Raw genomic sequence first — 40,704 nt, forward strand, 5'->3', positions numbered from 1 at the left:
AATCCTTAAAGCCAATCAGATGGCCTATCAAGAACTGCAAAATTTACAAAGGAGTTTTATGCCTGCGTAAGGTGAGTGATTAATCTTGAGGTGGCAGAGGATTGATGGCTTCCATCCCAGCCCCTTGGTTTTCTACCTGTTTATGGAAAAGCAAAATTCTGTGTCCCGAATAAGCAACTTCATATTCATAGCCTTCAGCTAGCATTTGCTCTGAAGTTAAAATTTGAAAGGAATCCACATTCCATACTTCCATCATCGCCGGCAAATCTTGTGCAAGCTTTGCTAGTACCTTTTGCTGCTTGATCTGATAATTGCTTATGGGCTTGGTAGGGAGGCTTATAAATCCTGCTTCGCGTGCATCTTTGGAGGGCAAACTTAATGCTTGAGTCTCTTTTTTTTCTTCAGCTTCATTAGATAAAAGAGTTTGACCGATAGAAAAAAGGGAAGATTGAATATTTTTCCAAAAGGAGGGCGTGCCATTATAAAGCTTTCTTTCTATTTTTCTTTGTTCTTCCTTCTTATCCAAGCCAATGCAAGTAAACATTCTATTAAAGTTTTTTTCCTTTACTATATCATGCTCTCTATACATACAGCTGAAGCATTCGTAGTTTCCTTCATATATGTAGGGTGAAAACCAACGGGATAATTCCAAAGAAGAAACATTAGGATTTTCAAATGTTCCGCAAGAAGTAGTGTAAGTCTTTTCTGCGGGACGACGTGACAAACTTTTCATTCTTTCTATATCCGATCGGAGTAGAACGCTTTCTCCCAAAGGCATATCTTTATACATCTGCTTAAGAACCTTCTCTTGGTCTTCTATCTGCTTACTCTCTACCACCTGATCTTTATCGGTTAAAACTTTACCGAGGATTTTTATTTTAGCTACTTCTTCTTCTACCTCTGAGACCAACAGAGAATATTGCTTGCTTTTAGAAGGCTTGCTTAATTCTTTAGAAACCTCATAAATGCTTGCGATATTCTCGATAGATTGTCTAAGCAACCCCTGTAGTTCTTGCGGTTCTTTGCGCTCGTACATCTCTCTAGATCGCTTATCTTGCAAGCCGTACTGGCCATGATCGAGTAATCCCAATATAGATGTCTCATAGGGAGGGGAATTAATGGCAGTTAGGTGAGAAACCGGAAGAATGTTAGCTGAGGCATGGCAAGAAGGTGAAGTAACAGCCTTATGCTTGGTTAGCACGCCATTTTTTAAAAGCTTTTCTTGGATAAAAACAATAATTCTTTCGAGGATAGCTGCCAAAGCGCCTGCAAAAGGAATACTTTCTATACAGGCAATCAAACGATGGCCTAAGCAATGCTTAGCTTTGGCATAGTTAGAGAGTTGCCAATGCCGAGTAGCATAAGGAGCTCCTGATAAGCCTGTAATTAAAGACAATCCTATATCTTGATAAGATAAATCATATTTTCTAGGATGATCGGTTAAAAGATAAGACATACCTAAACCCTGGTGAATTTTTAAGAGGAAAGCGACCACTTATTAACAATACAAATTAGTATAAAGCCAAAAAAATTATATTAACTTTTCTTTGCTTAAAGGTAGATTAAAAAGCACTTTATCAATTACCCCTCTATTAATTAAACACCTGCATTTTATATAAAAATGCTGGTAGGAAACGAGTATGTACGATTAATAGCTCTTTGCTAATCCGATTTTCCTTGAGTGGATAATGGATCCATGGCTGAGCTTGCAGCCTCTTGGTTTTCTACCCGTTTATGGAAAAGCAGAATTCTATCTCCTGAATAAGCGGCTTCATATTCGTAGCCTTCAGCTAGCATGTGCTCTGAAGTTAAAATTTGAAAGGAATCCACATTCCATACTTCCATCATCGCCGGCAAATCTTGTGCAAGCTTTGCTAGTACCTTTTGCTGCTTGATCTGATAATTGCTTACAGGCTTGTTAGGAAGGCTTATAAATCCAGCTTCACTTGCTTCTGTGAAGGGTAAGCTTAATGCTTGAGTCTCTTTTTTTTCTTCAGCTTCATCCGAAGGTTGATTTTTAGATAAAAGATTTCGACCTATAGAAAAAAGTGAAGACTGAATATTTCCCCAAAAGGAGGGCCTGCCATTATAAAGCTTCCTCTCTATTTTTCTTTGTTCATCGCTTTTGGTAAGATTAATACAAGTAAACATCCTATTAAAATCTTTTTCCTCTCCTAGCTCATGCTCCCTAAACATGCAACAAAAACCAAAGAAAGCCCCTTCTGTTATATAGGATGAAAACCAGCGCGATAATTCTAAGTGTGAGACATTAGGATTTTCAAATGTTCCATAAGAAGTGGTGTAAATCTTTTCTGCGGGACGACGTGACATACCTTTCATCATCTCTATATCCCATCGCAGTAGAACGCTTTCTCCCAAGGGCATATCTTTATACATCTGCTTGAGTACCTTCTCTTGGCCTTCTATCTGCTTACTCTCTACCAGCTGATCTTTGTCAGCTAAAACTTTACCTAAAATCTTTATTTTAGCTACCTCTTCTTCTACCTCTGAGACCAACAGAGAATATTGTTTGCTTCTAGAAGGTTTCATTAGCTTTCTAGAGGCCTCGTAAATGTTAGCAATATTCTCAACAGATCGTTTGAGTAAAACTTGTAGTTCTTGCGGTTCTTTGCGATCGTACACATCTCTAGATTGCTTATCTTGCAAGCTATACTGGCCATGATCGAGCAATCCCACTATAGATGTCTCTGGTAGAGGGGAACTAGTGCTAGCTAGGTGAGAAACCACAAGAGTGTTAGCTATAGCATGGCAAGAAGGTGAAGTACCGGCTTTATGCTTGGTTAGCACGCCATTTTTTAAAAGCTTTTCTTGGATAAAAACAATAATTCTTTCGAGGATAGCTGCCAAAGCGCCTGCAAAAGGAATACTTTCTATACAGGCAATCAAACGATGGCCTAAGCAATGCTTAGCTTTGGCATAGTTAGAGAGCTGCCAATGTCGACTAGCATAAGGAGCTCCTGATAAGCCTGTGATTAAAGATAGTCCTATATCTTTATAAGATAAATCATATTTTCTCGGATGATTGGTCAAATGATAAGGCATACTGGGTTCCTGTTAGATTTTTAAGAGGAAAGCAGCTTCTTATTAACACCACAAATTAGTATAAAGCTAATAAATTATATTAATCTTCTTCCCTCAAATTTAAAATAGAAAACACTTGTTTATTATCAAACTATCATTCTGCTCGTTTCTCATTTAGTAATTAAACACCTGCATTTTATATAAAAATGCAGGTAGGAGACGAGTATGTACGATTAATAGCTCTTTGCTAATCCGATTTTCCTTGAGTTGATAATGGATCCATGGCTGCAATTGCAGCCTCTTGGTTTTCTACCCGTTTATGGAAAAGTAGAATTCTATCTCCTGAATAAGCACCTTCGTATTCGTAGCCTTCAGCTAGCATTTGCTCGGAAGTTATAATTTGAAAGGAGTCCACATTCCATACTTCCATCATTGCAGGCAAATCTTGTGCAAGCTTTGCTAGTACCTTTTGCTGCTTGATCTGATAATTGCTTACGGGCTTGGTAGGAAGGTTTATAAATCCAGCTACACTTACTTCTGTAGAGGATAAGCTTAATGCTTGAGTCTCTTTTTTTTCTTCAACTTCGCCAGAGGATTGATCTTTAGATAAAAGATTTCGACCAATAGAAAAAAGTGAAGATTGAATATTTCCCCAAAAGGAGGGCCTGCCATTATAAAGCTTCCTCTCTATTTTTCTTTGTTCATCGCTTTTGGTAAGATTAATACAAGTAAACATCCTATTAAAATCTTTTTCCTCTCCTAGCTCATGCTCCCTAAACATGCAACAAAAACCAAAGAAAGCCCCTTCTGTTATATAAGATGAAAACCAGCGCGATAATTCTAAGTGTGAGACATTAGGATTTTCAAATGTTCCATAAGAAGTAGTGTAAATCTTTTCTGCGGGACGACGTGACATACCTTTCATCATCTCTATATCCCACCGAAGTAGAATGCTTTCTCCCAAGGGCATATCTTTATACATTTGCTTAAGAACCTTCTCTTGGTCTTCTATCTGCTTACTCTCTACCACCTGATCTTTATCGGTTAAGACTCCACCTAAAATTTTTATTTTAGCTACCTCTTCTTCTACCTCTGAGACCAACAGAGAATATTGCTTGCTTTTAGAAGGCTTGCTTAATTCTTTAGAAGCCTCATAAATGCTTGCGATATTCTCGATAGATTGTTTAAGCAATCCCTGTAGTTCTTGTGGTTCTTTGCGATTGTACACATCTCTAGACTGGTTATCTTGAAGCTGCATTTGAGCGCCCCCTAAAAGATCACCAAAAGACGTATTCTTATTTTCAAACTCTTCTAAAGAAGCTTCTGGGATACCTTGTTCGTGTAAATTTGTATTTGTTAATGTATATTGAGACGCTTGGCATAATGAATTTTCTATATTGTGCATATATAAAATCTCCCTTTAATTAAAAAAGTGTACATGACGATTTAGACGCTTGCAAAATAGTTGCAATGACGCTGAGAGCTAAAGGAGTAATTCGGTGTGCGACCACAGCAGCTGTACACGTATAGGCTATTCCTTGCCCATCTGTGAATAAGGGGCCGTACTTATGTTCTTCTTTTTCTAATGATTGATAAAAAACTATGGTTTTACAGTTGACATACAAACTTTTAAGCTCTCGACTATTTTGGTTATCTTCTAAGTGCTCATCTGAAAGAATTTCTTCAATGGCGTCTTTTGCATATGCTACATCTGCCTCATCTAAATTATATTTATTTTGGGCCATATTTAAAAATGTCAAAAAAAAGGCTTGAAATCCTTCACCTATTTTTGAAGCCGTTTGCCTTTTTATAGTAATTTTTCTAGTTATTTCACAGAATTTATTAAGGGGCTTATTTGTAGGATGTTCAGCTCCTTTAAACCAATCATAGATGACTCTAGAAACTTTAATATCTGTTTTAGAAAAAGTCCCGTTCTTAGGTAAACGATTATATATATATTCTATAACTTCTGCGTCTTCGCTGTTCTTATCTCTAATAACACTTGAAGGTACTATCATGATTACTCCTGGCTGACTTATGTTAAGATATAAAAATGAAATATTAGTTTTGTCTTTAAGTTCTCCTTGTGTTAAGTCCAATTTTAAAAAAGCTTGCACACTCTTCTAGGCGTGCATCAATAGTCTTTTGAATCTTCTTGTCGCTCATCATATTTTGAGGCACAAAAGGAATATCTTCTGGCCAATGATTAGGAAGCTCATGGGGGTGCTGGGCCTTCCATTGATACAATTCTGTACGTTCATAAAGTGTTTTTCCCAAGCCATGCAAGGCTCTAACAGGCCTTCGAATAGGTTTACCGCTGATAGCACATATGTATTGAGAGAAAATAGGATCTTTATGAAAGGTACTGGGAATTTCTTCTAAATTATACCACTTAATCATGCGTAATAATAACTGCCTATTCTTAGCATTTAAAATTTCCGCATTTTTATTCGCATCCTCTTCATATTTACCTTTTATTTCTACAACCACAGGCTCTTGATGGATGTGAGCTAAATATTTAAAGATAAGCTTTGTCGCCAAAAAGATTTTCTCTCTATTAGTATAAACTCGATAGCTTGTAACTCCCATACTAAGACTAGTAGCGGCAAGGTTTCCACCTGTGTCCACCCAACTTAAAGCTTCTTTTGTTTGAGCGGATAAAGTCTCTAATTTAGAAATCTGATCGACAGTTTCGCTTACTTTAAAGATGGCTACTGCCAAAATATCTATCATAGCTATAGGTAAACGCTCATTAGAACCTATTTTATGGCAAGTTATGCGTCCAACGTCTGCAAAATTAGAAGAAAGGGTTAAACCAATTTTAATCTCGTCTGCCGAAACTCCTATTTCCTTACAAAATTGATCCACTTTTTCAGATGTGGCTAGGCGCGTACCTTGGAAGCCGACTTCCAAGGCTCTAAAAAAAACAAAAAGAGCTTCGGCCGTTATAGATAATTTCTCCTCAGTATTTAAGCGATCTGACTTGTGACATACACGTATAATTTCTGTGGCCGCGGGAATGATTTCTAAGCCTTTTACCACTAGGCTTGCAATTTCTAGTGCGCTCATTGATTATCCTCACTTTTTAAACTTATTGCTAATGTGCTAAGCTTTCGTTAATTTTTTCTCTTAAAAAATCTTTAACAGCATTTTCAAAAAATTCTAATCTTGCATCAATAAGCTCTTGCAAATCAAAGCGAGGAAATAATTGCTCTAGCGTTAAGGGACGTCTGGTCATAGGAGAAGTTTGATTGCTAGCCAGCCATAAAGCAATAGCATCTCGTTCATAGAATATGGGCTCTTCGCCTCGGGCAGTAGGATCTTGTACAATATTACGTATAGGAGATAGGGTTAAAGGACAGCTATATTTACTCAAAGTAGGATCTTGGTGAAATTCGACAGGAATTAATGGTAATTTTTTGAAGTTAAAAAGATGATCTGCATCTACGATGTTTTCAGGCAATTGAGCGGCATCAGTTGCCGGCAATGGATTTATATGCTGAACTACCTGTTGCCCTCCATGGCTTTCTCGGATGGCAGCCTGTCTTAAAGCCTCTTCCAAAAATTTTTGTATGATCAGATAGTAGCTTGCCTCTATGCTATATACGCTTGCTTCGGCGATATTAAAGCCAGCACTGAGTTTTTCGAATAATTGAATATTTCTTTCGCATTCTTGACGATCAATCTTTTTATATCCGATAAGGTTAGGATGCTCAGCATTATCATATTCCCATTGGGGACGCATGGCTTCAGAAGTTTTAGCCAATTTTTCTAAATAGATTTTTTCATTAAAGATACTTAATTCGCAAATATTTCTTAATATCCCTGTACAAGGATTAATGGCGCCTTTTGTAATCAAGCGAATGATTGCTGATAATGTATATTTCTCCTCTTTTAAATCTTTTATATGTTTTGAAAATTGGATAGGCCCATCCACCATGCGAGCACCTAGTTCAATTCCTTTGAGAGTTTTTAACGTATGATTGGAAAAGTCTTTTTTCTCCCCTACTAAAGAAAATATATTAAGTACTAATACAGCTGTTCGAGAAACTATCGCCGCAGTCCTAAGTTTGGAGACATTTTCATCGGTAATCATTTGCGCAATATCTAGGCTAATATCAATAGTAGTAAAGAAAGGCCTCATGATAGCGCAGGTTTGGTTAATCGCTTGTTGAATAGAACTCATATTCCCTCCTTTCATTTTTCATAAAAAATTATAAAGAATCTCTAATTTTATAAATTAATTCTCTCCCATGTAAGATCTAGTTTTTATTTCTCCTTTAAGGAATAAACAGAAAATCTTAATTTGTAAACAACAATGTCGATTATTTCCTTTTTAATATGCTATTTTTTCGCTTTCTATGTAACTCCCTTATTATGCTCAGGGGTAATAAATCCTAATAATCTATAACGATTAGTTGGCAGATGGAGAACATAAAAAAATAATGTCTTTAAAGAAGTTAATCCAAGGCAAAAATGCAATCAGCAAAAGTAAAGTTATAGAGAGCTTTTAGTCATAAAATCTGGCCTTTTCTAGATAAAGAGAAACTAGATGGCTGGAAATTACTCCGAAAAGAATTACCTAAGAAGAAGAAAATCTTTCCTCTCCATTAGCCGTGCCAACTAACTACCATGTGAGCTTAGGCTGGAGCCAAAGCCCGATCAGGCGATTTCTTGTAGAAATTAAGCCAAAAGATGGGCAGATTTTATTGATAGAAAAAGAGACAAAAGGTGAAGGCTACTAGAGTTATGATCGTCTAAAAACTACTTTAGATAGCCATAAAGATAAGAATACACTGGCTTTTATTAAAGTATAACCTAAACGGCACTCATAAGGTAGCTTATTACACAGCTTTTTAATCCAATAAGGTTACTCTGCAAGACCTAATCAAAGCTGTAGTTAATCGATTAGACAATTAAGGAAGACTTTAAAGCTTATAAAGGATAGGCTGGACCCCTATGAGGTAATTTAGCTTATAGGCTAGTACTGCAACCGCCTCTTTAGGATCAAAACAGCTCTTTAAAGATTTATTACATTCTACAAAAATAAAGCATGCAAACTTTTTTAGGAGCCTGCAGCCTACGCTTATATGTACTTAATAAAAAAATTGCCTGCCAGCAACAGGCATTTTTTTTTAAGAACTATGGAAATTTTTACCAATGAAAAAAGCCGCCAAAAATACGACTTAGATCATTAATGGTCAAATATAGAAACATGCCGATCAGGAGGATAGCAAAAGGTAAAACTAACTTTTCTAACATCTTAGAACTAATTTTTCTACCTGTCAGCATTTCCATAAAGGACATGACGATTGTTCCTCCATCTAAGACAGGAACGGGCAAGAGATTTAAGATTCCTAGATTAAGGCTAATCGCTCCTATCCAAAATAAAGCGTCTTGCATGCTAATCATCCAGCTATCATGCACCACTTGCACGATACCAATCGGGCCACTCATCCACTTAGGATTAAGCGCTCCGGTAAATAAAGCTTTTAGGGTACGCCAAATTTCATCGAAAACACTCATAAACATTTGAGTGGGGGCAGGATTATAATTAACTTTAGAATCTTGAGCGGCAGGGAGCCCAAGCATCAGCTCTTTTTCTTTAACAGTAAAATGTTGCATAGCACGAGCCCTTAGCTCAGGATCTTCAACAGCTTCTATTTGCTTTTTTTCCTGAAGGGTTTCTGCTGCTAGCCATGCTTGCTTTTCAGGTGATAAGAAAATTTGACTGCGAGTTTTAGGTTCAAGAGGATTTAAAAGAATAAATTCACCCGCTTGTTGCAAAGGATTTAAAGCAGCCATACTATCAATAATCTTTTGTAAATCCTGCCAATGCAGCTTTTGATCAAAAGCCTTATCGGCCTCTTGCCAAGGAAGAGGAGTAGGAGCTTTAAGCTCTCTTTGTACGATGAGTGTTACTCTTTTTGATTGCAATTGTTGCAATAATTCAGCAGAACTCTTAATAGGAGTATTATGAATAGCAAGAATTTTATCGCCAGGCTGTAAAGCGGCTTCAAGGGATGAGAAAGGAACGGGAGGGAATGCTTCTTCTTCTTTTTCTTTATCGATAAATTTAAGAGAATTTTCTACTACGGCTTGATTAGTTAAATTGTAAGGTAGGACGTAAAGATCTTGTAATTTTAGGTGGCTTAAATCCACCGCATACTGCCAATCCGTTAACTCATCCTTCATATGGGCATCAAAACGTAACTCTTGCACAGGAATTCGAGGCGCTCTAGCTAAAAAGCGCTTATCCCCTCTTTGTACCACCAGTAAGACCCGATCATCATTCAGCATGCTACTAAGCTGCATAGAGGAGAAAATCAATTCTCCATCTGCCCAGACAATACGATCGCCATATTGAATTTCACTTCCTTGTAAAGGCGAACCATCGGGTAAAGGATTTTCAGCTCCATTAGGTAGCCTATCGTAAAGGATATAATTAGCCGGTTGGAGAATGCCAGTGGTCAAAATTCCTTTTTCCATAGCTGCAGGATGAGGATAAGTTTTTACCGTGAACTCAAAAGGAGTTTTCACGCCTGTGTCGTAGGCAACCTTTTTTCCTTGTACCTGGATGAGGTGGGCACCCATCATAGCCGCATACAGATGATCTTTAGAGCTTTGAAACTGCTTATTATCGTAAGAAATAAGCTCATCGCCAGGACGCACATTATGTTTATAAAGTTCTGATTTAGGATCTATCCAGCCAATTTTAGACGTGTACTCGCTAAAATTTTTGTACCTTCCTCCACTCACCCAAAGTAGGCAAAAAACAAAAAATGCGAATAAAAGATTCACAAAAGGTCCCATAAAAGCTACTTTGACTCGCTCTATAGGACGTTTGCTAAAAAAGCTGTCGGGTGCTTCGTAAGAAGATTGATCTTTACCAAGGTCTTGGCCTGCAATCTTGACATAGCCTCCAAAAAGGATCCAGCCAATCTGCCATTTAACTCCGTCGCGTATCCAAGAAAATATAGGCTTACCAAAACCGATAGCAAATGTTTCTACCCGCATGCCTACTCTGCGGGCCATATAATAATGACCTAGCTCGTGAATAAAAATCAAAAAACTCAGTGCAAGAACAGCAAGTATAATGTACAAAAAGCTAAAGATCATGATCGATATAACCCTTTAATTTAACAAAAATGAATGATTAAGAAGACAGAAGTATGCCATAAAACAAAAGCTTTAGCAACACTAAAACTGCACGGCCAGCCTGGTAAAATCAGACGAATTAAAAGTTGATTTCTTTATACATCAGTCTCTTTTAAATTTTTAAGCTTTTATCGTTACTTAAAGTAGCCTAATTAGAAATTAAAAATTAAGCTCTTAGTAATCGACCATAAAAAGCGCTAAGTGAAGAATTTAACGTTAGGCCTTTCGTAAAGCAACAAGAAGCTAAGGCACATAATAAAATTTATTTTACCTTTTCTTTTCCTAGAGAGGGCTTCGCAATCCTGGTTGGCCTCCTTTCATATAAAAAACCTATAAGTTTTGCTTTAAGCCTTTTTAGCTTCCTCTCGCGCTATCTCATCGATAGCAAGAACATCTTCTAAAGTATTTACCTTGGATAGGGGATGGGCGCTCATCATTTTTTCCAATTTATTACTGATATCTTGCCAGCCAATTTCCTTGTTTAGAAAGCGGCTAACTAAAGTCTCATTAGCAGCATTCATATAACAAGGTAAACTACCTCCCTGGCGTATAGCCTCAAATGCAAGGCTCAAGCAACGAAATTTTTTAAAATCGGGAGGATAGAATTGAAATTCATGAATTCTTGTAAAATCAAATTTAGCCAACATCCCTACATGGCGTTCCGGATAAGTCATTGCATATTGAATGGGAACAATCATGTTAGGCTCTCCCATTTGTGCCATTATAGATCCATCTGTAAATTCGATCATGCTATGGATCAAACTTTGAGGGTGAATGACAACTTCGATTTGCTCCATAGGTATACTAAACAACCAATGTGCTTCTATTGCTTCTAATCCCTTATTCATTAATGTCGAGCAATCAATCGTCACTTTAGGGCCCATATTCCAAGTAGGATGAGCCAATGCTTGCTCAACACTTATTTGAGCTAGCTGCTCGCTAGACCAAGCACGAAAAGGGCCTCCTGAAGCAGTCAGAATCATGCGATAAATTTTTTTAGGATCTTCTCCATTTAAGCATTGGAAAAGAGCACTATGCTCACTATCAATAGGAAGTAGATGCACGCCATTCTTTTTAATTAATGACATGATAAGCTCTCCACCCGAAACTAAAGATTCTTTATTAGCTAATCCTACGTTTTTACCTGCTTGGATAGCAGCTACTGTAGGAGCTAACCCTCTCGTCCCTGTCATCGCCGAAATGACCATTTCCGCCTTTCCATGCGTAGCTACCGCTTGCAGACCTTCAAGGCCTGTCACCACTTCTACATGAGGAAGTTTTCTTTTTAGCTCCATCGCCATTTTTTCATCGTAGACACAGACGAGCTCGGGATGAAACTCCAAAGCTTGCTGCTCTAGCAAATCAATATTAGATTTAGCGGCAAGAGCTACTATTCGAAATTTATCTTTCAAATGTCTGGCTACTTTCAATGTATTTAGACCAATTGAGCCTGTACTGCCCAAAATTGAGAGATTTTTCATGCTATCCTTTGTATATGAAGGGGAAAGTATAGCTGAAAAATGAATAAAGTCAATGACAGGCAAGCAAACAGTAGACACCTATCTAGTAAACGAGTGAACAAAACTTCTTTTCATAAAAGTAATTTTTTCCTATACTACCCCCCATAGCTTCTCAAAATCTATCTCATGAGAAGGGGCACTTATCATTAATTAATAAGGAGAAAGGGAATCACATGCCCACAATTAACCAACTTGTACGGCAACCTCGTACACCTAAAAAAAGACGTAGCAAGTCTCCTGCTTTGCTGAAATGTCCACAAAGACGTGGCGTTTGCTTACAGGTAAAAACTAAAACACCTAAAAAGCCCAATTCAGCTCTTCGTAAAGTAGCATGGGTACGTTTATCAACTGGCCAAGAAGTAATCGCCTATATTGGTGGTGAAGGTCATAATCTGCAAGAACATAGCATTGTACTTGTCCGTGGTGGCCGTGTAAAAGACCTTCCAGGTGTACGTTATCATATCGTACGTGGAACATTAGACTGTGCAGCTGTACAGAATCGCAAAAAATCAAGATCGAAATATGGGGCAAAACGGCCCAAGTAACGCTAGAATATTCTCAATGGATATTTTGGCCCGTGGTTCGCGCTCTATCAATATTAAAAAGAACGCCAATCACGCGCAGGCTTATTAGGATAACTTTCCTAAAATCCAGGTGAAGCATTCGATCTTCGATAAAGGCAGAAGCTTTAAAACTGCCAAGTATAAAAAAATACATCAACGAAGAGGAAAAAATGTCAAGAAGACGTAGAGCAGAAAAAAGACACATTGACCCTGAACCACTTTATGGCAGCACTTTGCTTGCTAAGTTTATCAATAGGGTGATGATCGGTGGAAACAAATCTGTGGCTCGCAGAATAGTATATAATGCTTTAGAAAAATTTGCCAAGCGCATCAAAGCAGACAACCCTTTAGAAGCTTTCGAACAAGCTTTAGAAAACGCTAAGCCCGCCTTAGAGGTTAAATCCCGGCGCATTGGTGGTGCTACCTATCAAGTACCTATTGAAATTCCTGCTAACCGCCGCATCGCAATGGCAATGGGATGGATTATCAATCACTCGCGCGCTAAAACCGGGCGCTCCATGGAAGAAGGTCTATCTACCGAGTTAGCTGATTGCTTCCATAACCAAGGTACCACCATTAAAAAGAAAGACGACACCCATAGAATGGCTGAAGCTAACAAAGCTTTTGCTCATTATAAATGGTAACGAAGGAAAGAATTAATTATGGCTAGACCTGAGAAAGAACACATTAAAAATGTACGTAATATTGGTATCATGGCTCACATTGATGCCGGTAAAACTACAACCACAGAAAGAATTCTGTATTATACCGGCCGTACACACCGCATGGGTGAAGTGCACGAAGGCGCGGCTACCATGGACTGGATGGAGCAAGAGCAAGAGCGTGGAATTACGATTACTTCCGCAGCAACCACAGTTTTCTGGAAAGAGTGCAAAATTAATATTATCGATACTCCTGGACACGTGGATTTTACCATTGAGGTTGAACGTTCCTTGCGAGTTTTAGATGGTTCAGTAGCTGTATTTTGCTCAGTTTCTGGAGTAGAACCTCAGTCTGAAACAGTATGGCGCCAAGCAGATAAATACGGTGTTCCACGCATTGCGTTTGTTAACAAGATGGACCGTATTGGTGCGGACTTCTTTGATGCGATTAAAACCATGCGTGAAAAGCTTCATGCTAATGCTATCCCCGTTCACTGTCCTATTGGCGCAGAGTCGGAGTTCAAGGGTATGGTCGATCTAGTCTGTATGAGAGCTTTTTTCTTCCACGATGAAACCCTAGGGGCTGACTGGGAAGAGGCAGACATTCCTGCAGATCTGCTGGAAAAATGCAAGCAATTACGTTCAGAGTTATTGGATGAACTAGCCACTATAGATGAAAATAATGAAGAATTCATGACAAAAGTTTTGGAAAATCCCGACTCTTTAACAGTGGATGAAATCAATAAGGTTATCCGTAAAGGTGTATGTACAAACAAATTTACTCCGGTGCTATGCGGTTCTGCTTTCAAAAACAAAGGTGTGCAGCACCTGCTTGACGCAGTGGTTAACTGGATGCCATCTCCCCTTGACCGTGGCCAAATTAAAGCCCATGATCTTAAAACCAATGAAGATATCTTCTTGAAGCCTGAAGATAATGCACCTTTTGCTGCCTTAGCTTTTAAGATTATGACAGACCCTTACGTGGGCCGTTTAACGTACATTCGTATTTATAGCGGTACATTAGTGAAAGGGATGAACTTAATCAACAGTACCAAAGATAGTAAAGAAAGAATCTCCCGTCTTTTAGAAATGCATGCCAACCAGCGTAAAGAGAAAGATGAATTTTATACAGGCGACATTGCAGCTTGTATTGGGCTAAAGAAAGCTAGCACAGGCGACACCATCTGTTCTCCTGAGCATCCTATCTTGCTCGAAAAAATGGAGTTTCCAGAATCTGTAATTTCTATGGCGATTGAACCGAAATCTAAAGGTGACCGTGAAAAGCTAGCTCAGGCTCTTTCTTCCTTATCCGAAGAAGATCCTACTTTCCGAGTTTACACTAACGAAGAAACGGGACAAACTATCATTGCGGGTATGGGCGAACTTCACCTTGAAATTTTGCACGATCGTATGAAGCGTGAATTCAACGTAGAAGCTAGCGTCGGTAAACCACAAGTTTCTTATAAGGAAACCATTACTTCGCCAGCTGCTAGCCAAACTAAGTTTGTTAAACAATCCGGCGGCCGTGGTCAATATGCTCACGTCGAGCTAGAAATTGAACCAAACGAGAAAGGCAAGGGCAATGAAATTGTTAGCAAAATTGTAGGAGGATCGATTCCCAGAGAATATATACCTCCGACAATTAAAGGGATTGAAGAAGGCCTTGCTACGGGTGTGCTTGCTGGATACAATCTAGTAGATGTTAAAGTCTCTATTGTATTTGGTTCTTACCATGATGTCGACTCTAACGAGATGGCCTTTAAAATATGTGGTTCTATGGCTATTAAGGAGGCTGCTAAAAAAGGTAAGCCGATTCTATTAGAGCCTATCATGAAAGTGGATGTGACTACTCCTGAACAATATATGGGCGATGTAATTGGCGATCTTAACCGCCGCCGTGGGCAGATTTTAGGTCAAGAAAACCATAAAGGCGCGGTCCTCATCCATGCTGAGGTTCCGCTTAGCGAAATGTTTGGTTACTCCACCTTGTTGCGCTCGTTATCCTCAGGACGTGCAACCTATGTAATGGAACCTAGCCACTTTGAAAAAGTGCCGGCAAAAATACAAGAAGAAATTATCAAGAAATAAGGTTTATCATCCTATGGCAAAACAACAAGAGAAACAAATAAAGCAAGAAAAGGTGCACAAGCCGGCGCGTCAAAAGATTCGTATTAGGCTTAAAGGATACGACCAACGGATCCTCGACCGTTCTACTGAAGATATCGTAGAAACAGCAAAGCGTACAGGTGCAGCAATAGCTGGTCCTATTCCTCTGCCCACACGTATTGTAAAATTTACTGTTTTGCGCTCACCTAACATTGACCGCAAATCGCGTGAACAATTTGAGATGCGCACGCACAAACGTCTTATTGACATCCTTAACCCCACCGGTAAAACTATCGACGCTCTTAAAACGTTGACCTTACCAGCGGGCGTGGACATCAAAATTAAAGCGTAATTGTTTTTATGCTGTAGAGCTTAAGCTTGGCCTAAGTTCTACAGCTTTTTTTTCTCATGTATAGTCTCTTATTTCCTTATGCAAAAAAACTGCCTAGACAGTCTCCATCCCCTAAGCTCATAAGCTTAGATTAGGCGAGCACTATAAAGACGCGTCTCTTCTCTACATTCTTGGTCCAATAAATAAAGTTTTTAGATTGATTTATTTAATCGTAGATAGAGGATTATCTTTAAGGAAGCTGCTTAAAAGCGTATAAGGCACATAAAAAATGTCTTTTTTATTCTATCAGCAAAGATCTTATTAGTTTTTCTTTTTGCTGTTGGGGCTTAAAGCAAAGCTTTAACTAGTAGTAATTAAGAAATAAAGCCTGAGAATCACTTTTTAAGCGCTTAGAAATAACTTTTCCTTGAGATACATATAAGACATAAGATAGCTGATCTACGGCAGAAGAGGAAAGAGAAGTGCGCTGGATATAAATATACTCTTGAAGACCATTAGGCAGATTATTTACCGCATAGGGAGCGCCAAAGTGAGCCTCAATAGCTGTTATAGAAGTGCCAGGTGCTATTTCATCAAAACCTGCAGTAGTCATTATAGGAGCTATGCATCCAGTTAAAAAAAGCAACAACAAATTTAGGTAAATTTTTTCCATATTTTTCCCTCTATGATGGTTCGATACTGATCGGAAGAGTTATATTCGGCACGCAACAAATAATCCCCATTTTCCTGCAGCTCATAGACTTCGAAACCTTCAAAGTCATTGCTTAGAGGATATTCCCAGGCTATAATTTTAGCATCTATTACTCCTTTACCACTTACGCTTCCAATAAGCTCATTTTCCAACCTGACGCTAAAAGAAGCGGGAGCCATTTCGAAAAAGGTCAATTGATTAGACACCTGTTCATCTATCCCCAATATTTCTACAGACTGCTGACAGATGTAACCTATCTTTTCCTTCTGCTTGTCTACTACCCATTTTGCATAAAAATGTAAGCTTTCAGGAGAGGTGCTAAAAGTTATTTTTCCCTCCCCTATCCAAACTCCTGGATGAAAAATAAAATGATGGGTTTGGTAATTAGTCATTAAAACATGAACCTCCGACTATAGATACTTTGTAAAATTCCTAGGGCCATCATAGTAGATAAAGTAGAAGATCCTCCATATGTAACTAATACTAAAGGAACACCCGTAATGGGTAAAAAGCCACTCATCATACCAATGTTAACTAAAATGTGCATAGCCAGGTAAACTGTTATCCCTGCTGATAATAATCTACCAAAATGATCTTTAGCCACTACTGATACTTGAAAGCTAAAATAGATTAAAGCATAAAAAAGCATAAGCATAAGAAGCAAGCCGATAAAGCCAAATTCTTCACCAAAAGCAGGAAAAACTGAATCCGTATAAGCAGCAGGAAGCCAACCACCGCTTGTATATTCGCTCTTTCTAAACCCTACTCCCGTTAGTCCTCCTATGCCAATAGCAATAGAGGCACTTTTTTGATGATGAGTATAAGGATTCAGACGATCAAACTGATAATCTTTTAAGATAAGGCTTGCATAGGGCCTTAATTTTTCATGAGGAAGCACACCCAAAAAAATTAGGGCTACCACAATTAAGACTATAGAAGCTACAAAAGTCATCGCTTTAATTATCTGAGGATGGATATCTCCGAAGTAAAACATGACAAGAGTGATAGGAAAAAGAACTAGAGCCGTCCCTAGATCAGGTTGCTTAAGGATTAGAATAAAGGGAATGCCTACAATAATCATGCTAAAGAAAGCTGTACGAAAAGAATGGGAATCTGTTTTGGTTCTTTCTAAAAACCAGCTTAAAGTGATGACTACGATCAGCTTAGCATATTCCGACGGTTGAAAACTAATATTAAGAAATGGAAGGCGATACCAGCGATTGACCCGCGCAATTGAATCTGTAAAAAATAAGCCAACTAAAGATAAGAGCACTAGGGCATATAAAATCCAGGCCAGCTCGCGCAATTTATTGTAATCAAAACCTGCAAAAAAAATAAAAACAAACCCTCCTATTATAAACCATTGAATTTGCTGCCTAACCATAGGTGTAATAAACCTTTCCTCTGTGATCTCTGCAGATCCTTCAAGAGAGTAGGCTGAGATGACAAGAAGGCTCATTACCATTAATCCTAATATTATAGGAATAATGCGAAAATCTATACGAGAAAGGTATTGGTAGTTCCACATAAATTTTATCTTAAGATAGAATATCAGCTATTCTATACGAGCACGTCCTTTATATGAAAATCAATTGTCTTTATTTTAATACTTTAGATTCTACAAACAGTTGGTCTAAAGAAAATTACAAAAATTTTGATCCTGCCTGCCTAACCCTTGTCTTTGCTGATCACCAAACGATGGGCCGAGGGCAATACCAGCGTCGCTGGCTCTCGCCTGCGGCTCAAAATATTTATGCTACCTTCACATTTTTTGTAGATAGCAGACAAACGTTTATAGCTAATATTCCCCAAGTTTTAGCTTTAGCTGCTCTGAAAACACTAAAAGAGTTGCGCCTCCAACCTTGCTTGAAGTGGCCTAACGATATTTTAATAAACAAAAAAAAGATCGCTGGCATACTTTGTGAAACTATCATGGATAACTACCAAAGCGCTATCGTGCTGGGGATTGGCATGAATGTTAATATGCCTTTAGAAATCACTAGCCAAATTGATCAACCAGCCACTTCGTTATTCATAGAAACAGAGCAAACTTTTAAAACCTCTCACGTTCTAGATCTGCTAAAAAATAATTTCATGCCATTGCTTGATCTTTTTCTTGAAAAAGGGTTTCAGCCCTTGCTAGAGGATTTTAAACAAGGTATCCTCCATCAGCCAGGCGACATTATCCGTATCAACAAACACGAGGGCACATTTGAAGAGATTGATGAGCAGGGAGCTCTTGTGCTACGATTGCCAAACGGTCGCATCCAAAGATTCTACGCGGGGGAACTTTTACTTCCTTGATAGAAATTAATTTAAATAATTTCTTAAGGGCTGCACTTTGGCAAACTGCCATACCTTTTCGATGCGCGAGATAAAAGTAAGCCGGCTTTTTTTAGGATAAAGCCGGCTGTCTTTATCACCTAAGTTGTTAAAAGAAGAAAACTAGCGTTTCCAAAGCTTTTAAAGACATAAAAATTTCTTTTATCCAATAACCTTACCAGCTGCAATCATCTTCTCTTTATTAAGGCAGTAGAAGCTTCTCAGCAAATTTTTATATCTTTCCCTAGGCAAAATTAAAGATTAAGTATCTAGTTCTGTATTATCTTGCCTATTTTGCTTCTTCCCTATATAAGCATTCCCCTAAAAAGCAATCAAAAATATGTATATACTTTAGAGAAAGCATACCATGAATCCCAGCTCTTCTTTTACTATCGACCATTTACCTAATGAGATACTAACCCCCATTTTAGAGCACAGCACCTCGCCTGCCTTATTTAGCGTTTGTACAAGATGGAGACACCTGTTAACTACTGAAGTCATGCCCTCGCTTTATAAGCAAATAGGTAAAATGCATTTTCCTCAAGGAAATATTAGCGAACAGGCTCTTATTTTAGACAAAATTTATAAGCTAGAAGATGGGCTTTCTGAAGTAGAAAAAGCCAACGCAATTTTCAAGCAAACCTTTAATTTAGCTAGCTCTCTTGCTCCTATAAAGCTAGAATTTAAATGGAAAAGTGAAGAAACAAGTTTTTTTACTCTGGCTAATTATTCTTCTTATCTTATAAATATTAATCGTCTATTGATATGGAAAAAATTTCCTGGTGGAGAGGAATACTTAGAGCAAGAGAAAATCAAGTATTTGTCTTTAACGGAAAAAGGAGAGCTTTTTGAGCAGTGGATTGAAGGGCATGGCAGAGATATTAAAAGCTTAGATTTACGAGGACTTGGCTTGACCTTTTTACCTATGGAGATAGGACAGCTTTCGCAGCTGCAAGAGCTTTACTTAAACTACAACCACTTGATCACCCTTCCCGCAGAAATAGGACAGCTTTCGCAGCTGCAAGAGCTTTACTTAGGCAATAACCAGCTCACCTCCCTTCCTGCAGAGGTAGGGAAGCTTTCCCAGCTAAGAAGACTTTACTTAAACAACAACCACTTCACCACTTTTCCAGCAGGGATAGAGCAGCTTTTGCAGCTGCGCGTTCTTAGCTTGATCGGTAACCACCTCACCACCCTTCCTACAAGGATAAGGCAACTCACTCAGCTGCAAGAGCTTTACTTAAATTACAATCAGCTTACTACCCTTCCGACAAAGATAAAGCTGCTGTCGCAGCTGCAAAGTCTTAACTTAAGCCACAACAATTTTAACTCTCTTCCTACACAACTAGGGCAACTCTCTAATCTGCTAGAGCTTTTCTTAAGCGGCAACCAGCTTACCTCTCTTCTTGCTGAGATAGGGCATTTATCTCAACTACAAAAGCTTGATTTATCCGATAACCAGCTTACTTCTCTTCCTGCCGAGATAGGACAGCTAGCTAATCTTAAAATGCTTAATTTAGACTGCAACGAGCTTACTTCTCTTCCTGCCGAGATAGGGCAGCTGACTATGCTTGAAATGCTTAATTTAGACTACAACCAGCTAGCTATGCTTCCTGCCGAGATAGGGTATCTTTCTCAACTGCAAAAGCTTGATTTATCCGATAACCGGCTCACTATTCTTCCTGAAGAGATAGGGCAGCTAACTGAACAACTGCTAGATCTGAGGCTAGATGGAAATCCGCTGGAAAGTATTCCTAGAGAACTAAAAAAGCGCTTTAGACGGTAGCCGAGAAAGTCTGCATCGTTTTTGCGCTCAATGTATAATTAAAACAGATTTAGCATTCTCGAAACGTTGTAAAGCTATAGAAAACCTTATTGTACGCTTAAACATTACTACAAATATTTAATTTTTCTTTTTTTAAGTGAAAATAATAAGGAAATGATCGAGACTTAGTCTAGGTCAGCCTAAATAGCCTTTAGCCCGTTATCTCTTTCATTTCCGGAATAACATTGATCTCTGGATGCACTTTAGCACGAATAATTTGTTGAATATAAGATAAAGTGGTCCCTACAGAAGAGTAGCACGAAGTACAGGAACCATGGTAAGCAATAAGCAGCTCTTTATCTTCCAGCAAATTTAGAACACTAACCCCACCCGCATCTAAAGCAATATAAGGACGAATATCTTGATCAAGCACTTCTTCAATAACCGCTAACTTTTTCTTTAAAGGTAATTCTTTCCAACCAGGATAACCTCCTGGAATTACATTGTCCATACCTACAGGCACAGGTGTAGCCAAATAAGAATCGGCCAGGGGTATATCTATGCATTGCTCGGCACAATTTTCAATGGCTTCCAACACTAGATTTAAGTGAGAATAGGTTTCATGAGGAAAAGCAGCCTCATCGGCACGATCGCGTACTTGCCTATCAATAAGATCTGCATTTATGCGCTGAGCTTGAAGATAATTTTTTCCTACTAGCAACTCACAAGCTATTTCCGAGGCGCCAATCAAGGCTGTATGGCCAAACACTTGGAATTTTGCATCTACAATCACTCCATCGTCTTTATCTACCAACCAATAAAAAGAGACTATATTTCCCTCTTCTAAGCTACCGGCAGAGCCTTCTATAAAAAACATTCCCCTTTCGACAGCATCTTCCTTTAGGAAAATTCCTCCGCAGTAAGGGTGATCTATTTTACTGATTAATTTTTTGCTGTAACGTGTCCAAGTAAACGGATGGACAAATTGCAAAATTCCCATATTTATCTCTTCAATGATGAAAGTAAAGGTGTGAAGAAAGTTTGCGCAGCTTCAACACACAATCTTTAATAATTTCAACTGCATGCATGACCTCATCTTCAGAATTATCTTTACAAAAACTAAAGCTTAGCGTTGAAGAAGCTAATGCTTCATCCCTAGCAGAAGCCATAAGGATTAATTTTAACTGCTGAAAATTTCCTCCTCCCATACTAGCATAAACACCTTTTCTATTTAAGGCAAATAGAAGAGCTTCATTATTGATACCTGCAAAAGCAATCGCGCTAATATGAGGAAGCCTGTGTTGATCTTGAAAAAATATCTGGGTATGAGGAATGGAGGAAGTAATCTGGGTTTCAAAAAGGTCTCTTAAGCGGGCCACTTCCGTACACATCAAATCTTGAGCTTCTAAAGCTTCGCAAGAAGCTTCACCTAGCCCTACTAGAGCCGGTACATTTAAAGTCCCCGCTCGCTTGCCGCCTTGATCCATTCCCCCTACAATAAAGCTGCTACACTTGATTCCCTCTTTAATATATAAGCCTCCTGTGCCTTTAGGAGCATGTAAATGATCCCCGTTGAAAGTCAAAAAAGCTGGGTTAATATCTTCCAATTGAAAAAAAAGCTTACCCAAGACATGAGTGGCGTCGATATGTAATAAAACATCTTTTTCTTGGCATATTGCAGAAATTTCTGCTATCGGATTTATCACACCGGTAAGCCCATTAGCCCATGCAAGAGAAACAAGAGCCGTACGAGGTGTAATGGCGTCAGCTACTGCTTCTGGGGAAATATAGCCTGAGGGATTTGCTTTCAATATTCTTCCTACGCAGGTCCAATCTTCTAAGCGATTGATCAGCATGGTAGCAGGGGCCTCTTCAATATTTGAAGTGATGAATTGATTTTTCCCTGTTAGACGAGTAACATCATGATAAACGGAGTAAAAGACATGGTTTACTGCTTCAGCACCGGAAGAAGTGAATACAAAAGCGTCTGTTTTTTTTATATTTAGCAGCTTATAAATATGATTAAGGCTTTCTTCGATTGCTGGAAGAAGTTCTTGTCCCAGATGATGAGGAGCTAATGGAGCTCCCCACCGTCCATAAAAGAAAGGGAGCATTTTACTAACCGTTTTCTCTGAAGGACGGGTAGTCGTGCTATTATCAAAGTAGATGGAAGGCATATTATTGTTGAATAAAGTAGGGGTCTTGATAATCGTAGATGATAGGTTTGCCAGTAGTTAATTCAAGCAGGACAACTTCTTCTTTGGACAAATTACTTAGAAACATAATGATTGCTCTAAGGGAGTTGCCGTGGGCAGCAATAAAAATATTCATTCCATTTTTCAAGGCAGGTAATATGTAATTTTTGAAATAGGGAACAGTACGAGCACTTGTCATTTCCAGGCTCTCTCCCCCGGGGGGAGCCACCTCAAAGCTGCGGCGCCAAATTTGAACTTGCTCTTTTCCATATTTTCTTATGGTCTCTGTCTTATTTAAGCCTTGCAACTCTCCATACATTCTTTCATTAAGCTGCCAGGCACAATAGACAGGCACTGTGTCTTTCCTTGTTTCCTCACTATGAATTTTAAACCATTCCTCTAAATGTTTTTGAGAGCTAGGCTGGATAGCAGGTACCCTGCCGGAGGAGTGGTGGAGCATGGCAAGCATCGCGGTTTGCTGCGCTCGTATCAAAGAAGAGACAAAAATAGCGTCGATAGGAAGCTCGCTAATGAGCTTTCCACCTTCTATTGCTTCTTGCATTCCTCTTGACGATAAAGGAACATTTACCCAACCTGTAAATAAATCCAATTCATTCCAACAGGATTGCCCATGGCGCATTAAAATTAGCTTACTCACTTTTAAGTAACCTACATTCATTATAATTTTTCATCATAGCTACTCATCAAGCAAGTATCAAGAAAATTATAACTCCTTAAGAGACTAGTCAAGGTTGATCATTTAGACTTGCAAACTAAGCTACCGTGGGTGAGCTTTTCTACAGAGATATAAGGGTTGTAATTTTAATAAAAATTGTTTAAAGTTATCTCTTAAAATCAATTAATTAGGCTTTTTAATGGAAAAAACAAAAAACAGACTGAGCAAATTTTTGGCTGCTGCTGGAGTAGCCTCTCGTAGAGGCTGCGAAGAGATTATTTTTGCTGGTCGGGTAAAAGTGAATGGTGATATCTGCCTTATCCCGCAAACCATGGTCGGCGCTAAAGATAATATTGCTGTTGATGATGAAAAAATAAAGCAAGCGGAAGCAAAAGTTTACTATCTTTTAAATAAGCCCACTGGATACGAATGCACAAATGCCAGGCATCGTGATACCAAAATTGTTATAGATCTCTTTGAAAATGTAGAGCAAAGGCTATTTACGGTCGGTCGTCTAGATAAAGAAACAGCAGGATTGCTGTTAGTGACCAATGATGGGCATTTTGCTAATCAAGTCATTCATCCTTCCCAAAATATTCAAAAAGAATATTTAGTAAAAACTGACCAAGATATTACCGATGAGCACCTAAAAGCTATTGCTAGCGGTACCCTGATCGAAGGTTCTTTTGTCAAGCCTGTCCGTGTTACAAAAGTTCGTAAAGGGACTTTAAAGGTGATCATTATGGAAGGTAAAAAACGCGAAGTGCGTCATTTATTAGAAGCAGTAGGCTTAAAAGTTTACTCCTTAACACGCATTCGCCTGGGTGGTTTGATCTTAGGACAATTGCCTGTAGGCAGCTGGCGCTCTTTAACCGATCGAGAAAAAAAATTAATATTTGAGACTCATTAATGAAAGCAAATAGGATACCTGCCCATCAGCTAGAAGAAATCATGCCTATCCTTTTAGGCGCCTGGCGGCGTATGCATAAGGAGGCTGGCCCTGCTGATAAATTGCAAACACGTGAATTTCGTCGCGTGGTGGAAGGTGTAAAGAATTTACAAGTAGGCCTTGAAACAGGTAATCAACTTATAGGTAGAGATTACTTTACAGATAAAAATTTATTGGGCTCCTATCTGCTTTATCATTGGGTAGTTAATTATCAACAAGGATTATCTATCCTAGCCGAAATCCCTCTTAAACCTAAAAGTGTTTTAGACATATGTAGTGGGCCAGGAGCTTTTTCTCTAGCAGCCATTAAGCATGGGGCCTCAGAAGTAACAGCTTTAGACTATAATCAAGCTGCTCTACAACTCGGCGCTGAAGTATGTGGAAGATCAGGCTACGCTTTAAGCATTCGCTCCTGGAATTGCCTTAAAACACCCCTTCCTTTGGAAGGGAAATTTGACTTAATCATTGTAGCTCATTGTTTAAAAGAACTTTTTCCTATCAATAGTGCTAACTGGCAGACTAAGCAAAATGAATTTTTGTCCATGCTACTTAATCGACTCACGCCTGCGGGCAATTTAGTAGTTGTCGATTCTTCTCATCCCGAAGCAAACCAGAGGATTTTACAGATACGCGATTGCATGGTAAGAAAAAAGGTACCTATACAAGCCCCTTGTGTGTGGAAAGGAGAATGTCCCGCCCTTCAAACTAAAAACAATCCCTGCTATGCCCAGCGAGAATTTTATAAGCCTTATATTATCAGAGAAATTCAACGTGCTGCCCAAATCAATCTGGGCTCTTTAAAAATGTCTTATATAATTTTTCGTAGCCCTCAAGCTGAATGGCCTATTTTAGAGGAGAGAAAATATTACCGAGTGATTAGCCCTCCAGTTGAGTCTTTTCATGGCACACGTTTTTATTTATGTGGGGTAGATGGCAAAAAACATTTAGGCTCCCGCTTGCAGGTGCTTCCTTCCGAATCTAAAGCATTTGAGTATTTAAGGCGTGGTGAGCTAATTTCTATTGACAAAGCTCATGAAAATCAAAATGCTATGGATATTATCGAAAATACACAGGTAAAAGTGGCAGCGGCCTGTGGCAAACCTATCCCTGAAGTTATTGATGAATAGGTAATCATTTGAATGGATAAAGAAAAATACGTTTCTACTAGAGAGCTACAAGCTGCTATAAAAATTTTAGAAAGCTTTTCTTATCGTAAAGAAACATCTTCTTCTACCTCTATTCTAAAAAAAACTATAGTATTCGCTAAAAAGCTTTTTTCTATTGGCTCTGTTAAGGTAGAAGAGAAAAAAAAGGTTCAACAAGCTCTTGCAGTAATTAAAAACAGTTTTTCTTTAATTCAATCTTTAGCCCAGGGCACTTTTCGGCAAAAACAAATAGCATCTTCTGCTTACACAGCTGTCGATCGTTTTAATGCGGTAAGCAATCATCTAAACAGACGTCCACTCCCTTGGCGCCGATGGATGGACACACTTCTTGTCAAAATTCCTAAAAGAGAAAAAAAGAAAGGAAAAATAAATTTAGGCAAAGAAATTTCCTGCAAGCTTTATAGCCAAGAAAATGAAAAGATTAAGTTACCACTCCCACCGTTTTCTCAAGGCGAACTTTTGCCTACTACTCAAGAAATTGACGCTTTTCGTATGAAAGCTATTACTTTGCTTAAACATCATGAAGTGCGCTTTACTTCTTTGACAGAACAATTAAATATTATTCGTGAAATGCCTATTGTAATTAAGGAACAGACCCCTTTGTCTAAAGCGATTGCTGAATCTGTGGTAGCTCTTGAGCAAACGATATCTTCCTTTCCGGGGGAAACTATTGAGCTTAAAGGCACTTTCAAACGTTCTTTAACAAGCAAAGGTCCCAGCATTCCTATACCTGAAAGCTTTCATATCACCACTCAGTCCCAGCAAACAGGGTACCCTCACCCTTCTCAGCACCATGGATGGTGCTTACCCCCCTTCTTCCTACCAAAAGATCATGCATTGAAAGGCAAAATGCAAGAAATTGCTAACGAACTAAAACCAACGGGTCGTTTTAATCTACAAGCTAAAGCTTTTCTAAAAGCCAAGCAAGAGTGCTTTAATCAACATGCAACTGAGTTTTTATCCCTTCATCTCCAGCTAAATGGATGCATGTTGAAAATCATAGGGATAGATGCGGAAACGATTTTAAATTCTTTTTATAAGCATCTTCTGCCACACAATAATCCTTATCATTACCTTAGCTCCCTGCATCAAACCATTATCGATCAATACCTCGAAAAGAGAAAAGATTCTTTAAAAGCCGCCCCGTATACTCCAACAGACTTAGAATACATCTATCAAATTGGCAATTTTTATGAAATCTGCATGGGAAAACATACAAACTTGCTAGAAGAGCTTGCATTAAAGCAACTGCACGACTTCCTGATAGAGGTTGAAAAGAAAGAAGTTTTATCTCCTTCTACTATGTATCACTGGCTTAAAGAGATGCTTCTAAGTGATATTAATTTTTTCAGCAGCCAGCGCTTGTATTAAAGTGATTTTTTATCATATACTGGTAGAAAGTGGCCTGGATACAAAGCTAATTCCACTGTAGTATCATAAGGGGTGTTTAAGGGATACTCTAATTCTGCTACCCAGAGCCCATCCATTCCATCGCCCCCATCACCTACTTCATATACTTTTAAATTGACATGGTAAAGCTGGCAAAGAATTATCCCATCTATTTCAGGTTTGCCCCAAATAGGATATCCTCCATTTTTCTCTGCCTCACTACTATTATGCTTAATCCCTTTTATATAACTTTCATAGCTATCTATATTTCCATATTCTTCCTTTAAGCTATCTTTTATCCAGTTATTCTGAGAGGGAAGAGCATTAACATATTCGCTTACTTTTCTTCGCAAATCCGTAAGAGTAAGGCTTTTATTTAATTTTTTATTGAGCGCTTGAGCAAAAGCATCAAAAAAACAATCACCATTATCTATGGCTGTTCCATAGTCTTTATCTATGGCAGCTAAATCACCTTTCAAACGTTCAAGGCATCGGTCTTTTACGCTTCTTTTCGGTTTTGCAGACGGAGCATTGCTTGATATACATAAGCTCTTTAAATCTCTATCTTCTTCTTTTTGGTCTATTTCCTCGTAATCTATCTCATCTTCGTCACTTTCTAGGTCGCTGTCGTAATAGAAATCTCCATCGTCTGAGTGAAATAGACTCTCCTCTAATCTATCGTTAGCGGCAAGAGAAGCTTTATGCTGAGCTTTGGGCTCACTCACTTTTTCATTAGGATTTGCCTTAATCTCGCTTAAAAAAGTCTCTTCTGGATAATTAGCATTGGGTCTACCTATCTCTTTATCCAGCGTGGATTTTTCCTCTTGGGAGAACTTATAGAAAAAAGTATCCGCTTTTTCTGAAGTCCTACGCACCTGGCCCTGAGGTTGTATGTCATCGCTTTTATAAACCGCTATTGAACGTTTACCGGTAAAAAATGCTTTCCATCCTTCTCTAATTTGGCTATAAATCATTCCAAAACCTAAAGAAAAAAAGGTCAATGCTAGGGATTTAAAACCTATTAAAATTCTATGGAAAGGAGTGTATTTTGTCTGCTGGCCAGACTCAAGGGAATATTTTTTGCCATCAGGCCCTGTAACCGTATATTCCAAAGAGTCAAACGATTGATTATCATATTGAGTATAACTTTTTTCTTTATCTATATACTTTATTATCATTATGAAATCACCTATTTAAGGATGTTTTTTTGCCTTCGAACTATTTTCTTCCTTTTCAGCTAACTGATGGTGAACGGCTTCTTCTTTTTCCTCATTGTCTGCTTTAAAAAAGGCAGCCGCAGGTAGGGGGTGATGTTCAAGTTCTTCCTCTTCTTCCTCTAGGTGCGCCTCTTCTTCTTTTACGTGTTCAGAGGATTTAAAAGTGGAGGAAGTTCTAGGTGTGATTACAACACTTCCTGGAGTAATGGCCTGCTCCAGAGGGACAGAAGAATTTTCTGCTACCTGAACGCCTGGATGGCTTTTCTTTTCGCCTATCATCCAATTTCCTATTAATTCGAAGGAGGTAAAATACAAGCCTAAAAAAGCATCCGCTAGGCCTATGCTTCCCTGCTTAATTTCATGACCTGTATATTTCTTAATGGCATTGTTTACCACATCTCCTGCAGGGGCCAATACAGCCGCTATAAAAAAATGCAAGCTCATTGCCACGGGTACAAGGGGAATTAAGGCCACAATCCCTACAGTACCTGCTGTTACGCGACCAATCGTTGCAAGCGCATGCAAAGCTTTGCTCTCTTTCATTTGTTTAGCCACAGTCGTTAGCTTAGGCAGACCTTTTCCTGGATTTTCTGTACTTATTTCTATAAAGCCCTTGTGAGCTTCTTGTGTTTTCTGTACAGAATCCATGCTAGGGGCCGAAGAAAAATCTCTGGGAAGTATAGCACTCATATAACCCTCATGATGTTAAGCTTCTATTTCTTTAGCTAGTTTCCTAACATGGCTTTCCCACTCTTCTTTTACTTCGGGTGAGGCCTCAATAAAGCCCCATAGCTTTTCTAGTGACTCCAAAGCTAAGCCATGTTGCTGCATAGATTGATAACAACGAGCTAAATAAAACTGGGTCTCTAAAAAGTTAGGATCTATTTCTTCAGCCATTAGATAATAATTAAGAGCTTTAGCGTACTCTCCCTCATTTTGATAGCAATATCCCATGGCATTCCAATAGGAGGAAACGGTGGGAGAAAATGTTAATAAGAGATGTAAAAGAGTTTTAGCTTCTTCGAATGCATGATTGTTAAAATTTTTGATGGCAAGCTCATAAATTAAGAGTAAAGTCTCACTTGAAAGGCCATATAATGTCGTCCATAAAGGCTGATCGGCATCGATAAGACTATTTGGATCCAAGACCTCATGATCCTTTGAAATAGAATACTTTTTTTGAATTTCTTGAATTTTTTTAAAAGCTTGTTCTATTTCATTCAGAACCTCTAGCATGGAGGGGGTATCACTTTTTTCTAATAGCTCGATTTTGAGCAAATTAATTCCTTTCACATATTTTTGGAACAGCAAAGTTAAATTTAGCTCTTTGGCTATTTGCTCTTTAAAGGCTAACCTGTATTGATGCTCTGTTTTTAATGGAGTGGCTAGCAAATGAAAATCTTGGTTGTTCACATATTCTTCAATTACAGGCTTTATCTTGGCATCAAAAGCTTTTATTTTTTCCTGCTGCATAAAAGATCCTTAGTAAATCACTCTCTTAAAATTAGTATACCTATATATTTATAATTATTGCAATTAATTTTAAATAAAGTAATATATTATATATTAACTTATTTAGTTTATTAAACTATTATAATATTTCTACTTAATCAATTAGTTTAAAAAAATGATCTAAAAAAATTCTTGATAAATGTAAAATTTTTTAAAAATTATAAACGATAGAAGATTGTCTATTAGCATTTAAACAGCCTCACCTCCAAAAAAGGCTTTTCTCTCCTCTTCTTTTCCATGGTAGTTTGATAACCATGGATCTTTCACCTTTTGCAACATTTTTTAACCAATTATCTCTCAGCTTTAATAGAACATCTCTTCACTTAAAAAGAGGCTTTGGATGCTTAGGTATTTAATAATAAAAAGGTTAGCGTTAAGAAAAAACTATAGAAAAATGTTTAATCCCCCCTTTAACACTAAGCATGCTATAGGATCAAGCAAAAGGGTTTGACAAAGTGGGGCTACGAGGAAAAATAGATTTAAAATAGGAGGTAAGTCCCTTATTAAAATATTCCTTTCTTTATTCAAAATTCGCTTTTATTGTATCGTTTACCTATAATTCATTATTTTAGGTTAAAATTATGCTAAAAACAATTTTAGGCATTTTTGGTCGCTCTCCTTTTGCTCCTTTGCAGTCTCATATGGAGATCGTTAATAGCTGCGTACAAATGCTACCTAGTTTATTCGAAGCGATGAAAAATAAAGATTATGCTGCCGTTGAAAAGATCGCAGAAAAAATATCTGAGCAAGAGCATCATGCCGATCTAGCTAAAAACCATATTCGCAATCATCTACCTAAAAATATTTACCTACCTATTGAAAGGCAGCATTTGTTAGATATCTTATCTTTACAGGACGATATTGCTGACAAAGCCCAAGACCTAGGGGTTCTTTCAACGTTGAAACCTTTAGAAATATTGCCCATTTTCGAAAATGAATTTAATCTATTCCTTGTTAAAAATATGGAATCTTTTGAAGAAGCAAGGCTAATTATTAACGAATTACACGAACTCATCGAAACCTCCTTTGGAGGGGTGGAAGCGGAAAAAGTTCGAAGTATGGTAGAAAAGGTAGCTTTTAAAGAACATGAGGTAGATATTCTTCAACGTAAACTTTTGAAAAACCTCTATCATTCTGAAAACGAGATGACGCATAGTACCTTTTATTTATGGCAAAAGATTTTTGGAACAACTGGTGCTCTTTCCGATATATCTGAGAAGCTGGCTAACCGTGTAAGACTCACCTTAGAACTGCAATAACGGAGATTGAATGATACCCGACATTCTATTGATACCTGAAAACATGCTTTTACTCATCTTTCTTTTGCTAGCAGGCTTTTATATGGCATGGAGCATTGGAGCTAATGATGTAGCAAATGCAATGGGAACCTCTGTAGGTTCTGGCGCACTTTCGTTGAAAACAGCTGTAGTCATCGCAGCTCTTCTAGAATTTTCAGGGGCTTTTTTCTTTGGGTCCCATGTCTCTGATACTATTCAAACAGGCATTATCGACTCTACTCTATTTGCTTATGAACCACGCATCTTAGTTTATGGGATGCTAGCTTCCTTGCTAGCCGCAGGCATGTGGTTGCAGATTGCCTCCTACTTTGGATGGCCTGTTTCTACTACTCATTGCATTGTAGGAGCAATTGTAGGGTTTGGCATTGTTGTAGGAGGATTAGAGGCAATACAATGGGAAAATATATTATTTATTATCACTAGCTGGGTGATTTCCCCTATTCTGGGTGGAATCATTTCTTACTTTATTTTTAATATTCTAAGAAAGAAGATTTTCTATACGCCTAACCCTATCAGGTCTGCCCAAAAGATTACTCCTATGATCGTTTTCTTAACAGTCATAGTAATGGGCCTTATCCTGGTTTTTAAAGGCTTGCAAAATTTAAACTTAGAATTTACCTTCTTAGAAGCCCTTATTTTCTCAGCTTTTTTAGGAACGATCGGCTCTTTTATAAGTTATCTACTTTTACGCAATATCTCCGCACCTACACGGTGCCAGCAGCCTGTGTGTAATGCTGAGACTAGCTTGTCCTTAGATAAAGCTAGGAAGCATTTGTTAAGGGCCAGAGAAACAGTCTCAGGAAATGAAATGCATTATCATTTATCTATCTTGCTAAATGAAGTTGATAATGTATCGACCACAATCAAGAAATCCAGCGATGGCGAAGTACACAAATCTGAATACGCTACCGTTGAGAAAATTTTTGGCTATCTTCAAATCATGAGCGCATGCTTAATGGCATTTGCGCATGGTGCAAATGATGTAGCCAACGCGATTGGACCTCTTTCCCAAGGCATCCAAGTTCTCATTAATAATACCGTTATTACCACTAGCACTACGCCTGTGTGGGCCTTAGCTTTAGGGGGAGTAGGAATCGTAGTAGGATTGGCTACCTGGGGCTGGCGTGTCATTGAAACAATTGGTAAAAAAATTACTGAACTGACTCCTACTCGCGGTTTCGCAGCAGAATTTGGCGCAGCCACTACAGTGGTACTTGCTTCAAGATTAGGGTTACCTGTTTCTACTACGCATACGTTGGTGGGATCTGTGGTAGGCGTAGGATTAGCACGAGGTTTAGAAGCTCTAGACTTAAGTATGACACGCGATATCATGATTTCCTGGCTAGTGACTGTACCTACAGGTGCTTTAATAGCTGTAGGCTTTTTTAATGCTATAATGTATCTTATTACCGTCATTTAAACTGCTACGCCTTACCTACCTATGGCAGGACTTTAAAGCTTTATTGAATTTTTAACCGTTCTTTTAGGATAATTTTAAAATGAATAAAATTCTTCTGTTTATCTTATACTCACTCGTTATCCAATCTGGCATGTATGCAGAGGCTCCTCGCCCTAAGGCTATTCTTCAAGCTCACCTACATGCAGCTTCAACTAATCCTAGCGATATTAAAACAATGAAAATCCATCCTGGCTCCGCAGTTACCCTACAAGCTGAGATAAAGAATGTCGGAAATTTGCCGAGTGCTCCAGGAAAAGTTTATATTCGCTTTGTCTTGATCGAACCACTAGAAGACTTACTACAAAGTCGCACTTTCCATACAGAAAGTATTCCCCTACCTACCCTCTATCCTGGGCAAGTAACTGTTGTTAAGTTTATAAAAGAACATCAATGGCCGTCCCTACAGGATTTTATTAAACAAAATTGGAATATGCGTCACTATCAAGCAGTAATTAAAATTGATGGAGAAAAAGAGGAAAAAGTGATTGGCTATCTCCCTATATTTTTCTCTGCTTATTATTATGAGGGGCATCATCGTGAAGTGCCTAGAGAGGTTAAATCACGCTAAAGGATAAAAACTTTTATAATATCTATGCCAGATACTCGGTCCAATTCGCGCCCCTTTAACTTATGAAGCTACTTTGCTCGCTTTGTTGGATAGAAAAGATAGAGAAAAAGAGATTGCAAAAAATAATCTGTAAGGAATTTATAGGAAAAAGATATGCATTCACTTTCTTTTGTCCCCCACATAAAAATACCCGAAGAGGTGCAATTAAAGATTCTTAGCCTTCTAAATGAAAAAGAATTACCGATTGCAGCCCTTGTTAACAAACATTGGCAGCGAATGGCCCAAGATCCTTCTTTATGGCGGCCTATTTGCCAACGACGCTGGAAAAACCTTAGCCACTTTTCTTCTCCAGGAAAAAACTGGCGAAAAATCTGTAAGAAAAGAGTGCAGATGTCGCAAACGATGAGGCTAACGAAAGGCGAGTATTCGAAAAATAAATGTAGAGAGACTATCTACAAATTACCTAATTTCTCAGGAAAAATCCTTGCACTTAAAAGAGAGAAACAGTTTGCTTTTATAAAAGCTACAGCAGGTACAGCGCAAATCTATCACTTGGACGAAAAAAGTTGCCAGCTAGTGTATGATAATGTGAAAGAGGAAAGTTCTCGTCTGATTCATTATCAAGAAGGCCATATTATTCAAGTGACGCAAGAAGGGCAGCTCTATCGTTGGAAAGTTAATGAGGCTTTTCCTACAACTTCTCTATGTTACCTTGAAAATTTTGAAGAGGCTTACTTTGCTCAAAATCATTTATTTTTAGTTAATTCTCATCTCACGCAATTTAAAATTGTGGATGTACGCACAGGATTAAGCTGCTACAAGACTACCTTGGCACCGATCAATTTTATTCTCTGCCGAAATAATCAAGCCTTAATCCACTGTCTAGATGGCAGCCTTTATTTTATTAATAATCTAGAGAGCTCTTTCTCCAGCAGCCTTATGGCGTTGGAAGGCAACCTTAAGTCCCCTCTTAATCAAGAACTCTGCCAGTTTGATGAAGCTCGAGTCATTATTTTATGTGAAGATGATTTACAAAGAAGATGCCATATATGGGATGCTTCTAATGGAAAAAAGAAAATAGAGTTTACCTTGGCACCACGACCTGTGGAAAAATGTGGGGATAAGAAGTCAATTTTAACAACCTCTAGTTATGATGGCAAGCGCTTAGGAGTAGGATTAAGTATAGTTTTTGTTTTAATTTATGATGTTGATGATGGAAATTTTTTAACGTCATCAAACATAGGCGACATAGATTCTGTGCGCTTTCTTGCTTTAGATGAAAACCATTTCCTCGCCTCTACTTTTCATCCTGAATTCAAGAGTTTTGAACTTTATCAACATACTCCAGCTAAAAAATATGGTGGAATAATATTGCCCTTCCTGCCTAACACATATCCATGGGTAAATTCTAATACTATTCATGCTAGCTACGATGGCCGCAAACTACTCTTTTGTGATGAGCATGGATGGCTGCATCTATGGGACTTTGCTCATTTGCAAGGAAAGGAGCCTATTTTAGTGGCTCCTCCCTATGCTTAAGAAAACTATTTGCCTATCTGAAGCGTTTGGCTAATTAAAATAGATTGCAACTGCTCATAAGAACGATAAGAGGAATATTTTTCTTGCTTCATTTCTTGGCTAAGCGTCTCAGTGAGTTGTTAGGTTACTTGAAGTTGAGCATCTATAAAATGTCTAGATTCTTCAAGCTTGATGAAAGAAGAGGGATCAACGGATAAAGAAATTGAAGAGCCAAAATAGTTCTTTATAGCTAATAGATACCGTTGAGAAAGCTTCAGCATTTGCTCGTCTCCAGGATAGACTAAGCGAGCTCTTTTCTCCTGCCAAGCTGAAAGTCCTTTCTTATCTGCATTGAATTTTCTCTGAGCTTCCTCTAGCTCTTTAGACATTTGTTGATAGCTTTTATGCTTTCTTTCTATTCGAGGAAAATCTGATGAAGCTTTGTCTATTAAAAGAATCCAATCCTCATTTATTGCAAGTTTACATTTCTCACGCTTGTTTGCAATTTTTTCAATTACCTCTTTTTTCTGCTTTACTGCTTGCTCAAAACACTAAATTTTTTCATCTATTGGGCCATAAATTTCTTTTTCTTGCTGCTGATAAATTGTATATTCATCTTCTAACATTTGGAAATCTTGAGGAAATTCTGCAAGCCTTACTCGTGTGTCATCTAAATTAGGAAGGATAAGGGGAAGGGAATGAGAATCATCTAAGCTAGATATTCTTTCTAACAACTCTTGAATATGCGAAATTATATTATCTATTTCACTACAATGGAGGAACTTTTCAACCAGAGAAGCATGCAGTTCAGCTATTGAGTAGCGATTATTTGTAAAAAGAAGCTTATCAAATGCTCGCACGCTTTGTTCTAAATCTCTGAGCATGTCTAGTTTTTCATCGGTCTGCTGTAAACTGTGCTTCAGTACTTCTTCAATTTCTTTACCTACATGCACTGTAGCCGCTATAGGTGCCCAGTTTTTTCCTGATGAAACCTATTGTAGTTGAATAAGGGCCTGGAAGCCTGAGCTTCAAAGAAAAAATTTCTTTAGCGAATTGAAATATTGCCAAAGACTCGCTATCCCCTTCTTTCATTTGCAGGTAGGTATAAAGATTAGCTTTAAACTGCAGATGTGCCTCAGTTTCTTGCTTCACTCGATTTACAAAAACTGTAGTTACTCTTTCGTCTAATTGCTTCTCTTTTCCTTTCTCGTCAACTTCTCTAGGCCTTTTTAGGCTTCTTTATTTGCAAGGGCTCAGAAGACGGAGAAGAATGGGGGCCTATAGGATGATTCATAAGACTCTCCTTTTTCCTCTTAGAAATTAGATCTTTAGCAAATTGCCTTTGATAATGCGCCAATTGCTTGAGGAGAGGAATAAAAAGCTTTTTGAATGGAGAAAGTTAAAAGAGATCTAGAAATGATAAATGCCCCTTAAGCTTCCATGCTTTAAAGGAGGAAAAGAATTTTTTTTTAAGAAAAGCGAAAAAAAAGCTTAAGGAGGGTCTAAATATTTATTTAGCCACCTTGTTAGGTAATTTTAATTACCTTTAAGAGACAAAAGCAGCCAATGGAAGATTCTAACTTATGCAAAGACCTAGTAGGAGTGTCGGTAAAATAATTTAAACAAAAGCTATATTTTTATGATCTATAAAGAAGTAAGAAAGAAAAAGCGCCTTTTCCCTTTAAATTTTTATAATATCAAGCAGCTTATAGATTAAAAAAGAGAAAGCAACTTGAAGACACCAGGCTTATTCCATTTATTTTCTCTATTCTTTTTTAATAAAAGGCAAACTCATCAGATTTTAGCTCTAGATTCAAGCCTGTAAGGACTAATAAATATTAAAAATATTTTTATTTTAAAGACTAATTTTAAGGGGAAAAGAGGTGGTTTTTTAAGGGGAAAAGAGATGATTATCCGTTCACACTAAAGACTTAAAAAAATTTATTTTGGAAAGCTTTAAGCCTTATTTTACAGGGCGGGCGTAAATATTTTGGCAAAAGACTTATCAAAAAATAAGTTGATAATATATACGCTAAAATTAGCCAAGGAGATCCATTATGACAGCCTCTATTGATACAGATACTATCGTCGATAATCTTGTAAATAAAACCAAGCACTACCTGATTACGACTGTCGGTAGAATTGCTGAAGATGCGCATGCAGATGAAATTTATAACGCCCTTTCCTATGCTCTTCGAGAAGAGGTAATGATCCGTTGGTTAGCAGGGGTCCGAACACAAAATAAGCAAGATACCCGCATGCTTTACTATCTTTCGATGGAGTATCTGCCCGGAAGGATTCTAAATAATGGGGTCACCAATTTCAGAGCCCTAGAGATTGTACAAGCTGTGCTGCAAAAGCTGAATCGTTCCTACAACGAAATTATCTACCATGAAGCCGATCCTGGCTTAGGCAATGGGGGCTTAGGACGCCTTGCTTCCTGTTTCTTAGATTCATTGGCTACTTTAAATTATCCGGCTCAAGCTTATGGGCTAAGGTATCAATATGGAATTTTTGAACAACAACTTTGGAATGGTGCGCAGGTGGAAGCCCCTGATTGCTGGCTGATCAGTGGTAACCCTTGGGAATTTCGCCGCGATACCCGCCGTGTGCATGTTAAATATTGTGGAAATACTACTGCTCTCCACAATATTCACGGTGACGATATTTACCAGCTAAAAGACTTTGAAGAAGTGCAAGCCCTTCCCTATGATTATCCTATCGTAGGATATGCCAAAGATAATAAATACTCTGTCGTAACTTTACGTTTATGGACGACTAAAGAATCTCCTCGTAATTTCCAGCTACAACGCTATAATGCCGGTCGCTTGGACCAAGCAGCTGAAAATTCCGCTTTAACAGACGTATTATATCCTAGCGATCATCACGAAACAGGTAAAAGGGTGCGCTTAAAGCAAGAGTTTTTGCTTGTTTCTGCTTCATTACAAGATATTGTTCGCCATTATCTGGCTCATCATCAAAACTTTCGCTCGTTTGCTGATAAAGTACGTATACAAATTAATGATACTCACCCCGCCATGGTAATCCCTGAGCTCATTCGCATGCTTATCCAAGAACATGACTTACCTTGGAGAACAGCTGTAGAGATGACACAAGCCTGTACCGGATACACCAACCATACTGTGCTTAGCGAAGCTCTGGAAGTATGGGATAAAGATCTATTTAACTACCTGTTGCCTAGACAATTACGGATTATTGAAAGGCTAAACCAAGAATTTTGTAATACCGTACGTAGTAAATATCCTCGTGATGAAGATAAGGTAAGACGCATGTCTATCATAGAAAATCAAAGCATTCGCATGGCAAATCTTTCTGTTATCGGCTCACATTCAGTCAATGGCGTCTCAGAAATTCACTCAGAAATTTTAAGAACTCGAGTTTTTAAAGATTTTTATGAGATGTTTCCTGAAAAGTTTTTTAACGTTACCAATGGAGTCACTCAGCGTCGTTGGCTATTAGAATGCAATCCTGAGCTTTCTAAATTTATTACTAAACGCATTGGAGATGGCTGGATCACGGACTTTGCCAGTATAGGAGAGTTAGCTAACTTTGCTAGCGAGCTGGCTAGCCAAGAAGAATTTTTGGCTATCAAAAAAAGAAACAAACAGCAGTTAATAGAATTTCTTAATGAAAATAATAGGCAGCGCAATGAAAAAGGCGACCTAGTTGTGCCCTCTCCCCTGATTGAAGCCGATGCTATTTTTGATGTGCAAATTAAGCGTATTCATGAATACAAACGTCAATTGATGAACATCTTAAATATCATCATGACCTACCAAGAAATTTTAAAAAATCCTCAACATCAAAGGATAAAAAGAGTATGCATATTTGCTGGAAAGGCTGCCGCCTCCTATGATCTGGCTAAAAATATTATTCTTCTCATTAATGCTGTTGCCCGCAAGATCAACCATGATCCTGCCGTAGCAGGTTTTTTGAAAGTCGTGTTTATTGAAAATTATAACGTTTCGCGGGCTGCTATCATTATTCCTGCTACCGATCTATCCGAACAAATCTCTACAGCCGGCACGGAAGCTTCTGGTACAGGTAACATGAAATTGGCGATCAATGGAGCTTTAACCATAGGCACAGATGATGGGGCAAACATAGAAATGAAAGAATCTATTACTGAGAAATGGTGGCCTTTTGCCTTTGGTGCTTCGAGGGCTGAGATAGAAAAAATGCAATTCGAGCATTCTTACAATCCTAAAGAAATCTATAACAAAAACCCCTCTATCCAAGCAGCCTTAAATACCTTACGAGATCATACGTTTGCCAATAATGAGCAGGAACATCAAGCTTTTAATGGAATATTTCAAATACTATTAGAAGGTTTTTACGGGTCAGGAGCCGATCATTATTTTATTTTAAAGGATTTAGAAAGCTATTTTGAAACACAAAAGAAAGTCGAGCTTCTTTACGATAATCCTTTACTTTGGGCAGAATATGCGATTCACAATATAGCAGGAATGGGCAAATTTTCTACAGATGTTTCCATTAAAAATTACTGCGAAAAGATTTGGGGTTTAAGCCCTTGCCCTACTGATCCTGAAATACTGAGAAGGGTAGAACACGAATATAGGCAGTATGGCCGTTAATCATTTCCCATTCATAAATGCTTTTATTATTTTGCTTTTTAAAATTAGGGGCTATCATAAAGGCCCCATTTTTGTATAAGCTGCTTATACAAACCTTTTTCTTTGACGCGCGCTAGCCCCTCGTTAAAAAAATTAATAAATTCTTCCGATTTAGGATGATCTAAGGATACTAAACGAAGGCCTTGATGGGATAAAGGCGCTGTGGCTATTTTTAGCTTATTATCATAAAACCTATGGATCATCATTTGTGCATGCCATATATCCATAATGACACCATCTATTTTGTCGTTTTTAAGATTTTCTAAAGCTGCATTCATGCTCTCATAAGTTACCAAGATAATAGAAGGATAACGGGATACATCATAAATGGAAGAAGTTCCCGCAATAATACCAACAATTTTACCATCCATATCCTCTAAGCGATGAGCATCAAATTTTTCGTCCACGACAAGCACGGAACCTAATTTATATAAAGGATGGGAAAAAATATAGGTTTGGCGATTAAGACTATTAGGTACCATGAAAGTGAAAACGGCATCATAGTTCCCCGCCCTAAGATCTTCTAAAAGGGTATTGGGGTTAGCAGGAACAAATTGAATACGCAGATTGGCTTCTTTACCAGCAGCAAGCACTAGCTCTTCAGCAAAGGCTTGGACGTTCAGTTCTTTGCCAGTAAAATCAAAACCATTCCAATTGATATGACGTGCGATAACTATGCTTTGAGAGTTTGATAAATACTTTGAAGAAAAGCAACCAGAGCGAATCCCGATGAGCAGCAAGATTCCTAATAAAAGAATAACAAAAATACGTATTAAATTTTTATAAGCTAAAAAACTAGTCGATTCCACTTAGATATGTCAGTACTTGTTAATTATAGTCCGAACCCCAGTGCTATTTAAGAAAATTATTTTCTTTAAGTGCTAACCGCAGATCTTAGCAGATTTTGCTCAATAAATAAATCTATAAAATTAATTAGCTAGCCTCTAGTCATGATATATTCGCACCTTTCCTTATTATCCTCTCTAAAAGGTAGGTATCTTCTGATATTACAGAGAGAATCAAATTGATTTTGCTGCAAACCAAGCTTTTGCAGCTAAGAGAGCAATCTTATTCTGAAAAAAAAAGGTCAAACTGCTTGCACGCTGTATAAAGTACACGCAGCTGACAGAGCTGCCCTTTCTTTTCAGGAGGGAGGACTAGCTGGCTGCTGCTTAATCGAAGATTTTGAAGATCAGTAAGCTGCCCTATCTTTGCAGGAGGAGTGGTAAGCTTATTGTTCTCTAAGTTAAGCCAACGTAACTGCGAGAGCTGCCCTATCTTTGCAGGAAGAGTGGTAAGCTTGTTGTTCTCTAAGTTAAGCCAACGTAACTGCGAGAGCTGCCCTATCTCTGGAGGAAGAGTGGTAAGCTTATTGTTCTCTAAGTTAAGCCAACGTAACTGCGAGAGCTGCCCTATCTTTACAGGAAGAGTGGTAAGCTTGTTATTCTCTAAGTTAAGCCAACTTAACCACGACAGCTGCCCTATCTCTGCAGGAAGAGTGGTAATCTGGTTATTTTCTACGCAAAGAAATTCCAGTCCAGGCAGCTGCCCTATCGCTGGAGGAAGAGTGATAAGCTGGTTGTTTTCTAGGCAAAGACATTGCAGTTGAGACAGCTGCCCTATCTCTGGAGAAAGAGTGGTAAGCTGGTTGTTTTCTAGGCAAAGACGTCTCAGCCTAGGCAGCTGCCATATCTTTGCAGGAGGGGAGGTAAGCTGGTTGCTGCTTAAGTCAAGACTTTCAAGCTTAGAAAGCTGCCCTATCTCTGCAGGCAGGCTGGTGAGCTCGTTTTGATTTAATTCAAGCTCTTGCAGCTGAGACAATTGCCCGATTTCTGCAGGCAGGCTGGTGAGCTTATTTTGATTTAATTCAAGCCTTTGCAGCTGAGATAGCTGCCCGATTTCTGCAGGAAGAGTGGTAAGC

General features: G+C 38.3%; 35 protein-coding genes. 14 read left to right on the forward strand and 21 right to left on the reverse strand.

Annotated features, from left to right (window positions below):
* Positions 1 to 79: 79 nt before the first annotated feature.
* The 8 genes from NEOC95_RS03655 to NEOC95_RS03690 form a co-directional block, all read right to left on the reverse strand.
* The gene (locus NEOC95_RS03655; protein ID WP_213151666.1) at positions 80 to 1,456 is read right to left on the reverse strand and encodes a hypothetical protein; all 1,377 of its coding nucleotides are present in this window, start codon (positions 1,454 to 1,456) and stop codon (positions 80 to 82) included.
* A 206-nt stretch (positions 1,457 to 1,662) separates the two neighbouring features.
* Positions 1,663 to 3,063: a hypothetical protein gene (locus NEOC95_RS03660; protein ID WP_166157163.1), complete on the reverse strand. Its 1,401-nt coding sequence runs from the start codon at positions 3,061 to 3,063 to the stop codon at positions 1,663 to 1,665.
* A 226-nt stretch (positions 3,064 to 3,289) separates the two neighbouring features.
* Positions 3,290 to 4,447 (reverse strand): hypothetical protein, encoded by a 1,158-nt coding sequence (locus NEOC95_RS03665; protein WP_166157166.1) that lies wholly within the window; start codon positions 4,445 to 4,447, stop codon positions 3,290 to 3,292.
* A gap of 19 nt (positions 4,448 to 4,466) precedes the next feature.
* Complete coding sequence (locus NEOC95_RS03670; protein ID WP_166157169.1) at positions 4,467 to 5,060, reverse strand: hypothetical protein; 594 nt, start codon at positions 5,058 to 5,060, stop codon at positions 4,467 to 4,469.
* A 55-nt stretch (positions 5,061 to 5,115) separates the two neighbouring features.
* Positions 5,116 to 6,111 carry a hypothetical protein gene (locus NEOC95_RS03675; RefSeq protein ID WP_166157172.1) on the reverse strand — a complete coding sequence of 332 codons (996 nt, stop codon included), beginning with the start codon at positions 6,109 to 6,111 and terminating at the stop codon, positions 5,116 to 5,118.
* A 28-nt stretch (positions 6,112 to 6,139) separates the two neighbouring features.
* Positions 6,140 to 7,228, reverse strand: coding sequence for a U-box domain-containing protein (locus NEOC95_RS03680; protein ID WP_166157176.1), 1,089 nt, complete (start codon positions 7,226 to 7,228; stop codon positions 6,140 to 6,142).
* Between the two features lie 968 nt (positions 7,229 to 8,196).
* Positions 8,197 to 10,161 (reverse strand): site-2 protease family protein, encoded by a 1,965-nt coding sequence (locus tag NEOC95_RS03685; protein WP_213151668.1) that lies wholly within the window; start codon positions 10,159 to 10,161, stop codon positions 8,197 to 8,199.
* Between the two features lie 383 nt (positions 10,162 to 10,544).
* On the reverse strand, positions 10,545 to 11,681 hold the full coding sequence (locus NEOC95_RS03690) for a 1-deoxy-D-xylulose-5-phosphate reductoisomerase (protein ID WP_166157182.1): 1,137 nt from the start codon (positions 11,679 to 11,681) through the stop codon (positions 10,545 to 10,547).
* A 212-nt stretch (positions 11,682 to 11,893) separates the two neighbouring features.
* Between NEOC95_RS03690 and rpsL the strand changes: the two genes are divergently transcribed.
* The 4 genes from rpsL (at position 11,894) to rpsJ (ending at position 15,403) form a co-directional block, all read left to right on the forward strand.
* Complete coding sequence (gene rpsL, locus NEOC95_RS03695; RefSeq protein ID WP_039383654.1) at positions 11,894 to 12,265, forward strand: 30S ribosomal protein S12; 372 nt, start codon at positions 11,894 to 11,896, stop codon at positions 12,263 to 12,265.
* Positions 12,266 to 12,453: 188 nt separating this feature from the next.
* On the forward strand, positions 12,454 to 12,927 hold the full coding sequence (gene rpsG / locus NEOC95_RS03700; protein ID WP_213151670.1) for a 30S ribosomal protein S7: 474 nt from the start codon (positions 12,454 to 12,456) through the stop codon (positions 12,925 to 12,927).
* 18 nt (positions 12,928 to 12,945) lie between these two features.
* Positions 12,946 to 15,033, forward strand: coding sequence for an elongation factor G (fusA, locus tag NEOC95_RS03705; RefSeq protein ID WP_166157188.1), 2,088 nt, complete (start codon positions 12,946 to 12,948; stop codon positions 15,031 to 15,033).
* A 13-nt stretch (positions 15,034 to 15,046) separates the two neighbouring features.
* Positions 15,047 to 15,403: a 30S ribosomal protein S10 gene (gene rpsJ, locus NEOC95_RS03710; RefSeq protein WP_042236533.1), complete on the forward strand. Its 357-nt coding sequence runs from the start codon at positions 15,047 to 15,049 to the stop codon at positions 15,401 to 15,403.
* Between the two features lie 343 nt (positions 15,404 to 15,746).
* Here rpsJ and NEOC95_RS03715 read toward each other — a convergent pair whose 3' ends face one another.
* The 3 genes from NEOC95_RS03715 to NEOC95_RS03725 are packed head-to-tail and all read right to left on the reverse strand — an operon-like array spanning position 15,747 to position 17,622.
* Positions 15,747 to 16,055 carry a hypothetical protein gene (locus NEOC95_RS03715; protein WP_213151671.1) on the reverse strand — a complete coding sequence of 103 codons (309 nt, stop codon included), beginning with the start codon at positions 16,053 to 16,055 and terminating at the stop codon, positions 15,747 to 15,749.
* Complete coding sequence (locus tag NEOC95_RS03720; RefSeq protein ID WP_213151672.1) at positions 16,037 to 16,486, reverse strand: hypothetical protein; 450 nt, start codon at positions 16,484 to 16,486, stop codon at positions 16,037 to 16,039. The genes NEOC95_RS03715 and NEOC95_RS03720 overlap by 19 nt, the downstream gene beginning before the upstream one ends.
* Positions 16,486 to 17,622: an FtsW/RodA/SpoVE family cell cycle protein gene (locus NEOC95_RS03725; protein WP_213151673.1), complete on the reverse strand. Its 1,137-nt coding sequence runs from the start codon at positions 17,620 to 17,622 to the stop codon at positions 16,486 to 16,488. The genes NEOC95_RS03720 and NEOC95_RS03725 overlap by 1 nt, the downstream gene beginning before the upstream one ends.
* A gap of 53 nt (positions 17,623 to 17,675) precedes the next feature.
* On the opposite strand from NEOC95_RS03725, the gene NEOC95_RS03730 reads away from it, so the two are divergent.
* Together NEOC95_RS03730 and NEOC95_RS03735 are read left to right on the forward strand one after the other, a co-directional pair.
* The gene (locus NEOC95_RS03730; protein WP_166157200.1) at positions 17,676 to 18,398 is read left to right on the forward strand and encodes a biotin--[acetyl-CoA-carboxylase] ligase; all 723 of its coding nucleotides are present in this window, start codon (positions 17,676 to 17,678) and stop codon (positions 18,396 to 18,398) included.
* 385 nt (positions 18,399 to 18,783) lie between these two features.
* Entirely contained in the window at positions 18,784 to 20,202 is a 1,419-nt protein-coding gene (locus tag NEOC95_RS03735) for a leucine-rich repeat domain-containing protein (protein WP_213151674.1), read from the forward strand.
* Between the two features lie 190 nt (positions 20,203 to 20,392).
* Here the strand turns inward: NEOC95_RS03735 and NEOC95_RS03740 are convergent, their stop codons facing one another.
* Genes NEOC95_RS03740 through NEOC95_RS03750 form a run of 3 tightly spaced genes read right to left on the reverse strand, consistent with a single transcriptional unit; the run spans position 20,393 to position 23,034 of the window.
* Positions 20,393 to 21,181 (reverse strand): NifU family protein, encoded by a 789-nt coding sequence (locus NEOC95_RS03740; protein WP_213151675.1) that lies wholly within the window; start codon positions 21,179 to 21,181, stop codon positions 20,393 to 20,395.
* A 10-nt stretch (positions 21,182 to 21,191) separates the two neighbouring features.
* Entirely contained in the window at positions 21,192 to 22,358 is a 1,167-nt protein-coding gene (locus tag NEOC95_RS03745) for a cysteine desulfurase family protein (protein ID WP_213151676.1), read from the reverse strand.
* 1 nt (position 22,359) lies between these two features.
* Complete coding sequence (locus tag NEOC95_RS03750; protein ID WP_213151687.1) at positions 22,360 to 23,034, reverse strand: 2,3-bisphosphoglycerate-dependent phosphoglycerate mutase; 675 nt, start codon at positions 23,032 to 23,034, stop codon at positions 22,360 to 22,362.
* 217 nt (positions 23,035 to 23,251) lie between these two features.
* On the opposite strand from NEOC95_RS03750, the gene NEOC95_RS03755 reads away from it, so the two are divergent.
* Genes NEOC95_RS03755 through NEOC95_RS03765 form a run of 3 tightly spaced genes read left to right on the forward strand, consistent with a single transcriptional unit; the run spans position 23,252 to position 26,538 of the window.
* Complete coding sequence (locus tag NEOC95_RS03755) at positions 23,252 to 23,962, forward strand: pseudouridine synthase (RefSeq protein ID WP_166157216.1); 711 nt, start codon at positions 23,252 to 23,254, stop codon at positions 23,960 to 23,962.
* Positions 23,962 to 25,128, forward strand: a complete 1,167-nt coding sequence (locus tag NEOC95_RS03760; protein WP_213151678.1) for a small ribosomal subunit Rsm22 family protein — start codon at positions 23,962 to 23,964, stop codon at positions 25,126 to 25,128. Before NEOC95_RS03755 ends, NEOC95_RS03760 begins: the two co-directional genes overlap by 1 nt.
* 12 nt (positions 25,129 to 25,140) lie before the next feature.
* Positions 25,141 to 26,538 (forward strand): hypothetical protein, encoded by a 1,398-nt coding sequence (locus NEOC95_RS03765; protein WP_213151679.1) that lies wholly within the window; start codon positions 25,141 to 25,143, stop codon positions 26,536 to 26,538.
* Here the strand turns inward: NEOC95_RS03765 and NEOC95_RS03770 are convergent.
* Genes NEOC95_RS03770 through NEOC95_RS03780 form a run of 3 tightly spaced genes read right to left on the reverse strand, consistent with a single transcriptional unit; the run spans position 26,535 to position 29,246 of the window.
* On the reverse strand, positions 26,535 to 27,734 hold the full coding sequence (locus NEOC95_RS03770; protein ID WP_213151683.1) for an OTU domain-containing protein: 1,200 nt from the start codon (positions 27,732 to 27,734) through the stop codon (positions 26,535 to 26,537). The two genes, NEOC95_RS03765 and NEOC95_RS03770, sit on opposite strands and share 4 nt — an antisense overlap.
* Positions 27,735 to 27,749: 15 nt before the next feature.
* The gene (locus tag NEOC95_RS03775; protein WP_213151684.1) at positions 27,750 to 28,463 is read right to left on the reverse strand and encodes a hypothetical protein; all 714 of its coding nucleotides are present in this window, start codon (positions 28,461 to 28,463) and stop codon (positions 27,750 to 27,752) included.
* Between the two features lie 15 nt (positions 28,464 to 28,478).
* On the reverse strand, positions 28,479 to 29,246 hold the full coding sequence (locus NEOC95_RS03780) for a tetratricopeptide repeat protein (RefSeq protein WP_166157231.1): 768 nt from the start codon (positions 29,244 to 29,246) through the stop codon (positions 28,479 to 28,481).
* A 620-nt stretch (positions 29,247 to 29,866) separates the two neighbouring features.
* Between NEOC95_RS03780 and NEOC95_RS03785 the strand changes: the two genes are divergently transcribed.
* The 4 genes from NEOC95_RS03785 to NEOC95_RS03800 all read left to right on the forward strand — a co-directional run bounded on the left by NEOC95_RS03785 (position 29,867) and on the right by NEOC95_RS03800 (position 34,149).
* Positions 29,867 to 30,544: a TIGR00153 family protein gene (locus tag NEOC95_RS03785; RefSeq protein WP_166157235.1), complete on the forward strand. Its 678-nt coding sequence runs from the start codon at positions 29,867 to 29,869 to the stop codon at positions 30,542 to 30,544.
* 10 nt (positions 30,545 to 30,554) lie between these two features.
* A complete protein-coding gene (locus NEOC95_RS03790) occupies positions 30,555 to 32,003 on the forward strand; it encodes an inorganic phosphate transporter (protein ID WP_207391825.1) in 1,449 nt (482 codons plus the stop codon).
* A 79-nt stretch (positions 32,004 to 32,082) separates the two neighbouring features.
* A complete protein-coding gene (locus NEOC95_RS03795) occupies positions 32,083 to 32,610 on the forward strand; it encodes a hypothetical protein (protein ID WP_166157238.1) in 528 nt (175 codons plus the stop codon).
* Between the two features lie 153 nt (positions 32,611 to 32,763).
* Positions 32,764 to 34,149: an F-box protein gene (locus tag NEOC95_RS03800; protein ID WP_166157241.1), complete on the forward strand. Its 1,386-nt coding sequence runs from the start codon at positions 32,764 to 32,766 to the stop codon at positions 34,147 to 34,149.
* A 119-nt stretch (positions 34,150 to 34,268) separates the two neighbouring features.
* Here NEOC95_RS03800 and NEOC95_RS03805 read toward each other — a convergent pair whose 3' ends face one another.
* Positions 34,269 to 34,517: a hypothetical protein gene (locus NEOC95_RS03805; protein ID WP_166157244.1), complete on the reverse strand. Its 249-nt coding sequence runs from the start codon at positions 34,515 to 34,517 to the stop codon at positions 34,269 to 34,271.
* A gap of 162 nt (positions 34,518 to 34,679) precedes the next feature.
* On the reverse strand, positions 34,680 to 35,081 hold the full coding sequence (locus NEOC95_RS03810; protein ID WP_166157247.1) for a hypothetical protein: 402 nt from the start codon (positions 35,079 to 35,081) through the stop codon (positions 34,680 to 34,682).
* Positions 35,082 to 36,185: 1,104 nt separating this feature from the next.
* On the opposite strand from NEOC95_RS03810, the gene glgP reads away from it, so the two are divergent.
* Complete coding sequence (gene glgP, locus NEOC95_RS03815) at positions 36,186 to 38,744, forward strand: glycogen/starch/alpha-glucan family phosphorylase (RefSeq protein ID WP_166157250.1); 2,559 nt, start codon at positions 36,186 to 36,188, stop codon at positions 38,742 to 38,744.
* A 44-nt stretch (positions 38,745 to 38,788) separates the two neighbouring features.
* Here glgP and NEOC95_RS03820 read toward each other — a convergent pair whose 3' ends face one another.
* Both NEOC95_RS03820 and NEOC95_RS03825 read right to left on the reverse strand, forming a co-directional pair.
* Positions 38,789 to 39,592: a transporter substrate-binding domain-containing protein gene (locus tag NEOC95_RS03820; RefSeq protein WP_213151685.1), complete on the reverse strand. Its 804-nt coding sequence runs from the start codon at positions 39,590 to 39,592 to the stop codon at positions 38,789 to 38,791.
* Positions 39,593 to 39,851: 259 nt separating this feature from the next.
* A partial coding sequence (locus NEOC95_RS03825) for a leucine-rich repeat domain-containing protein (protein WP_213151686.1) occupies positions 39,852 to 40,704 on the reverse strand: 853 nt, incomplete at its 5' end.

The sequence above is a fragment of the Neochlamydia sp. AcF95 genome (assembly GCF_018342455.1).
Classification (GTDB): Bacteria; Chlamydiota; Chlamydiia; order Chlamydiales; family Parachlamydiaceae; genus Neochlamydia.

Coding starts and splice junctions, on each gene's coding strand:
- NEOC95_RS03655 (WP_213151666.1), bottom strand. CDS start 1,456: ATGTCTTATCTTTTAACCGATCATCCTAGAAAATATGATTTATCTTAT.
- NEOC95_RS03660 (WP_166157163.1), bottom strand. CDS start 3,063: ATGCCTTATCATTTGACCAATCATCCGAGAAAATATGATTTATCTTAT.
- NEOC95_RS03665 (WP_166157166.1), bottom strand. CDS start 4,447: ATGCACAATATAGAAAATTCATTATGCCAAGCGTCTCAATATACATTA.
- NEOC95_RS03670 (WP_166157169.1), bottom strand. CDS start 5,060: ATGATAGTACCTTCAAGTGTTATTAGAGATAAGAACAGCGAAGACGCA.
- NEOC95_RS03675 (WP_166157172.1), bottom strand. CDS start 6,111: ATGAGCGCACTAGAAATTGCAAGCCTAGTGGTAAAAGGCTTAGAAATC.
- NEOC95_RS03680 (WP_166157176.1), bottom strand. CDS start 7,228: ATGAGTTCTATTCAACAAGCGATTAACCAAACCTGCGCTATCATGAGG.
- NEOC95_RS03685 (WP_213151668.1), bottom strand. CDS start 10,161: ATGATCTTTAGCTTTTTGTACATTATACTTGCTGTTCTTGCACTGAGT.
- NEOC95_RS03690 (WP_166157182.1), bottom strand. CDS start 11,681: ATGAAAAATCTCTCAATTTTGGGCAGTACAGGCTCAATTGGTCTAAAT.
- rpsL (WP_039383654.1), top strand. CDS start 11,894: ATGCCCACAATTAACCAACTTGTACGGCAACCTCGTACACCTAAAAAA.
- rpsG (WP_213151670.1), top strand. CDS start 12,454: ATGTCAAGAAGACGTAGAGCAGAAAAAAGACACATTGACCCTGAACCA.
- fusA (WP_166157188.1), top strand. CDS start 12,946: ATGGCTAGACCTGAGAAAGAACACATTAAAAATGTACGTAATATTGGT.
- rpsJ (WP_042236533.1), top strand. CDS start 15,047: ATGGCAAAACAACAAGAGAAACAAATAAAGCAAGAAAAGGTGCACAAG.
- NEOC95_RS03715 (WP_213151671.1), bottom strand. CDS start 16,055: ATGGAAAAAATTTACCTAAATTTGTTGTTGCTTTTTTTAACTGGATGC.
- NEOC95_RS03720 (WP_213151672.1), bottom strand. CDS start 16,486: ATGACTAATTACCAAACCCATCATTTTATTTTTCATCCAGGAGTTTGG.
- NEOC95_RS03725 (WP_213151673.1), bottom strand. CDS start 17,622: ATGTGGAACTACCAATACCTTTCTCGTATAGATTTTCGCATTATTCCT.
- NEOC95_RS03730 (WP_166157200.1), top strand. CDS start 17,676: ATGAAAATCAATTGTCTTTATTTTAATACTTTAGATTCTACAAACAGT.
- NEOC95_RS03735 (WP_213151674.1), top strand. CDS start 18,784: ATGAATCCCAGCTCTTCTTTTACTATCGACCATTTACCTAATGAGATA.
- NEOC95_RS03740 (WP_213151675.1), bottom strand. CDS start 21,181: ATGGGAATTTTGCAATTTGTCCATCCGTTTACTTGGACACGTTACAGC.
- NEOC95_RS03745 (WP_213151676.1), bottom strand. CDS start 22,358: ATGCCTTCCATCTACTTTGATAATAGCACGACTACCCGTCCTTCAGAG.
- NEOC95_RS03755 (WP_166157216.1), top strand. CDS start 23,252: ATGGAAAAAACAAAAAACAGACTGAGCAAATTTTTGGCTGCTGCTGGA.
- NEOC95_RS03760 (WP_213151678.1), top strand. CDS start 23,962: ATGAAAGCAAATAGGATACCTGCCCATCAGCTAGAAGAAATCATGCCT.
- NEOC95_RS03765 (WP_213151679.1), top strand. CDS start 25,141: ATGGATAAAGAAAAATACGTTTCTACTAGAGAGCTACAAGCTGCTATA.
- NEOC95_RS03770 (WP_213151683.1), bottom strand. CDS start 27,734: ATGATAATAAAGTATATAGATAAAGAAAAAAGTTATACTCAATATGAT.
- NEOC95_RS03775 (WP_213151684.1), bottom strand. CDS start 28,463: ATGAGTGCTATACTTCCCAGAGATTTTTCTTCGGCCCCTAGCATGGAT.
- NEOC95_RS03780 (WP_166157231.1), bottom strand. CDS start 29,246: ATGCAGCAGGAAAAAATAAAAGCTTTTGATGCCAAGATAAAGCCTGTA.
- NEOC95_RS03785 (WP_166157235.1), top strand. CDS start 29,867: ATGCTAAAAACAATTTTAGGCATTTTTGGTCGCTCTCCTTTTGCTCCT.
- NEOC95_RS03790 (WP_207391825.1), top strand. CDS start 30,555: ATGATACCCGACATTCTATTGATACCTGAAAACATGCTTTTACTCATC.
- NEOC95_RS03795 (WP_166157238.1), top strand. CDS start 32,083: ATGAATAAAATTCTTCTGTTTATCTTATACTCACTCGTTATCCAATCT.
- NEOC95_RS03800 (WP_166157241.1), top strand. CDS start 32,764: ATGCATTCACTTTCTTTTGTCCCCCACATAAAAATACCCGAAGAGGTG.
- NEOC95_RS03805 (WP_166157244.1), bottom strand. CDS start 34,517: ATGTCTAAAGAGCTAGAGGAAGCTCAGAGAAAATTCAATGCAGATAAG.
- glgP (WP_166157250.1), top strand. CDS start 36,186: ATGACAGCCTCTATTGATACAGATACTATCGTCGATAATCTTGTAAAT.